The sequence below is a fragment of the Dyella psychrodurans genome (assembly GCF_003363265.1).
GTDB lineage: Bacteria > Pseudomonadota > Gammaproteobacteria > Xanthomonadales > Rhodanobacteraceae > Dyella_B > Dyella_B psychrodurans.
The window spans coordinates 55290-110843 of record NZ_QRBF01000010.1 but is presented as its reverse complement, the minus strand read 5'-3'; the positions used below and the strand labels follow the sequence as shown (position 1 = coordinate 110843).

Below are 55554 nucleotides of genomic sequence, written 5' to 3'. Positions count from 1 at the left end.
TTCGTCCGGCGGGGTCTGCATCGCGAAAAGCGGACGCAGTCGCAATAATGCCTGCAGTTTCGCGGCATCCTTCGCAAGAATGGCCGAGCGTTCGGGGGCTGCTATATCGGCCTGTACCAGTGCTAGTTCCAACTCGTTCTCGGAAGCGTGGCGCCAATGCGCCTCGCTGCCCATTCGTTCAAGAAAATCGATAACGCTCGACATCCAACTTCCCCCTATCTCCTGGATTGCTGCAACGGCTTGACGGGCGAGTTATGTCCTGTCTCTCCCCGGGAACGGCCGTTGGCGAATGATATCTTGCCTTTGGTGCGCCCATGGATCGCAGCCGTGGCATTGCGCTCGTTCGCTGCAGAATATTACGCATAACTCATGGACGAGGGGCAAGTTATTGCTGCGAACTCCGTGTGCAAGGCTTGGGCAAATACGCGCCTGTCGAGATCGCCGATCAGGGGCAAACCCATTGCCATCAAGGTCCTTCAGCGCGATGCCGGCACGAGCCCTGGCCCCGGAGGTAAACTTGGCACGGGTGGCTTCCGACTCCATATATCGGGGCGAGGCGTTTGAGCCATCAGGTTCATGGCAAGGTTCAGGAGGTTTCCATGGCGACTGGTTGGGCCGGCGACGGTGCAGTTCAGGACCAGATCGATGCCACGGTCAACGATGCGGTCCAGCGCGCGCGTGGCCAGTTGAAGAAAGGTCCCGGCCTGACGCATTGCGAGGAATGCGACGCGCCTATTCCCGCCGCGCGGCGCAAGGCAGTGCCTGGCGTGCGCCTGTGCGTGAAATGCCAGGCGGCCGAGGACGCCGAGCGTAGCGCCGGCCTCTACAACCGCCGGGGCAGCAAGGACAGCCAGCTTCGCTGAACGGGATGGCCACCGCGCAACCCGCTGCGTGCATGCGGATGTCATAAACATTTCAATGACAGAGCCGTATGGCGCTTGGTGTTAGGCTCCGAGCCATCCCCCAAGACCAAGGAGCCCTCCATGGACGTCAGCTTCAACAACTGGGGCGAGGCGGTGGCGTTTCTCTCCGAGCGCACGGACATGGCGCTGGAAGGGTTGATGGCGCTGAGCGCTCAGCAGATGGTCGACCAGCAGGTGATCGCTGCGTTGGTGGCTTCGCATTCCCATCTGCATATGGCGGCCGATACCTGGCGGCACCTGGCCTCCGCCACCTTGCCGATCACGCACGTCCGCAGCTTGCAGAACGATCAACCCGAATCCGTGCGCATAGCGTATTCGGAGCGTGTAGCCTACTGGGAAGGGATCTTTCGAAAAGCCTTGCCTGAGAACAAATGAGGCAAAACAAGGGCAGTGCACCCGCAGAAGGTGCGGCGACGGGATTGGCGTGTAACCATATTGCGTCGATGTTTTCCTGATCGTCCTGCAAGGCCCCGATAATGCGCCCCATCTTCCGACGTGTTCTTGCGTCCGCCGCGTTGCTTTTTGTCGCTAATGTCTCGTTCGCGCAGGCTCCGCAAACTGTAGTGCTGCAAAACCTCACCTGGACCGAACTGCGAGATCAGATTCACGCAGGCAAGACCACCGTCATTATTCCCATCGGCGGCACCGAGCAAAGTGGCCCATTTGTCGCAGTGGGCAAGCACAACGTGCGCGCCGAATACCTCGCGCAGAAGATCGCGCAGCAATTGGGCAATGCGCTGGTTGCGCCGGTCGTGGCGTATGTTCCGGAAGGCGGTTATGCGCCGCCGACGTCGCACATGCGCTTTCCCGGCACGATCACCATTCCCGACGATGTCTTCGAAAAAATGCTCGAGTCGGCCGCGAACAGTTTTGCGGTGCACGGCTTTCGCAACGTCGTCTTTCTCGGCGATCACGGCGGCTATCAGAAGGACCTGAAGCTGGTGGTGGCCCACCTCAACAAGACCTGGGCAGGCACTGGCGCGCGCGCGATCCTGCCGGAGGCGTACTACGCCACCGCATCGGATGGCTACGCGCAGATCTTGCGCCAGCACGGTTATCGCGACGACGAAATCGGCACGCATGCAGGGCTGGCGGATACATCGCTGCAGCTTGCGGTGGCGCCTGAGATGGTGCGATTGAGCGCACTACGCAGCAGCCCCAAGCTGGGTGCGGCCGATGGTGTGTACGGCGGCGATCCGCGCCGTTCCAGCACGGAACTGGGGCAGTTGGGGGTGGATGCTATAGTTTCGCGCACGGTCGACGCCATTCGGAAGGATGCAGCGGGGCGGTGACGTCGTCGCGGACATAACTCGTTTTGTTGTCTTGTCTCTGATACAGGAATTAGCTGTGAAATTCGAACGTTTTGGACGTCTTGCTTCGCACATCGGCGCTGCCCTGATCGGCGTGTGCGTCACCACCGCTGCGGTAGCGCAAACGGTAACGACCGTTCCCGGCATGCCGCCGGTCACGAACCCCGGCAACATGTACAGCAATGCCGGCTACAACAACTTCAGCCCGGCCGTCGCCGGCGCGCTGCAGCGCATCTATGTTCCCAACCTGCGTTCGAACGACGTCTACGTCATCGATCCGACCACCTTCCAGGTCGTGGGCAAATTTCCGGTAGGCCGCAGCCCGCAGCACGTGGTGCCGTCGTGGGATCTGCAGACGCTGTGGGTCACCAATAACGCCGAAGGCCACAACGACGGCAGCCTGACTCCGATCGATCCGAAGACCGGCAAGCCGGGCAAGGAAGTGATGGTCGACGATCCGTACAACATGTACTTCACGCCGAACGGCAAGGAAGCCATCGTGGTGGCCGAGGCGCATGCGCGCCTGGATTTCCGCGATGCGCACACCATGGCGCTGAAGTCGGCGCTACAGGTGCCCGAATGCAAGGGCATCAATCACGCCGATTTCTCGATCGACGGCAAGTACGCGATCTTCACCTGCGAATTCGGCGGCAAGGTTGCCAAGATCGACATGGTGAACCAGAAAGTCGTGGGCTATCTGGAACTGCACAAGGGCGGCATGCCGCAGGACATTCGCGTGTCGCCGGACGGCAAGGTGTTCTACGTCGCCGACATGATGGCCAACGGCGTGTACCTGGTCGATGGCGACAGCTTCAAGCAGATCGGCTTCATCAAGACCGGCATCGGCACGCATGGTATGTACCCCAGCCGCGACGCGACCAAGCTCTACGTGGCCAATCGTGGTTCCAACAAGGTGCACGGCCCGCGCAACGGTCCGGGCAGCGTTTCGGTGATTGATTTCGCCACGCGCAAGGTCGTCGCCAACTGGCCGATTCCGGGCGGCGGCAGTCCCGACATGGGTAACGTCACGGCCGACGGCAAGTGGTTGTGGCTGTCGGGTCGCTTCGACGACGTCGTGTATGCCTTCGACACGGCGACCGGCAAGGTGAAGATCATCAAGGTCGGCATGGAGCCGCACGGTCTCGCCGTATGGCCGCAGCCGGGCCGCTATTCGCTGGGCCACACCGGCATCATGCGCTGAGCAACCTTGCCAAGAGCGAGGCAGCCGTACTGACTGCCTCGCTCCTTGCGCACGTTGCAGTATTCAATCTGCAATAAATCCGACTATCGCGTGGCTGCCGTCGCAGAACGGCTTGGTCTTGCTATGTCCACAGCGGCACAGAAGGGTGCTGGTGACACGTGTGACCATGCGGCCTGTTCCGCTGGTGATTTCCAGGTTGCCGCGCACTCTCAATGGCCCGTTGGTCTGCGGATCGATCTGCAGCGGGCCGTCGCGCGTGTCCAAGGTTTCGGGCGATGCTGATGTGAGTGGTTCGCCGGTGGCGTTGAAGCCTATGTCGTGGTGCGAGCCGTCGCAGAAAGGTTTGTTCTTCGAGGCACCGCAGCGGCACAAGGTTGCGCGGAAGCCTGCCGATGCGCCGTTGAGGCGCAAGTCGCCGCGAAATCCGTAAGGCCCCGCTTCGCGTGTGGAGACGAGGTTGACGGGCGGCGCCGATTCATCAGGACGACCGTCGCGCCGTTTGTAGCGAATGGCGCCGGAAGGGCAGGCGTGCGCGATATCGGCGAGCCGTTCCACGTCCATCGCATCGGGGTGAATCCATGGCCCCTGCACATTCGCGAGAAAAACGTTCGGCGCGCCTGTCACGCAGAAGCGTGCGTGGATGCATCGCTTCGCATCGAACAGCAGCGTGATTTTTTCGCCGTCGACTTCTTCGATGCCATCTTGCGTGGAGGTTGGCGCCGGCGGTTGAACGGCAATCGGTGCGGGAGGCGCGAACGTTCCCAGCACAGGGGACGGCGGAGGGCGCGAAAGATCGAATCCCTGCTTCGCGGTTTGCAAAAGCTTTGCAAAGATCGTCGCGGCTGCAACCGTGCGTGCGTCTTCGGGTTCCTGCATGCGTACTGCCGCGTCGGCCAACTGTTCGATGCGTTCGATGAAGAACCGGCGCGCGGCCGGGCCGGGCGGCAAGGCAGCGGTGTCGCGCAGCGTGATGAACGATACGCCAGCGTGACACGAGGGATTCGACGGACCGGCCGGCAATCGCGCAGCGCGTTCCGCCAAGGGAACCAGCGCGTGCATCAGGCCGATGGCCAGATCCAGCGACACGGATTTGTCCGGGTCCTTCGTCGTTACCGCGTAGGTGTACGCAAGCAATCGTTGCATCAATCCATAAGCGCTGTTGGCCAGATCGACCGTGGCGATGGCCCTGGGATCTTCAATCCACACACGGCCTTCCGGTCGTGGCGGACGGCGCAGCACCGGATTCGTCGCGGCTGGAAAAGCCGGCGCGAAAGAAGGATCGGCAGCCAGCATGGCCTGATATTCCGAACGGATCGACGCGAATTTCTGGTAGTGCGAACCTTCGACGCTGTGCTGCGCGCCTTCGCCTTGCAAAATGATAGCGTTGAAAGCGGCGAGTGCGGTCTTCAGGCAGATGACGCGCTTGGCACCACCAAGCACGACTTCGGTTTCGCATACCTGCAAGCCGGGGTTCCCGCACAAGGCGCCGGCTTCTCCGTGCGTTTCGACCAATCTTCGCAAACCGACGCCGAGCAGTTGGTAGAAATCGCCGACCGTGTCGTAGTTCAAACCGTGAGGCGTAAGACGCGGACCATCGGCGCCGCGGACAAAGTGGCGCTCGGGCTCGAAGCCCGCGCCGTCGGGTTCGTCGGAGTCGGCAGGTCGTTCCAGATAAATGAAATGCTGCAACGTCGCCATGTTGAACGGCGCCAACTTCACCACGACGCCCGCCGGAAGGTATCCCGGATCGAGCGGAAAGTTCGAGCGTCCGACGCGCGGCGCACCGCCCAGCGCGACCGTGATGTTCCACACCGCCGTGAGATGCCCCATCTCTTCCGTTGCGATCTGCATGATGAGACGGCGCCAGCGCGTGACCGCCTCCAGTTGCTCCGGTGTCAGTCCTTCTTCCACCGACGACTTCAACGAGAACGCCGCGTAGAGATAGGTGCACATCAGGCAGTGTTCGAGTTCCGCAGCCTCATACAGGGCGTGCAATGCCTGCTCGCGGCTGGGCGCGGAATGGGCGGGGGTGTAGCTGACCACGGCTGGTTCTCCAGAAAGATGGTTTCAGCAAGACACTCAAGGTACACCGATTGAAGCGGGCTGCGAATGGGTTACTAGATATGACAACGTCTGCGCAACCGCTTGTGTTGCGCAGACGTCGATGTCACGGCGATGACGTTCAGATGAACATGCCGCCGGACGCTTCGATGCGCTGGCCGTTGATCCAGCGGCTTTCCTTCGACAGCAACGATGCCACCGCACCGCCGATGTCGTCAGGCTTGCCGACACGGCCAAGCGCGGTCTGCGAGGCGATGTAAGCGTTCACGTCGGCGTTGTCGCGCACGAGGCCACCGCCGAAATCGGTTTCGATCGCGCCCGGCGCCAGCGTGTTGACGGCAATGCCGCGCGCACCCAATTCCTTGGCGAGATAGCGTGTGAGTACTTCGATGGCGCCTTTCATCGATGCGTAGGCCGCATAGCCGGGCAGGGCAAAGCGCGCCAGTCCGGTAGATACGTTCACGATGCGGCCGCCGTCGGCGATCAACGGGAGCAAGGTCTGCGTCAGGAAGAATGCTCCCTTGAAGTGAATGTTCACGAGTTCGTCGAACTGCGCCTCGGTGGTCTCGGCGAAACTCGCATGTATGCCGATGCCGGCGTTATTGACGAGATAGTCGAAGCTATCGCGCTGCCAGTGCTGCTGCAGCGTTTGGCGCAACTGCCCGGCGAACGCCTTGAAGGTCGCTGCCTTGCCCACGTCCAGCTGCAGGGCGGCCGCGCGGCGGCCGAGCTTTTCGATGGCCGCGACCACCGCCCGGGCCTCGGCCTGGTTGGAGCGGTAGGTCAGCACCACGTCGGTGCCTTGTTCGGCCAGTTTCAGGGCCATGCTTTTGCCGAGGCCACGGCTGCCGCCTGTGATCAGGGCGATGGGAGTCTGCGTGCTCATGGGGTGTCTCCGTCTAAGTGGATGAAACCAACCTGGTCAGCATATTGATCTATACGGATCGCATAAATCGGCGGATCATGAGATGTGTGTTCGTAAATCATGAACAATGATCGGGCCAGCGGGGAGATTCATGAATCGGATCGATGCCATGCATGTCTACGCGCGGGTAGCCGAAATGGCCAGCTTTACCAAGGCGGCCGACAGTCTGGGCCTGCCCAAGGCGAGCGCTTCCACGGCTGTGCAGCAGTTGGAAGCGGAGCTGGGAACACAGCTGCTGCACCGAACCACCCGCAAGGTGCAGATGACCCAGGACGGAGAGCGTTTCTACGAACGCTGCAAGACGCTGCTGGCCGATCTGGACGAACTCGACGCCATGTTCCAGCGCGCACCGCAGTCCTTGCGGGGACGTTTGCGTGTGGACATGAACAGTCGCGTTGCGCGTTCCCAGGTCATTCCGCGATTGCCGGAGTTTCTGCGCGAACATCCGCACATCGAAGTGGAGCTGAGCTGCACGGACCGCCGCGTGGACGTGGTCGGCGAAGGCTTCGATTGCGTGGTGCGCGTGGGTACGCTGGAAGACTCCAACTTGGTGGCGCGGCCGCTTGGGCAATTTCAAATCGTCAATTGCGCCAGTCCTGACTATCTGGAGGCACACGGCACGCCTCGCGAGTTAAGCGACCTGGTCAATCACAAGATGATTCATTACGTATCGACACTCGGCCAACGACCGCCGGGTTTTGAATATCTCGATGGCGCCGTATGTCGGTATGTACCGATGGGAGGCGTGTTTACCGTCAATAGCATTGAGGCTTACGAAACAGGCTGTCTTGCCGGATTAGGCATCATTCAAACGCCGCAGCCGGGCGTATTGCAGCTCATCGAGCATGGCGAGCTGGTCGAAGTGCTGCCGCAATACCGGGCCGAGCCGATGCCGGTGTCGCTGCTCTACGCGCAGCGGCGCAATGTCTCCGCGCGCGTACAGGTTTTCATGGATTGGTTGGCGGAGATCCTGACGCCTTACCTGGAAACCGCATGAGGAGCGCCCAACGCGCATGCGTTGCTGAAACTGTCACAGTGACCGGCTAGGTTGTGGTTCTGCAACGACGTTGATGAAACCACCACGTTCGTCGTGGCGAAATAGCACTCCGATCTTCGCAAACGCAGGGTAGCCGGACATGTCCACCACAAGTCATTCGCTGTCGGCCATCAATCACATCGTCGTGCTGATGCTGGAGAACCGCTCGTTCGATCACATGCTCGGTTTTCTTTATGCCGATGCGGGCAACGTTTCGCCCGCGGGGCAGGCATTCGAAGGTTTGACGGGCACCGAATCGAACCCCAGTTCCAGCGGCGGCGATTCCGTTACGGTATTCAAGATCCAGCCCGGTACCACCAGCACGTATTTCATGCCGGGCGCCGACCCGGGCGAGGGCTACACCGCGACCAATTCGCAACTGTTCGGCAGCAACACGGCTCCGACGCCGCCGGTTGCCACGAACAAGGGATTCATCGCCAACTTTGCCTACACGCTGGGCTGGGAAGGCAAGGAGAACGAATCGATTCTTGCCGGCACGGTCGCCAACGACATCATGGGCATGCATACGCCGGCGACCTTGCCGGTGATGTCCGCCCTGGCGCGCGGCTTTGCGGTGTGCGACTACTGGTACGGATCGGCACCGACGGAAACGCTGCCCAATCGCGCCTTCGTGCACGCGGCCACGTCGCAGGGTCACATGGACGACAAGACCAAGACGTTCACCGCGCCCACCATTTATGCGTCGCTGACGAAGCAGAACGTCAGCTGGGCGATTTATGGCTACGACGCCGATCCGCTGACACGCATGACCTTCACCGACATCTCCAGTCTCGCGGACAGCTACTTCGGAAAGTTCACCGATTTCCAGGCGGCCGCGGCGAACGGCACATTGCCCAACTATACGTTTCTCGAGCCGAGCTGGGGCTCGAAGGGCAACAGCCAGCATCCCAATTACGACGTGGCGCTGGGCGAGCAGTTCATCCACGATGTTTACTACGCGCTGCGCAACAGTCCGTTGTGGAACCAGACATTGCTGATCGTCACCTATGACGAGCACGGCGGTTGCTACGACCATGTGCCGCCACCCACCCATGCGGTGCCACCGGATGCGTCCGCAGGCGAGTACGGATTCGACTTCAAGCGTTTCGGTCCGCGTGTTCCCACGTTGCTGATATCGCCGCTGATTCCTGCCGGAACGGTGTTCCGCGTGCCGGCGGGTAGCATGCCGTTCGATCACACCTCGATTCTCAAGACGATTCAGCAGCGCTGGAATGTGCCTGCGCTGACCGCGCGCGACGCGGCGGCCCCCGATGTCGGCGCCGCGCTCAGCCTCGCGACGCCGCGTACCGACGACCCGTTGGCCGGCGTGACGGTGCCGGCATCGACGGGCACGAATCCCGCGGCGAATCGTCCTTCGCATCTGCAGGAAGTGTATGCCGACCTGGTGTCGCGCCTGCCGGTGCCGGATGCCGAGCTAGGCACGCATCGCCCGCAGCCCAAGCTCGAAACAGGCTACGACTACGACAGTTACATCCAGGAACGATTGGCTGCGTGGAAGGCCAGTCGCCAGTCTGCGGCAACAAAGCGGTAACGGTCGAAGCCGTATCAGGGTTTTGCCCGAAACGTCACCACCAGCACGTCGCGATGTGCGGGTTCCGTGGAAACCAGCGGCGTCACGGACGTCACGCCATGGAACACGCGCGGATCGTGAATGAGCGCCGCATCGAGCGGATGGGTGAGGGTGAAATCGCCCAGGAGTTTTCCATCCGGCGTGTGGATGGTGGTCGTGCCGCTGGCGATGTTGTGCCTGTCGATCAGCAGTACGAGCACGAAATCCACGCCATCGCGATGACTGCCTTCCGGCGTGGGTTCGCCTGCCGCATCTTTGTTCGCTTCGATGCGGAACTGGTGCACTTCCACGTGCCATTGCGCGACGGAAGGCGCCAGCGATCCGAAAAAGGTATGGCAGAAGGTCAGGATGGTTTGCAGGCTGGCGCCATTCGCCACGGATGGCTCGATGGGGTCGAACCAGCGCTGGATGTCGCCTTGCAGTGCGTTGTACTGCAGAGCCTGGTAGTGCGGTTGATGCGGCGCAAGCGCGATGGCGCCGTCTGCCGCGGCGGTGAACGTGGCGTGCCGGCGGCGTCGGAAACGCCCTTTGGCGGCGAGATAGGGATCAGGCCCAAGTCGGTTCCAGCTGTCTGAAAAGGCGGGCCAGTCGGAAAGGTCGCCGGAGGATTGCAGCAGCGGTCGCATGGTATCGGCGGTGACGAACGAAAAACCGTCGCGCTGCACGTCGGCCGATAGCGCGGAAGCCAGGGTATGGGAATGTTCTTGCATAAGGTGATTATACGATCGACCGTCCACGGTCACGCTGTCCGCAGCGGCGTATTGTCGAGATGGCACGAGGACACGATGTGGCAAGAAAAGGGCGCCACACGGGTGGCGCCCTCCGATGGTGACGCGACGCTCTACTCGCCAAGCATGTCGATTCGGGCGAGACCCTGTGCTTTCGCCTTCGCCAGTACGCGTGCGACAGCATCATAGGCGACACCATCCGCGGCATCGATCTGCAGCGCCGGCTGCGTGGCTTGTGCCGCGGCAACGCTCAGTTGCACGCTCAGCTGGTTCTGGTTGATCGGTGTGTCGTTCCAATACATCTCGCCGTCCTGGTGAATGGAAAGATGGATCGGTTTCGGCGGGTCGGGCATCGGCGTCGACGAGGACTGCGGAAGATCCATCGTCGTTTTGTGCGTAACGATCGGTGAGGTGATCATGAAAATGATCAGCAGCACCAGCAGTACGTCAACAAGCGGCGTCACGTTGATCTGTGCGATCACGTCACGAGAAACACGTGCAGAGAAAGCCATGATTCTTCCTCCCAGTGCAGTGCATGATGTCGATGTCGGTACGCCCGGCAGGTGTGATGGGGAACCGGGCGAGGCCAGCTTAGCGCTGGGTCGCGCCGAAAGACAATGCGTCCATGAGGTGGCTATCCCTCGACAAGAGTGCGGGCAATCGCGTCGAAGTGATTGCACAAGGTCGAAAGATGCGCATCGCGCGGGTAGACGGTGAGCAGGGCCGTTGGCAGGCTGGTCAGCGCTTCGCGTATCAGGGCAATGGGGACGTTGACGTCCTTCGCGCCATGGAAGACATGCAGAGACATCTGGATGTCCTGCAGTCGGATTCCCAGGGGATGCACATACATGCGCATGTCCCATGCAGGTCCTTTCGTGCCTTGCCGCAGGGACTCGCGCAAGGCGTAGCCGAATGCTTCATACCGTCCCGGGCTTTCGAAGGCCTCGTAATCGGCCGGCGGCAAGTGGCGTTTCAGCTGGGAAAGGTCGCCGTTGACGCCGGTGCCGACGCTTCTTAGCCATAGGGACAGCAGCAGCGGTGCCCGTCTGGCGAGCGTCCAGGTCAGTCGATTCACGAAGGGCATCGCGGCAAGCGTGCGGGGATCGTCCATGCGCCATGCGCCGGAAACGATGGCGACGCTGTGCAGCCGTTCGGGAATCCTGGCTGCGCAGGCAACCGCATAGATGCCTCCGCCCGAGTTTCCCAGCACCGAAAACTTGCCGATACCCAGTGCATCGGCGAGTGCGGCGACGTCGATCGGCCAATCGGAAAAACTGCGATGTCGCTGGAAACTCGATCGGCCCATGCCCGGCCTGTCGGGCGCGATGATGCGCAGGCCGAGCCTTGAAAACTCGGCATCCCCGATCAGCAGCGGTTCCAGCCGCGACGATGGCGTGCCGTGGAAGTAGAGAACCGGGTGGCCTTCCGGCGCACCGAACTCGGCAAATGTCATGACCCTGCCATCGGCAAGCAAGACATTGCCTTCGGTCGCCATGCTCGCCCTCCCGTGGTGGCCTCTGGTTCTAATGCAGTCGCGTGACTGGATTTTGCACTGTCATCATCGCCCATAAACAGGACAAGCGTCCCGATTTTCCGTCCTAAAGCGAAGAGGCCAGAAGCGGAGCCGGGCAAGCGCCGGTTGCTTCTGGCCTCCTTGTGTTGTCGACGATGCCCGAAGGCGGAAGATCACGTACCCGAAGTTGTCGCCGAAGAGGATGCGCTGGCAGGCTTTGCGGCGTGCTTGCGTGGCATCGAATGCGGGTGTGCTGCCCGGTTATGGAACATGTCGTCGGCAATCTGCTTCTGATCCGGAGACAGTGCGGCGTACAACGCACTCCATGCCGACGACAGTTTCTGCATGTCATCGGCGTGCATCTGGGCAAGTTCCGCGTAGGACTTCATGACGTCGTCGGCATTCATCGTCGACATCTTCTGCGAGCGGTCGTGAAAGGCACTGGCCGCCTTGGTGGCATTGTCGCGCATGGTTTGTGCGTAAGCGTTCCATTGCGTGGACTGTGCATCGGTGATCTTCAACTGCGTATGCATATCGTTGATGCGCTGTTCGACGGCATCGGCACGGCGCTCCGCATGGGTCTTGGCGGCAGGTGCCGCAGCGGATGACGCCGACGCCGGTGCGGTGGATCCCTCTTGCGCGAACACCGCACCCGCGAACATGGCCAACGACAACACGACGGGTACGGCAGTCTTGCGAATAGTGTTTTTCATGATGGGTGGCTCCAATTCATGACTGCAATTCGATGACGGTCCGTGAGGGACGCGAGGCGACGTTCAATACCCGTTGGGCGGCGGCGGATTGTTATCGTCGTAATACACCACGCCCGGCGGCGGTGGCGGCGGTGCCGCGGTGTAGACGACGCCCGGCGGCGGTTGTGCCGCGTTGGCCGCCGAGTTGGCGATGACGGCTCCGGCTACGACCCCAAGCAATGCTCCGGCAACGAGTGCGCCGCCATCGCCGCCGCCGCGACGGCGGTCGTGATAACGGGGCGGAGGCGGAGGTGGGCGGCGATAATCGTGGCCGGGGCGATAGTACTGCGCCTGTACCGGGAACGAAGGCGCGACGGCAGCAATTGCAAAAGCCGCCATGGCGAGTTGTCTGTACAACGGAATTCGAGAGGTGCGAGTCATCAACTTACCCTCCTCAATTTGAAACGGTTGGCGCATGCATCGGGCCAGCCGCGAATGCTTGCGAGAATGGATGTCCCGTTGGCGACCGAGGCGTTGGCCACAACATCTGGCATGCCACCACCTATCGCCGTGGCCCGAGTCTATGACAAATCGTGTGTAGGTTTATTCAAGGCAGCGCACAGTGTAGGGATTGGTTCATGCAGCTGAAGCGCAGGACTCGAATCATGCGGTGTCCGTCTGTGCATGCCATGTAAAAGAGCCTGTCCGGGCAATAGCTGGCGCTTGAAACCGGTCGCAGAGCCGAGGTCCGGGACGCCACGGAATGCTTCATATTTCATCGGTAAGATAGCGCGCACCCATCATCGCCGGTGCCGGCAAACAGGAGAATGTCATGCGGAACATGTTGGCAAGTGCCGTTTTTGTGCTCGTGGCTTTTGCGTCGGTTGCCCACGCGCAGGGGCCCGCAGCGAAGCCCGCTGCGATCGAAGCCGTGGGCAAGGGCGTGCAGATCTATACCTGCAAGGCGTCCAACGGTGCTTATGCGTGGAGCCTGAAAGCTCCCGATGCCAGTCTGCAGGATGCAAAGGGTCGCTTCATCGCCAAGCACTTCGCCGGTCCCAGCTGGCAGGCCGGCGATGGCAGCATCGTCGTCGGCGCGCCGGTCAGCGCTTCGCCATCGCCCGATGCGGGAGCGATTGCGTGGCTCGTCCTGCAAGCCAAATCGCACAGTGGCAGCGGCGAGATGGCGGATGTTCAATATATCGTCCGCACGCGCACCGAGGGCGGCGTGGCGCCTTCCACGGGTTGCGATGCAAATCACGTGGGTGGCGAGGTTCGTGTACCTTACAACGCCATCTACCTGTTCTTTCGCGGTTGAGCTGGCTAACGTCCGCGAAGTTCGCCACCTTTGTCGGATTGCCACGAGGATTGATGCATGACTGCTTCGATGCTGAAGCGAAGTGTGTTCGGTGTGCTGCTTTGCGTGCTGTCAGTAGGCACCTGCGCGGCGTCCACGGATGAACACTGGGTCACCGCATGGGGTGCCGCGCCGGATGCATTCGGACCGGCATTGAAGGCGCAGACAGTGCGTGAAGTGATTCGAACCAGCATCGGTGGTTCGGCCGTGCGTATCCGGCTTTCCAATTTGTATGGGCAGAGACCCGTCATGATCGGACCCGTGCACATCGCCTTGCGTGTGCATGAGTCGGCGATCCAGCCCGGCGGCGATCATGTGGTGACGTTCAACGGCAAACAGACCGTGACTGTTGCCGAGGGTGGCAGTGTGCTGAGCGATCCGATCGCCATGCAGGTCACGCCCATGCAGGACATTGCGATAAGTCTGTATGTGCCGAAGGGCAGAGGTCCCTCGACTATCCATGCCAACGGTTTGGCGACTGCATATGTCACCGAGAATGGCGATGCGACGTCTGCCGAGACGCTTGGCAACAGCGAAGTGTCGGCAAATCGTTTTTTCCTCACCGAAGTCGATGTCGATGCGGGCGAGTCGGCACGCGCGGTGGTGGCGTTCGGCGACTCCATCACCGACGGCATCATGTCGACGCCGAACGCCAATCATCGTTGGCCGGACGTGTTCGCCGAGCGTTTGCAGGCGGACCCGAAGCTTTCGTCCATCGCCGTGGTCAACTCCGGTATCAGCGGCAACCGGATCTTGCATGACGGCGGCGGCCCCAGCGCGCTATCGCGTTTCGATCGCGATGCTCTGGACAAACCGGGCGTGCATTGGATCGTATTGCTCGAGGGCATCAACGACATCGGCGCGTCTGGTCAGCCGTCGACGCCCGAAGACAATGTCTCGGCGCAACAGATCATCGATGGCATGAAGACCTTGATTTCCAAGGCGCATGCCAAGGGCATCAAGATTTTCGGCGCCACGCTCACGCCGTTTGGCGGCGCGGGATGGCCGTACCATACGGCTGCCGGTGAAGAGAAGCGCCAGGCGGTCAATGCGTGGATTCGTACGTCGGGTGCGTTCGACGCGGTGATCGATTTCGACAAGGTGGTGCGCGACCCGGCACATCCCGATCGCTTTCTGCCTGAGTTCGACAGCGGCGATCACTTGCATCCAGGCGACGCGGGATATCGCGCCATGGCCGACTCGATCGACTTGAGCCTTTTTGCTAAGGGCTGAAAATCAGCACCAGGAACACCGCAAACAATGAGAGATGAACCGCGCCTTCAAGCATCGTCGTGCGCGAGTTGGAGAAGGTGATCGAACTCAGGATAAGTGTCGCCATCACCAGCACAACCCCTGAAGGCGACAGGCCCAGCAACACGGGTTTGCCGGTATACAGACTGATCGCCAATACCGCGGGAACCGTAAGTCCAAGCGTGGATGTCGCTGCGCCCAGGCAGAGATTGATCGCGCGCGTCAGTTTGTCGGCGCGAATCGCGATCAGCGCGGAGATGCCTTCCGGCGCAAACACCAGAATGGCGATGATGATGCCGCCGAGGGCCGCGGGCGCGCCGATCACGGCGATGTCGTAGTCGAGGATCTTCGCCAGGCTCTTGGAGAGAATGACGATCGGAAGAATATTGACCAGCAGAAGGACGAAGTGAAGCAGAAGTTTCTTCTTGCTGATGGGGGCAGGGCGGTGGCGCTCCATTTCCTTCGGATCGATCGGCTGCGCATCGTTCGCCACGAAATAGCCGCGATGACGGCCCGTCTGCAGCCACAGGAAAATGCCGTACAGGGCGATGGTCAGGAGCGAGAACACCAGCGCTTGCGTCGACGATAGCGTGCCGTCGTGCGTGGACGTGGTGAAGTCCGGAAGAATAAGCGCGATCATCGCGAGCGGGATAATGACCGACAGATACGCGGATGCGCCCTTGAGGTTGTAGGACTGCTCGTAGTGCCTGAACCCTCCCAACAGCAGGCCGAACCCCACCACGCCGTTGAGCACGATCATCAGCACCGAATACATCGTGTCGCGGGCCAGCGTCGGGCTGCCTTCGGGGCCGAGCATGACGGCAGAGATAAGCACCACCTCAATGACGACGATGGAAAGTGTCAGCACCAGCGTGCCCAGCGGTTCGCCGAGCATCTCAGCGAGCGTCTCGGCCTCGTGTACGACGCCGAATGCTACGTAGATGATGACCAGGAAGAGCCACAGGAACAGGCCGAAGGCCAGGGCGTGGTTGTCGAGGCTCGACATCCACTGCGCTCCGAAAATCAGGAAAAGCGTCACCGTAAGCCAGCCGATGAGCGGGCGTACCTTCGTCATGACGTGTTGCATGGTTCCCTCAATTCGACCGACGCCCGCGCGTTGGAGCTTCGCCGGATATTAAGGGGTTTTCGGTTTGTCGGGTTCCGAAAAGACAACCTCGATGTGACGGGGCCGTCTAGGGAACGAGAATGTTCTTCGATCACGGTTTTCACGCAGCAGCAGGTTGCCGGGCGTGAGGGCGTGAACCTATTGCTCCAGCATGGACTTCAATCGCGTCAATGCCTGATCCCATTGCTGTGCAATCGTGTCGAGCGAGCGTCGGGCTTCTTCAAGCCGGGTGGGTTCGAACTCCCAGAGTCGCTCGCGTCCTTGCCGGATGTCGTGCACCAGTCCGGCATCGGCGAGCACTTGCAAGTGCTTTGTCACCGCCTGTCGGGTGATGTCGGTGCCGGCGGTGAGTTGCGCGATGGACAACGCACCGCCGGCGCAGAGCACGGCGATCAGGCGAAGACGGGTTTCATCGCCCAGCGCGGCAAAGATCGGCGCGGATTTTTGCAAGCCCGAGTGCTTCGACCGAGCACCTTTCGCAAGCGGGCTAGTGCGAGGCGACATAGGCGTCGATGTTTTTCATCTGCGCGTCCCAACCCTGGCTGTTCATGCGAAATGCTTCAAGACGCCGATGGGTCGGAATCTGGTCGAAACCCGATTCCACCAACCGGAGCAGGGTGCCGTCGCGCGTTTCTTCCAGTTCGAAACTGACCAGCGTGGTGGGTTCGTGCGAATAGTCGACATGCGGGTCGACGGCATACGGATGCCAGCGGAAGGAAAGCAGGCGTTCGGGTTCGATACGCTCGACCACCACCTTCCATACCACGTGCTCGTAGCCGGGATACGTGATGTTGCCCTCGATGGGTTCGCCGGCGACGAATCGTTTTCCCTTGAGCGCCACGCCGAACCAGTTGCCGAAGGACTCGGCATCGGCGAGTGAGCTCCATACTTTTGAACGCGGTGCCTTGATGTGTATCTGTCGTTCGATGCGATCGGTAGATGTGTTCATGTGCAACCTCCTTGTTGCAGATTAGCGCCGACTTGCCAATAACGCAACCATTTGGTTGCCTTTAACCTGCTCATGCCGGCTATGGAACGACTGGTTATGCTCTCGGAACGGATGTCCAAATCGCGAAAGTTCGTGCGTCATCGGAGTGGCGGCGCATGGTGCCCGCCCCGACCCAAGGAGAATTCCGATGCAATATCTACTCATGCTTTTTTCCGAAGAAGGCGCCTGGAGCCGCATGTCGCAGGCCGATCAGCAACGTGGCGTGGCGGCGTACCAGGCCTACACGCAGGCGTTAAAAGAAGCCGGCGTGTGGGTGGGCTCCAACCGGCTGCAAGATACGGGCACGGCAACGACCGTGCGCCTGGTCGAAGGCAAATCGCAGGTGCTGGATGGGCCCTACATCGACTCCAAGGAACAGCTTGGCGGCTATTACCTGATCGAAGCGCCCGATCTCGATGCCGCGCTGGGTTGGGCCGCACGCTGCCCCGGTGCCAGCCACGGCACCATTGAAGTGCGCCCGGTATGGGCAATGTCAGGGACCTCCGCAGCGTGAGCGACGCTGCGGCCGCCCGCGCTGCGGCGAGCACGGTGGCTCGTCGCAGCTATGGCAAGCTGCTCGCCTACCTCGCCGCCGACATGCACGACGTGTCCGCGGCGGAGGATGCCTTGTCGGAAGCTTTCGCCGCCGCCCTCGCGGATTGGCCGGCCAACGGATGTCCCGATCAACCCGAGGCATGGCTGATGACCGTGGCGCGCCGCAAAGGTATCGATGGCACGCGGCGGCATCGTACGGGCGATGCCGTCGCTGCACAGTTGCGGGCGATCGCGGATATGCAGGCGGAGTGCATGCATGCGGACGGCGAGGACGACGCGTTTCCCGATCGCCGTCTTGCCTTGCTGTTCGCCTGTACTCACCCGGCTATCGATGCGTCTGTTCGCGCGCCCTTGATGTTGCAGACCGTGCTGGGGCTCGATGCGAAAACCATCGCTTCGGCTTTTCTGGTGTCGCCCGAGGCGATGGGCAAGCGACTGGGCCGTGCGAAGCAGAAAATCCGCGAGGCCGGCATTCCTTTCGTCATTCCCGAGCGCGAGGCATGGAGCGGGCGGCTGGATGGTGTGCTCGATGCGGTCTACGCCACGTACGCGGAGGGCTGGAGCGATCCGGACGAAGCCGATCTGGTTCGGCGCGATCTCGCCGACGAAGCGATCTTCCTCGCGCGCTTGCTGGTCGAATTGCTGCCGCAGGAACCGGAAGCGATGGGCCTGCTTGCCGGCATGCTGTACGCCCAGGCGCGCCGAAGCGCGCGACGTAATGCGCAGGGCGACTATGTGCCGCTGGCGAAGCAGGACATCAGCCTGTGGGATGCTGCCGCGATCGATGAGGCGGAAGCGTTGTTGCAACGTGCCAGCGCGTTCAAACATATCGGCCGATATCAGCTGGAAGCGGCGTTGCAGTCCGCGCACATCGAGCGGCGCCGTTCCGGACGCACCGATTGGACGCCGGAAGTACAACTCTATGGCGCGCTGCTCGCCTTGACGGGTTCTCCTGTCGTTGCGCTCAATCGTGCGTTGGCCGTGGCCGAGCTGGAGGGATTGCAGGTTGCGCTTGCGATCCTCGAAGACCTCTCCGTCGACAAGCGGTTGACCGATTACCAACCTTATTGGGCCGCACTCGCCGATTTATTGGCACGCGCCGGCCAAAAAACGCGAGCCCATCACGCGTACGAGATCGCCATCGGCCTGACGCGCGATGCAGCGGTGCGCCGTTTCCTGCAGGATCGACAGGCGGGTCTTGATCCCTGAATATCTGGCAGAATCGGCCTTCCGCCCCCAGGAAAGCCCGACATGCGCGATGCTGTAACCACTCCGGCCAATTCGCCGGGCCGAGTGTTGTTTGCCAGTCTGATCGGCACCACCATCGAGTTTTTCGATTTCTATATCTACGCCACGGCGGCGGTGCTGGTGTTTCCCAAGCTGTTTTTTCCGGCGAGCGATACTGCGTCGGCAACGCTGCAATCATTTGCCACGTTTGCGTTAGCCTTTGTCGCCAGACCCATCGGTTCCGCGTTGTTCGGCCATTTCGGCGACCGCGTCGGCCGCAAGGCCACGCTGGTGGCCGCATTGCTGACCATGGGTCTTTCCACCGTCACCATCGGCATGCTCCCGACCTACGCGCATATCGGTTTGGCGGCGCCATTGCTGTTGGCGCTGTGCCGTTTGGGGCAAGGCTTGGGCCTGGGTGGCGAGTGGGGTGGTGCGGTGCTGCTGGCCATTGAAAATGCGCCGGCGAACAAGCGCGCGTGGTACGGCATGTTTCCGCAGCTCGGCGCGCCGATCGGCTTCCTCGTCGCGACCGGATTGTTTCTGTGGTTGACGCAGAGCATGGGCGATGCGGCGTTTTTCGCCTGGGGCTGGCGCATTCCATTCCTCGCCAGTTCGGTGCTCGTGGTAGTGGGTTTGTGGATGCGCCTGCGCTTGACGGAAACGCCGGCGTTTGCGCGCGCCATGGCGCAACAGAAACGCGTTGAAGTACCCATGGTGCGCGTCTTCACGCACCATCCGCGTGAGCTGATCGCCGGAACCTTCGCAGCCTTGGCCACATTCGTCATCTTCTACCTGATGACGGTGTTCGCGCTGAGCTGGGCAACGTCCAAGCTGGGCTATCCGCGGGAGACGTTCCTGTTGGTGCAGATGGTCGGCGTGTTGTTCTTCGCAGCGCTCATTCCGGTTTCCGCCTGGCTCGCGGATCGCCGCAGCAGCCGCTACGCGATGATCATCGCAACCGTGTTGATTTTTGCGTTCGGCATCGCATACGCGCCGTTGCTGACCAATCATGGTCTGCTGTTCATGGTGCTTGGCATGTGCGTCGTGGGTATCACGTATGGGCCGCTGGGTACGATCCTGGCGCAGATGTTTCCCACGGCCGTGCGCTATACCGGGGCCTCGCTGGCTTTCAACCTCGCGGGTATTTTTGGCGCTTCGCTGGCGCCATACCTCGCTACGTGGCTGGCGAAAACCTACGGGCTTGCCTATGTCGGTTATTACTTGTCCGCAGCTGCCGTGCTGACCTTTCTGGCATTGCTGGTGAAGCCGCGGCAAGAGCTCTAGCGCAGCAGCGAGGGGAATAAAAAACGCCGCGCTTTGGCGCGGCGTTTTTTATTTCAGCTCAAGGGTGCGCAGCCGTCTTCGGGCGATGGTGCATCGGTGGTGGCGAAGCCGGCGCCCGGAAAGGAACCACGCTCGCGTCGATGGGCAATTGTGCATCGCTCAGCATGGCGAGCAGCGTTTCGCCGTAGATCAATTCGAAGGGTTTGCCGGCGACGAACTTCCATGCGTCCTCGGTGTAGTCGCCGCAGGCGACGATTTTCACGGCGGACGCCTGGTGGAATTTCATGAGGCCATGCATCTCGCGCACGTCCTTCACGTCGACGTTGCGATTGTGCCAGTGCCTGCACTGAACCAGGGTGGTCAGGCCGTGCTTGTGCACGATCAGGTCCAGGCCGTTGTCGATATCGGCATGACCGGCGTGTTCCACCACATAACCGCGGTAACGAAACGCTTGCGCTACCTGACGTTCAAAGTCTCGCCAATGGATGCCGCGCAGTTCGTTCACTTCGTCGCGGACGACCAGGCGCCGCATGCGCCGGCGATAGCCCAGGCACGACATGAAGGCGCCGAACCAGCATGCAGCGATCAATAACCAGGCAATAACGATATGGACGCTGCTTTGCGCGCCCACGCCATCGTGAACGCCGAAATAAGCGCTCATGCCGAGCAGGATGCCGGCTGGCCAATGCACCGACATGAACCGCTCGATGCGACGTGTTCCGTGCTTCGCCATCAACTCCCCCGAGCTGTGAACGCTGCTTTACGAACGTTGGATGACCTTAGCGCGGACGGTTGGGGAGAACAGCGTGCAGTGCGGCATTCAGCCGCAGCGCCTTTCCTAGCATAAAAATGCGTGTTTTCAGGGCCGTTTTGTGCACTGCCGCGAGAGTTTGCCCGGCTGGATGACGCAGGCCGCAAGACTCGGAGCACATCACCGGGGTCTTGAGACCGGTGGGCGTCCCGCCTGGAAACAGCGATCCGATTGTTTCGTGTGTGAACGCGTCGACGTACTTTTCACATATTTCACACAAAACCTTGCTACCGCCATCGCGCGCCACGGTCATACCATGATTGCGCCCCCAACGCGGAAGCCGACCATGAATCACAGGCCGCATGCCCGAGTTTCCAATGTTCGTGTGGACTGGAGCGATCCGCAGTTGGAGTCGCTGCTGCGCCGAAGCGAAACCTGGCGTCTGGACAATCGCGGTGGCTTCGCACCCCAGGACATCCAGATCTACGTGGGTTGGAGCGGTACGGTCGGCAAGTCCGCCATGTTGGTGTGGGAACGCGACAAGTCGCTGGTGGTGGAGACGAACTTTCCCATCGGCATGGGCGAGCATGTCCGCATCGACAAGCATCTGGGCGAAAGCATCCGAACCCTGTGGGGCGTGGTCGTGGACGGGCGCGAAGGTTTTCGCGAGGAAGACCGCAAGAACGGCCTTCACTTCTATTGGCTGCATGTCAAATAGCGGCGTCTGCGACGCCTCCGCCTTGGGCTTCGAAGAGGGGCCCTAAAGTTTTGCGTCCATCAGGCCGATAGGACGCTCAAGCGCGCTAACCATCCAGATGTACCCGGCTTCGTTTCGATCGGATCCCCCGATCCGATCGCGGCTAGCCGGTAGGCAGGGAACGCACGGTTGTGCACGAGTGATGGCGCCGCTGGCGTCGACCTGAGCGGATGTTGCCTGCATGAGTCATTTCAAGCCCAATTCGAAGCTGTCGAACAACCAGGTGAACTGGGACGATCCTCACCTGCAGTCGCTGCTGAGCAAAACCGAGAGCTGGAAACTGGACAACCGCGGGGCGTTCTCCTCGCAGGACGTCCAGCTTCATGTCGGCTGGGGCGCGAACAGCGGGCGCAACGCCGTGCTGGTTTGGGAAAGCGACCGGGTGATGGTGGTGGAGACGCGGTTCGCCATTCCGAAAGGCGAGCACGTCCGCGTCGATCGCGTGTTGGGCGAAAGTCTGCGTACCGTTTGGGGAGTGGTGGCAGAAGGTCGTCAGGGATTCCGGGAAGAAGACCGCGAAAACGGCGTGCACGTGCATTGGCTGCACGTGTGTTGATGGCGCTTCAGGCGGGCGTCGCTGCCGTGTCGGCTTGCGCAGGCCACGAGGTATCGCCGGACAACAGATAGAACCCGACTTGCGCGCGCTTGGCGTGCCGTTTGGCGCGCGCCGCCAGCGTGGCGAGCGTTTCCGGGCGGCCAGGGAAGGGCGGTACGACGCGCACGGCACCGATGGCGACAGTGGTGAGCGGAAAGAACTGCGTGTTGCCGTGACGATCCTCACCGACGATGCCTTGCCGGGCAATGTCCTCGGCAGCAAACAGATCGCGGGCGCGCTGGTTGAACAAGGCGACCATCTGCATGCAGCGCGTTTCCCAGTCCTCGCTCTGAAACACCAGCAGAAAGTCGTCGCCGCCGATATGGCCCACGAAATCGCAGCGCGGGTTGACCTGAGCGGTGAGGATTCCCGCGAGCAGGCGGATCATTTCGTCGCCGCGAAAATAACCGTATTGATCGTTGAACGGCTTGAAGTGATTGAGATCCACATAAGCCACGGTGAAGGGCAGTTCGGCGCGCAGCAGCCGTGCCAGATGTTCCGTCACCGGGATGTTGCCGGGCAGGAAAGTAAGCGGGTTCGCGTAGCGGGCCGCTTCGATGCGCAGTTCGGTTACCCGGCGCACCAGTGATTCGCCTGTTCCAAGTCCCAGATAAAGTCCTTCGCGCGTGATCACGAAACCGTCGCTGAGATAACGCTGGTCCTGCCCGCGCAGAATGTCCGCCATGCTTTCGAGCGATTGATGCACATCGCACAGCAGCGGTGCTTCGTGCATGAAGGCGGTACAGCTTTTGCGGCCGTAGAGTTCGCGTGTATAGGGCTGCGCCATGCGCTCGCTGAAAACGCGCCGATTGACGATGCCAATGGGTCGCTCGTCTTCCACCACCGCCAGTGCATGCAGCTCGGGCATTTGGGCAAAGAGCGTGATCACATCGTGGTTGGTCTGCTGTGGCGTCAGCGATGGCGCTTCGATCACCAGATGGCCCAGGTGCATGGGGCGTTGCGTGACCGGTCCACGCAGCCGGGGCGGTACCGATATGGATGGATGACTCAATGCTTCGCGCGCGGACTCGCTGATGGCGTGGCTTACCTGCGGTCCGGGATAGCCCAGCAGGAAGCCCTGCGCATAGCAAATGCCGAGTTCGCGCAGCATGCGCAGATCGTCCGGTTCTTCGACGCCTTCGCCTACCAGGTCCGCGCCAAGCGTTTCTGCCACTTGGCACAATGCGCGCACGATCGCCAGGCGCTCGGCGCTCTTGGCCAATCCGTGGATCAGATAGCGGTCGATCTTCACCACTTCCGGGTGAATTTCGTTCCACATTTCGAAATTGGAATGGCCGTTGCCGAAGTCGTCCAGCGCGAAACGCACCCCGTGCGCGCGCAAATATCCCAATGCGTGGGCGAGCCGCGCGGGTTCGTCGACGATGTCCCGCTCGGTAAGTTCGATCGTGATGCGGCTGAGATCCATACCGCCGCTGCCGAGTGCGGCGAGCAGGTCGTCGGGTTCGATCGACTCCTGCATGAAAGCCTGGGCACTGAGATTCACCAGCAGCCGGCCGCGCGCGTTTTGTGCGGCGAACGCCGTGCACACGGTGCGCGCGGCAGCCAGTTCGAATTCGCCCAATCTGCCTTCGGCGCGTGCGAGATTGAGCAGCTCCGGCGTTGTGATGCCACCCAGCTGGGCTGCCGTGCGTGCCAATCCTTCATGCGCGACGATCTCCATCGTGTCCAGCCGGATCAGTGGCTGGAAGACGGCGTGCAGACCGCTGCTCGCCCGGTCCAACAGGCTGGTTAGTCGAGCGGTGTCGCGCATGAAGGACATGGCTTTGTCAGGCGGCTTCGTCGAAGACCTGCGAGGAACGCTGGGTGGCGAGCGCGCCAGGTTCAGCGTTTGCTTCGACGTCGTTGCCAGCCTGCATGCCATCCGCCGCCGTCTCTTCGACGAGGAAGAAATCCATTTGCTGCAATAGCGCTTCCGCGCTGCTGCGCATGGCGTGGCTCATCGCGGCGGTTTGCTCGACCAGTGCGGCGTTCTGCTGGGTCATGCTGTCCATGTTGGCGACTGCGCGATTCATCTGATCGATGCCGGCTTTCTGCTCGCGACCGGACAACGCCATATCGGCCACTTTTTCGGAGACCTGCGTGGCGCTGGCAACAATGCCCACCAACGCTTCGCCGGAGCGGCGGGCGAACGTGCGGCCATCCAGTACGGCGGCGCCGCTTTCTTCGATCGATTGCTTCACTTCGCGCGCGGCAGCGGAACAACGTTGCGCGAGTTGCCGCACTTCCGCCGCCACGACGGCAAAGCCGCGTCCGTGCTCGCCGGCGCGAGCCGCTTCGACGGCAGCGTTGAGCGCAAGCAGATTGGTCTGGAACGCGACCTCATTGATGAGGCCGACGAATTCTGCGATGCGTTGGCCGGAACGGTCGATGGCGTCCATCGCCGTCACCGTATCCCCGACGACATGCCGGCCTTGCTCGGCGAGTTCGCGAGAGGTCAGGGCAACCCGATGGGCATGCTCCGCCACAGCGGCCGCTTCGGCGACGCTCGCGGCGATTTGTTCCATCGACGCCGAACTTTGCTCAAGACTCGCGGCCTGGGATTGCGTGCGCTGGCTCAAGGCGAGCGTGCTCTTTTCCAGCGTCTGCGCACCTTCGCGCACGCTGGCGGCGCCGCTGCGCACCTCGCGCACCACATCGGCCAACTGGGCATCCATGGCGGCCAGTGCGCGCAGAAGATCGCCGATTTCGTCGTCGCGGCCGAGGGCGATCGATTGTCCCAGTTCGCCGCGTGCGATGCGCCGCGCAACGCCCGACGCCAACCGCAGGCGTGCACCGAGTGCATGAATCAGCATGCCGTCGCTCAGGCTCGCCAGCAGCATCGCGCCGGCGAACACGGCAAGCAGCAGGAACAAGCTCTTCCGGTTCGCCATGTGCTGCGTCGAGGACTGCGTCTTGCCCGTGGCCAGGGCGTCTTCGAAGAGGTTGGTGAAATCGCTTTGCAGCGGAACCAGGTCCGGCTGCACGTCGGTGGCCAGTTTCAGCTGGGCGATGTCGAACTGTCCGGCCTGCAAAAGCGTGAGTGTGTCGTCCATGGCCTGCTCGGCATCTTTGCGGTGTTCCGCGGCGATGGTGAGCAGGGATTTCTGTTCTACGCCCAGTCCACTGTCGAGCAACGGCTTCCAGTAGCGATCGATATCGACGCGATTGCTCTTGATCGCCGTGGCGGCCTCGTCGGCCGCGGAAGGGAGGCGCATCAGCACGGCATGAGACAGCGCCTGGAAGTCGTTGTTGAAGTCGCTTTGTATGCGGCCGACATCGGAAATAGGAGCGAGCGTGCCGCCAACGACCGACTCGATGCGCTGATCGGCATGCATCAACGACAGACTGGACCATCCACCGATGGCGATCAGCAAGACCAACAGGCCGGCGAGACGAAGCAGGAGGATTTTGCGCAGCGTGATTCGGAACAGGCCGGAGGGAAGGCGAGGCATGACACAACCTGGAGAGGGGAATGCCCAACCATCGGCCGATGGCGCGTCAACTTGAGCTGAAAATCACAAAAAAAGCCTATATTTCAGCTATCTGACCGGAGTGTTGCGGTTTGTTTTCTCAGCGTGACGCGAAGCTTGCGCAGCCTACGGATCGGTGGATGCCGTCGCCAGTTCGGGTTCGCCACGCGCCGCTTGTGCATGTAGCACCCAGGCGAGCATCACCGCCGCCACGGCGGCCATGGCGGCAAATCCGTAGACGGCGTTGTAGCTCATGCCGCCTGCGATCCAGCCGCCTACCGGTCCGGTGACGGCCATGGCCACATCCATGAATACGGAATAGACGCCTAGCGCAGAGCCGCGGCTGTGCTTGGGCACGCGATTCACTGCTTCGACACCCAGTGCGGGAAACACCAGCGAAAATCCAAGGCCCGCGATGGCAGCGCCTGCGCTGGCCATCTGTGCGCTGCTGGCCATGCACAAAGTGATGAGTCCGATCGTTTCAATCGCCAGCGAAGCCATCGCCACGCGATAACCGCCGAGCCAATTGATGGTGCGCGCGAACACGAAGCGTACGCCCACGAATACGACGCCGAAGATCGTCAGCGTCAGCGCTGCATTGTCCCAGCCGTGCGCAGCGTAGAAGAGCGTAATGAACGTTGCGATGCAGCCGAAACCGATCGAGCCCAGCGCCAGCCCGACACCGTAAGGCACCACGCGTACCGCGACGGTGCGGAATGGCGATCGTTCGTTCGCCTCCACCGTGGTGGCGCGCTTGCGCCGTGCCAGAGGAAGTGCCGCAAGCGGCAACAACAAGGAGACAACGCCGATCGCCGCAAAACCGAATCGATGCGCGATCAGCACGCCCAGCGGCGCGCCTGCGGCCAGCGCGCCGTACGTGGCCACGCCATTCCAGGAGATGATGCGCGCGGTGTGCTCATGTCCTACCTGGCCCATGCCCCAGGTGATCGCGCCGGTGCCCACGCAACTTTCCGCACAACCAAGGGCGAGGCGCGCGAGGAAGATCAGGCCGAGGCTGAGCCATGGCAGGCTGGCGGCACATGCACCGAGCAGCAGCAGCGCTCCGCTGGCGGCACACATCGTCAGGCCGGTCATGACCGTGCGCTTGGGGCCTTTGGCGTCGGCCATGCGTCCCACGTGCGGACGACTCAGCAGCGTCGCCACGTACTGCATGCTGATCGCAAGGCCCGCCAGCATCGCGCCGAAGGCGAGGTTGTCGTGCACGAATCCGGGCAGCACCGCCAGCGACAGGCCGATGGTCAGATAGGCGATGAACGTGAACGCGACGGTGCTGAGAATCGACAGCAACACACCGGACGTGCGGCCTGAAGAGGCCGCGATGGAGCGGGGGGCAACAGCCATGGGGAGTGCGATATCACCCGGAGGGGGGGAGCCGGGCGTAGCGGAATTATAGGCTTGAATGCTGCGGTGCGTCACCACGATTGCGCATCGCTCTTGCCCATTTCTGCAAAGTTATTGAGCACACCCGCGGTGGCCGTTGTCCCTCGCAAACTGAAGGCAATGCGCGCGTCAGGCCGCCGTTTTCTCAAGTGCAGCGATATCGATCTTCTTCATCGCCAACACCGCCTGCATGGCGTTTCGCGCCTTGCTTGCATCGCCGGAATTGAGCAGGTCGAACAATCGGACCGGTACAACTTGCCATGACAACCCGTAGCGATCCTGCAGCCATCCGCACTGTTGCGCCCTGGGGTCGCCGCCCTTCGACAGCGAATTCCAGTAGTGATCGATCTCATCCTGGTTACGGCAATTGACGACCAGCGATAGCGCCGGGTTGAACGTGAACGCGGGGCCGCCGTTGAGTGCGGCGAATGCCTGGCCATCGAGTTCGAAGGCGACCGTCATCACTGACCCTTCCGGTCGGCCGGCGGCCTTCGCCGTTTCCTTGTCATAGCGCGTGGTGGTGAGGATGCGCGAGTTTTCGAAGACCGAGACGTAGAAGTCCGCCGCCTCTTCCGCCTGATCGTTGAACCAGAGGAAGGGCGAGATGCGTTGGAATCGGACGCTCATGGGTGACTCCTGTCGGGATGGATGGTGGAAGACATCTATACGACGAATGCCGTTATCCGAATTCGACACGGGTGCGAATGCTTTGTTGTCTGGCCATGTCCTGGGGTGGCTATCGTTGTCATGCATGTCTGGAAAAACGAGCATCGCAGCGCATGGAGTGACATTGTCGACTGCGCTAGGTAAATCGATGCGCGTGAGCTTCTTGGCTGTGTGAAGAGTCTGTGGAGACGATTCCATGCGCGTGTCGATCGCAAAATGCCATGCTGCGTCGCAGCGATAAAAGTGGCTTTTTTAAGGTGTTTTAAGCGTTATTGAATGTGCACGCCGCGTGAAATTTCGCAGCGTGGATATGCCATGTCCTCCTTTGCGATGCGCATCACGTTCCATTGTGGGCGGAACGGCCAAATCCACTGGACAACGTTGTCATGACAAGCTGATACTCGCCGCACTCAAGTCGTTGCCAAACCATTACACGCAGTACGGGCAGGGATGCGTGATGGCGACTGTCCCCACATGGCTGGCCGGAACACAGCCGTGAAATCGCCGAGGAATCTCACCTGTTGCGGTTCTATCCAACCTGGAGGCAGTCCATGCAGATGAAGAGATCGACGAGGTGGTCCACCCTTACGTTGAGTTCGCTGAGCACTGCAGTGTGCGCAGCGTTGTCCACGACCGTGCTGACGGTTGCGCCTGTGCAAGTCGTGCACGCGCAATCGGCTTGTGCCGCGGCCTGGAATGCATCAACGGCTTATACGCAGGGCAATGTCGCGAGCGAAAACGGCATCAACTACGTAGCGAACTGGTGGACGCAGGGTAACGATCCTGCGACCAACAACGGCGGTTCGGGAAGTGGCGAACCGTGGACGTCGGAAGGCGCCTGTTCCGGCGGTTCACCGACGCCAACGCCCACACCTACCCCGACTCCAACACCCACGCCCACGCCAGCACCTACGCCTTCGGGTTCCTGCGACCCGGCGTGGAATGCGTCGACTGCCTACAACGGTGGCGCTCTGGTGAGCGAGAGCGGCATCAACTACAAGGCGAACTGGTGGACGCAGGGGAATGACCCGGCCACCAATAGCGGCCCCTCGGGCAGCGGTGAGCCGTGGACGGAAGTCGGTACGTGCAGCGGTTCGCCAACACCCACGCCGACGCCAACCCCAACCCCAACCCCGACACCTACCCCAACTCCGACGCCGACACCCACCCCGGCACCGAGTGGATTCGTGTTCAGTCCGTACAAGGACATGAGCATCAACATGAACTGGAATACGTATGCCATGTCGACGGAAGTCACGGGTACGCTGATTCCGGTTGTCGGAAGCGGCAGCCTCTATTCGACGCAGGTGCCAAACCTCCCCGCGATCACGCTCGCGTTCGCCACGGGCGAGTGCGGCAGCGAGAGCTGGGCCGGCGTGACGCCTTCGGAATTCATTTCCGCCAACATCACGCCAGGCGCTGCCAATTCGCTCTCCAGTGCTGGTCTCGATTACATCGTGTCCACCGGCGGTCAGGCTGGTGTGTTCACGTGTTCGTCGGCATCGGTGTTCGAGAGCTTCATCGCCAAGTACTACACGTCTCAGATGATCGGCGTGGATTTCGATATCGAAGGCGGCCAGACGCAAGCTGACGTCCAGCAACTGGTCGCCGATGTCGCCGCCGCGCAATCGCAGTATCCCAACCTGCGTTTCTCGTTCACGCTGGCCACGCTCGGCGCATCGGACGGCAGCTACGGCAGCGTCAACCAGCTGGGTCAGTGGGTGGTGCAGGCCATCCAGTCCTCGAGCCCCGCGCTCAACAACTACACCATCAACCTGATGGTGATGGACTATGGCAGCGCCAGCGCGGCCAACTGCGTGGTCGTGAGCGGCGTTTGCGAGATGGGTCAGTCCGCCATCCAGGCGGTGACGAACATCGAGCACACGTATGGCATTCCGGCCAGTCACATCGAGCTGACGCCGATGATCGGGCAGAACGATACCTCGGGCGAAATCACCACGCTCGCTGATATCGACACGATCACCAACTATGCGACCACCAACGGCCTGGCCGGCGTGCACTTCTGGTCGCTGGATCGCGACACGCCATGTGCGGCAGGTTCGGCGTCCGCGACGTGCAACTCGTACCCGAGTGTCGGTGTGCTGGGTTACACCAACGAGGTTCTCAAGGATATCGGCAAGTAAACGGAGCAGGGGGAACTGATGCGGGCCAGGAGGCATGCCCGGCCCGCGTCAGGGTAAGGATGTGAAAGGCGGCCACCGGCGTGAATACGCCGGTGGTTTTTATTTGGACGTTGCCTGCACGGCATCAGGATCGAGCAAGGTGTCGTCTTTGTTGAACCCCGGCGCGTGCATGGTGGCCGATGGGCTGCGACCCAACTTCTTGGCTTCGTACATGGCAGCATCGGCATATCGCATCAGCTGCTTGCGATCGTCGCCGTGCTCCGGAAAGACGGCGATGCCGATGCTGGACGAGATTTCCAGGCGTTGGCCGTTGATGTCGAAAGGCTGCCTGAGGGCATCGCAAATCTTTTCGGCAACGGCGGCGGCATCTTCTGGCCGATGGACGCCGCGCAGCAGGACAGCGAACTCGTCGCCCCCCAGGCGTCCCACCGTATCGGCTTCGCGCAGGCATCCCCGGATGCGTCGCGCCGTCTCGCAAAGCAATGCATCGCCGGCGTCGTGGCCGAACGTGTCATTGGCCTGCTTGAAGCGATCCAGGTCGATATAGAGCACGGAGAGACGCTCATGGTCACGTCTTGCCGCAGCGAGAGCGGTGTCCAGGCGGTCGTGGAACAGCTCGCGATTGGGCAGATCGGTCAACACATCGTGTGCGGCGATGTATTTCAGCCATGTCGCGTTCTGTTTGCGTTCGATCGCCACGGCAACCTGATGGGAGACGAACTGCAGCAGCGCCTGGTGTTCCACGGTGTAGCGCACGTCGCCCGAGTAGCTTTGCACGACGATGGCGCCGATCACGCCGTTGGGGGTGGTAAGCGGCACACCGAGCCAGTCCAGCGAATCGCGTCCCGCGTAGGGAAGTCCGTCCCCGAGCATATCCACGGAGTTGCTGGGCGTGATCAGCAGTGCACGTCCGCTACGGATCACTTCCGCGCTCAGCGTCCCCGAATTGAGCTTGCGCGGAGCGGGTGGCGGATCGAACTCGTCCACGAAATAGGGAAAGCTGAGTTCGTCGCGACGCTCGTCGTACAGCGCCACGAAGAAATTCTTGGCCGGCAGCAGCTCGCCGATGATCTGGTGGATGCGCTGGAACAGCGCCAGCAAGTCTTCGGCCGAGTGGACGGCTTCGGAAATCGCCAGCAGCGCCGTTTGCATGGACTCGGCGCGCTTGAGCTCGGTGATGTCGTGTGCGACGGCGATGCGCACGCGATCGGTTCCCGACCAGCGTGCCGACCACATGATGTGCACGATCTGCCCGTCTTTGCGGATGTAGCGGTTCTGGAAACTCGGTTTGGCCTGGCCGGCCATGATTTCGCTGGCCGTCTGCAAGGTGCGCTCCCGATCATCGGGATGGACCAGCCGGATCATCGGGGTGCCCAGTACCTCTTCGGGCGTGTAGCCGAAGATGCGTTCATAGGCGGAACTGACGTAAAGGTAGTTGCCTTCGGCATCGACCACGCAGATGGCATCGAGCAGAAGCTCGATGACCGTAGACAGAGGCGGGCAACCATTCTTTTCCATCGCTCCGCGGACGGGTGGTGAGGATGCGCAATCCCAAGCACGGGTCGTGCCGTCGAACGTTGCCGGTCGCCTTGGGTTGAACTCCACGAACCTGGCGCCTTCACTTTAAATCCGCACGAGGGTCGCGAAAAAGGTGATGCACAAGGAATAGCATCGGATTGCTCTCCGTGGGGTGGTTTTTGTGGGGAAACCTGAACGGATTTATTGCGGCGCAATATCCTGGGCATGGATTTGTGTCACCCAAGTCCCAGTGGCGCAAGAACTTTTTCTGGACATCTGTTGCATGCGTGTGTAATTTGCGTCAACTTACAGCTACCTGACGCGTTGAGCTGTTCAGTTGTCCAAAAACAACGCGACGCACGTATACGAAGTCAAAAAAGCAGGGGGCGCCAGCAGCTTATGCAACGAACTTTCGTCGTGGGATGCCCTCGATCGGGCACCACCATCGTGCAAGCCATGCTGGCCAGGCACCCTCAAGTTTTCACGCTTCCCGAAACCGGTTTCTTTCCGCGACTGCTGGGCGGACTTCATTACCGCCTGGGCGACGAAGGGGCTGCACCCCGTCGACGTACGCTTGCACGTCGCCTCGGGTTGACCCGGCGCTACGGCCGCCGCGAGTTTCTCGATCTGCAACGCGCTTTGCTTGATCCGGCCCAGGTGCCCAAGCGGGCGCCATGGCTCCAAAGCACGTGTGTCGCGCAGTTCATCGCCACGCTGGATCGATTGGCCACGCAGGCCGGCCGCTCCGTATGGATCGAAAAAACGCCGAATCATTTGCTGTATCTGACCGAGATCGAGCGCTATCTGCCCGGTGCGCGGTTCATTCATGTGATTCGCCCCGGCATGGACGTGCTCGCGTCGATCACCGATGCCGAATTGCGCTATGGCAACAAGGCGTTCAGTGGTGGGTTGATGCTCTGGGCGCAGCGCTGGAATCGTGCGGTGGAAATACATCGTTCGCGTATCGGCATGCGTCATCACCACTTTGTGTTCCTTGAAGATCTCGTGCGCAATCCGCTGGAAGAGTGGCGTCGCTTGTGCACCTTCCTTTCGCTGCGCACGAACGTCCCATTGGATCAGACCTGTCATCAGCGCATCGCCGATCCCAAGTCAGAACCGTGGAAGCAAGACGCACTGAGCGGCTTGCCGCATCAATCCGACAGTAAGGTCGAGAGTCTTTTCGGACCGCAGATGCGGGAATGGCTGCGCGAACGCCTGAACTCATATGAAGAACTCTATGCGGCCAGCAGTCTCGCCTACAACCGCGAGGACAGTTTCCGGACGCCGCTATCCAAGTCGATATGGCCCGCCGAGAAAAGCGCGGCCGAGGTTGTTGACATGAGTATTCCCCCGGCGGTCACGGATGGGCGCTTTCGGGCTGCCTGACAAGTGCTTCGTTCGATGTGACGCACACGTCAGCGCAAGATTCCATGACGACTTGAGGAGCCAACGCGGACAGGATTGCGTTGGCTTTGTTGCACGTTCGCCGCGTTCTATCGAACAAATCCTACTAATGCCTGTCACAATGGGAGAACCTTTGTGAAATGGGCCCTATCGTGAACCACAGAGTCAGAAAGAAGCAGACGCCGTACGGTAGCTGGATCATAGCGATCGTCGTGTTGGCAGCCATCGTGGCAGCAGGTGTATACCTCGTGCGGTTGGCCATGCAACCCAGTACACCGACGGCAAGCTCGGTGCAGTCTTTGCCTGCGACGCCTGCTACGAGTGCGCCAGCAAGTGCGGCATCGACGATTCAGCATCCCATAGCACAAGCCAACGCCGATCCCGCTTCCGCATCCACGACGCCATTGCCTGCCTTGGCCGACAGCGATGCCAGCGTGATGGATGCGCTTTCTTCGTTGGCGAACGGCAGCGATCTGCGCACATTGCTGGTGCCTGGCCAGATCATCGCGCGCGTCGTGGCAACCGTAGATGCACTGCCCAGGCAGAGTTTCGGCAGCACCCACATCCTGCCGCTGCGCACTCCCAAAGGCACGATGCAGACCAGCCAGGCCAATGGCGTCACTCTGATCGATGCGCACAATGCCGATCGCTACGCACCGTACATGACCGTGCTGCAGAACGTGGACCCACATGCGCTGGTGGCCTGGTACAAACACAATTACCCCTTATTCCAGCAAGCGTATCGTGAGCTCGGTTATCCGCGCGGTTATTTCAATGATCGTGCCCTGGCGGCCATCGACGACATGCTGGCTGCGCCCGAACTGCACGATTCGATCGCCGTGACGCGCGTTGGCTCACACTACGTATTCGTCGATCCGCGCCTGCAGTCGTTGTCGAATGGACAGAGGCTCATGGTGCGTCTGGGGCCTGAGAACGAAGCTCAGTTCAAGGCCAAGCTGCGTATGATCCGGACATTGCTCGTAGGCGAACAGGTCGCGCATTGAGCGGTAAAACAGCATGAGTTTGCGTTGCTTCGGCACGCATGAAAAAGGCCCGCCTTACGGCGGGCCTTTTCGTTGTTTCAGACTGAGTGCGTATCAGCCGTGGTGCGAATCGCGAGCGCCGCCACCGCCGCCACCACCACCACCACCACCACGCGGGGCGCTACCGCCACGGGGTGCCGCCGCAGGGGCCTGGCGTGGTTGATACGACTGCGCGTGGTACTGCGGCTGCGGTGCCGGCTGGCGGTACGTATTCATCGGAGCGGCGTGCGCCGTGTAGTTGGCGCGATTGAAGTTCGCAGGCTGATTGGCATTTCCAGCGGGACGCGCCATGTTTGCCGTATTCGCATGCGGCGCAAAGTTCGCCGAACGCAATGCCGCATTGTTGCCTGCCTGCGGATGCATCGCCGTGCTGTTCATGCGCTGGGCATTCGCTGCCGCGGGCGAGAATTGTCCCGTCGCGCCGCGCGCAGGCGTGACGCCCGCACCCGTGAATCCGCCCGGGCGCGATGTCGCCGCAATCGACGGGTTGCCGTGGTTGACCGACGCCAGCATCGCCTGATTATGGCTCGCCATGTTCATCTGCTGCTGTTGGGCAGCAACAGGGCCGGTATGTTGTTCACGCGCAAAGGAGTTTTCCTGCGGCGTCGCGCGCGCGCTCAGGCCGCCCCGGCCGCCGTTGTAACTGGTGCGGTTTATGTAGGTGTTGTTGACGATTCTCTGGTTGTAGACATTGGTCACGTGGACGCCGCCGAACTGGTTGACGCTACGGTTGTAGTAGAAGCCGCCCGGACCCCAGTGCCCGCCGGCGTAGCCATGACCGGTGTAGCCGAAACCGTAATTCACGCCGCCATAGAAGCCCACATGAGGACCCCAGTAACCGGCGTGGAAAACGTAGACACCACCGAACCAGCCCCAATATCCAGGCGTCCACAGGGCTCCGTAGTACGGAGGAAGAATCCAGGTGCCCGGCACCCAGTAATACGCGTCGCCGTTCCATGCCCAATAACCTGGCGTCCAGATGTAGCCCGGTGCCGGGAGCGGAGGCTGCACGTAGACCGGCAGGACCGGCGGCGGAAAACCGACCGATACGCCCACGCCGATAAACACACCCGCGTTCGCCTTCTGGGGAAGCGCGGTCAACGCGGCAGCGGCAGCGATCAGGCCAGCCGCCGCGCGCACCAGCCAGGCACGCTTGGACGGAAGGGATTGCAGAGAAAGCATGGTCGTTTTCATGGTGTGTCCTCCGAGGCTTGCACCGTACAGCAGAAAACGCGGGAAAACTTTCGATGGAGTACCTGTATTTACGGACAAGTTCATCGGTGTTCAGCGGGCATTGTGTGCATCACATTGCCTGATTCCTGCAAGGTGCTGTGCCGATTGACTTTGGAGAAAACCAAATCGCGGATGAACGATGCACCGGGCTTTTTGCGAACACATGAGCCCATGGTGACCATTGGCTGTGCCGAGTCCGATAGCTGCACGGTTACCATGGGGCACTTCGTCGCAGGGATAAGACGCATGTCGCAGCTTCGACACCTTCAGATGCTTACCCGTTATCGGGCCTGGGCCGATCGCTTGCTCTATCAGTCATTGGCGGCGATGCCGGAGGCGGCGTTGACACGCGCGCAGCCCATCGTTTTCGGCAGCATCCTGCGCACCCTCAACCATGCGCATTGCATGGATCTTGTCTGGAAAGCCCATTTGGAAGGCGTTCCCCATGGGTTCACGACGCGCAATCCGGAAGATTGCCCTGCATTCGCGGAGCTGCGTGCGGCGCAGGCGGCTACGAACGATTGGTACATCCGCCTGGCGGAAACGCTGGATGCACACGCGCTCGATGAAACGATTCATTTCACCTTTATCGGCGGCGGGCAGGGCTCGATGCGTCGCGGCGACATCGTGCTGCATGTCGTCAACCATGCGACGTATCATCGAGGACATGTCGCCATGATGATGTACGGCATGTCCACGCCACCGCCGACGACGGATCTGCCGGTGTTCCTTCGCGAAGAAGGCTGATCGTTGCGACAGTTCGTGCGGAGCGTGGCTCAGACGTACTGCATCTTGATCGTCATGCCGCCATCCACGACAAAGTGCTGGCCCGTGACGAAGCCCGAGGCTGCGCCAAGCAGATACACCGCAAGAGCGCCGATGTCTTCCGGCGTACCGACGCGACCGGCCGGATGCTGCGCATGGTCGCGACGACTGAGCTTGGGGTGACGGCGAGCGTTCGGATTCTTCCATGCATCGGTCGCAATCCAGCCGGGCAGAATGGCGTTGACACGAACGGCGGGCCCTGCGCTTACCGCCATGGCATGCGTCAGCGCGACCAATCCACCTTTGCTGGCCGCGTAAGCTTCGGTATCCGGTTCGGATTGCAGCGCGCGGGTGGAGGCGATGTTCACGATCGCGCCGCCCGCGGCGGCGAGCGCAGGCAGTGCATGCTTGCTGCAGAGAAACGCGCCGGTCAGGTTGGTGCTCAGGTAGCGGTTCCACTTCTCCAGCGAGAGTTCGTGCAAGGGCCCTTGATGTGGATCGGCGATGCCGGCGTTGTTGACCAGTCCGTCTATGTGGCCGAACCGCGCAAGGGCTGCATCCGTCCAGCGTCGAACGCTCGCTTCTCGTGCGACATCCAGTGCGTGAAATGCGGCGCGTGGCCCAACTTGCCATTCCTGCAGGCAGGCACGTCCGGCTTCGGCATCCAGATCGCCGATCATGACTGAGCCTCCGGCGCCCAACACCGCCTGGGCGATGCCTCGACCGATCCCCTGCGCGCCGCCGGTGACAAGTACGACGCGATCGCGCATGGGCTGCGCGTCATGCGCGGAGATGTTCGGTGTCTTGGTCATGATGCATTCGTTCATGGGCGGATGGGGTGCTAAGCCTAACGTACGCCTTCGCCCGGGGATGGAGTAGGCTTTCAGCCATGCCTGCCGGTATCACCCAGTCAAAAGCCTCGCAGCTCGGGCTTTTCGGACAACCGCCCGTCACCCTTGCCGAGACGCACCGTCTGTTCTTCGCGTTGATGCCGGACGAGGCCACGCGTCATGCCATCGGTCGCGCGGCGGTGCTGATCCAGGAGCAATATCCCGAGCTGCGTGCGCGCTGGGTGAAGTCCGAGCGTTATCACGCCACGTTGAATTTTCTCGGCGATTATCCGCAGTTGCCGGAGGACGTGGTCGAGAAGGCCCGGGCGGCTGCAAAACAGCTCTGTGCTGTGTCGTTCTTATGGTCGCTGGATTACGCCACCAGCTTTCGCGGACGCGAACCACCTTGCGTACTACGTGGCACGTTCGTACCCGATGCCATGCTTGTGCTGTGGCGCGATCTGAACTCGGCGCTGGCGCACGTGGGCCTGCATCGACATATCGAACGCCAATTCACGCCCCACGTCACGCTGGCCTACGGGCGTCGGGAGTTGCCGCAGGCGGCACCGGTCGTGCCTATTGCATGGCAGATAGAAAGCGTCGCGCTGATTCATAACGTGGTAGGGAAGGGGCACTACGAGCAGTTAGGTCGCTGGCCCCTGCTCAATCCGACGCGTTGACGCTCTGCACGCTCCGGACGTTCGCGGGCAATCTGCGACGTCATATGGGCCAAAGGTCAGGTAGGCGGCATCGACCGGTGAGCGCACAATTTTGCAGAGGCTCATCCTCATCAGGAGATCGTCATGCGTTCGATACACGTCGCTTTGCTTGCGGCACTGATCATTCCCGGAGCAACCCTGGGGCAAACCGCACAAACGAATCACATGCAGGCCGTGCACTTTGTACCACCTTACGTTAAGGCTGCCGTCAACGATCCTGCCCGCGCGCAAGACGCCAGCAACGATGCCCGGCGCAAGATCACGGACATCATGGTTTTCAGCGAAGTGAAGCCAGGACAGAAAGTGCTGGAGTTGATTCCGGGCAGCGGTTATTTCACGCGCGTGTTCAGCGGTATCGTCGGTGCGCAGGGACATGTCTACGCGCTGTGGCCGAACGAATATGCCAAGGAGGATGCCGATAACGTGGCAACCTCCGACAAGCTCGCAGCCGATACGCACTACGCGAATGTCTCGGTGCTCAAACAGCCCGCAGCGCAACTGACCGTGCCCGACTCGGTCGATCTGGTCTTTACCTCGCAGAACTATCACGACTATCCGGATGCCTTCATGGGCAAGGTCGATCCGGTCGCGTTCGACAAGCAGGTGTATGCGGCACTCAAGCCGGGTGGTTTGTTCGTGGTGGTCGACCACGTTGCGCCGGCAGGCTCGGGCATGGCCGACACCGACACCCTGCATCGCATCGATCCGGAAATCGTGAAGAAGCAGGTGGAATCGGTGGGCTTCGTGTTTGCCGGCGAGAGCAATGTGTTGCGCAATCCGAACGATCCGCACACGATCAAGGTCTTCGATTCCTCGATCCGCGGCCATACCGATCAATTCATCTATCGCTTCCGCAAGCCGAAGTAATGCACGACCGGTGCGGGCCTGCGCTTAGCGCAGCCCGCGCCACATGTCGTCCAGCAGTTCGTCGCTGGGATCGATCGACTGCTCCCAATACATGATGCCGCCCAGGTGCTGCGCCTTGACGTATGCGGCCTTGGCGGCCATCGATTGCGGGTCGTCGTAGCTGATGAATCGGTGCGTTTGCGCATTCCACAGCCAGGGTGCCTGCGCGGCATCGTCCCAGTAGCGCACATAGCCGTTCTTGTTGATGAAATCCTGCTTCAGTTCGGGCCAGTCGTGCCCGCCCTGGTAGTGCCCATAGGTCTGGTAGAGACCGTTGTGATCGGGTTTCACATCGGCGAATTCGCGACCGTAGAGGGCAGCGCCGATCAACAGCTTCTGCGGCGGCACGCCAGCTGCCAGGAATTGCTGTACGGCACGATCGGTCGTACGTCCGTCGCCCGCGATGAGCGCCGAGGCATGCAGGCCCGTGTGATGTCCCGTGGTCGGCGTCATGGCGTTGACGAAGTCGTACGTCATCAGGTTGAACCAATCCAGATACGGGTTGATCGCGCCGATGTCGATGTCGCTGACGAAGGGACCGTCGGCGATCGCCACGCTGAGCGTGTAATGGTTGGCACCGGTACGGCCGTGTTTGGCACCGACGCGATCGAGGCTGGCGCGGATCGCCTGCAACAGCAGCGTGTAGTTGGTCTTGTCCTGCGGGCTCGACTTGATACCCGATTCGTGATGGCCGGGATATTCCCAGTCCACGTCGATGCCATCCGCATGCTGATCGGCAACCAGTTGCGCAGCGGTGTCGGCAAACAGCCGACGTCCGGCCTCGCTGCTGGCCGCTTCGGAAAAGCCGCCGACGGTCCAGCCGCCGACCGAGATATCGACCTTGAGTTTCGGATTGATCACTTTCAACGCGACGAGATCGCGCAGATGCGGCAAGTCTTTTTCATCGATCGTCACGCGACCGTTCTTCGGATGCGCGAAGGCGAAGATGAGCGTGTCGATCTTGCCGACGTCCTTGGTCTGCACCGGATTCCAGCCGCCGGCGTAACCGACGATGCGATAGGGCGACGACGATGTTTGCGCCATCGCACACGTGCCGGCAGCAAGCGTGGTCAGCAAAAGGCCGGTAAACACGCGACAAAAACTACGGGAGAAAACGCGGCGCATAGGGGTATCCAAAGTGGGAGCCATGGGATGTGCTCAGGTCGAGCCTGCCTTGCACAGTATCCAGGCATGCGCTTGAAGTTGGCAGCATGCGGAGCCATGTCGGCTATGAGAAAATTTCATGTACCGATGAACGACGACACGCCAAGCCCCGCTCATATCGCATCAAGCGACGATCCGCCGCCTCGACCGCCCGTCGAGCCCGATCCCGGCGACTGCTGCGGCAATGGCTGCGATCCGTGCATCTTCGATCTCTACGAAGATGCACGACAGCATTACCGCGAGGCGTTGGCGGCGTGGCGCGAGCGTCACCCTGGCGTGGACCCGGCATCGCTTTCGTCCGCGCAGGATTCATCGGCTCAACGCGAACCGTAAAGCGCTTTGACGTCCTGCAGCAGTGTCGCCTGGCTGCTGGTTCGTGCGTAGAACATGTGGCCGCCGGGATATTCCTTGACCTGCACGCGCGAAGAATCGCCCATCGCAGGCATCTGATCGACGACCAGGATGGAGGCCATGAACGGGCAGGAGAGATCGTCCCAGCCATGCGCGATCAGCACGTGCAGGCCGGGATCGTTCGCGACGGCCTGGCGCAACTGGCTCACGGACCCCTTGTTGGCATCGTCGTCCTCGTGCCAGAGGTTGTTCACGTCGTAGCTCAGTGCGTTGTAGCGACCGTAGTATTTCCAGCCCACCGTCTGCGTGACGAAGTTGACCATCGCCGTCGTGGTAGGCGCGATGATGCCGTTGAGGATCGGATCGCCGCCGACCTGATGCGGCGCGTAGGGGAACGGATCCCATGCGGTCACGTTGGAATCGTAGCGGCTGCCGAGCTTGCCTTCGGCGCGATACACCTCGCGCAGATAGGCCTGCGTTTCGATGCGGCCGCCCGAGCGTTTGACGAACACGGGATCGAGGCCGGTGAGTTCGGTGACCTTCTGGATCATCGCGTCCGTGGCGGCAGGGTCGCTGCGGCCTTTCATCAAGGCGGTGGCGTAGTCGGTGCGCGTGTAATCGATGACGGGCGCCATCGCCTCCGGCGTCAGCCGGTGCTCGCGTTCGAGATGCGCGGCGGCGATGGATGGCAGCGTGAGCATCCACGGCAGCGGCGACACATCGCCATCGTCGGACGATGCGCCGTCGAGATAGGGCGACAGCAACACCAGCCCGTTCATCGCGACACCGAGTTGAGTCTGCAGATATTCGGTGATGCGCGGACCGCGGAAACCGCCGTAGCTTTCGCCGACAAGATACTTGCGCGACTCCATGCGGCCGTTCTTCACCAGCCAGTCGTACACGATGCGCGAGAGATACTTGATGTCGTTGTCGGTGCTGTAGAACAGCTTGGTGGCCTTGTCATCGGGCACCAGCGCACGGCTGTAGCCGGTGCCGATCGGATCGATGAAGACCAGATCGGTGAAACCGAGCCATGTGCCCGGGTTGTCGTGCAGCGTGGCGGGATCGGAGGGATTGTCGCCATCCACGCCGAAGTTCACGCGCTTGGGTCCGATCGCGCCGAAATTGAGATACACCGACGATGCGCCCGGCCCACCGTTGAGCGCAAAGGTGATGGGACGGTCCTTGCCCGGGATCGTGTAGGCGGTAAAGACCACCTGGCCGGTGACATCGCCTTTTTCATCGCGCACCGGCAGCGTGCCGACGGTGACGGTGTACTTCAGCGTGCGGCCGTCGACCACGGCGGACTGGCTGGCATGCGCATCGGCCGGAAAGGGCGGAAGGTGGAATCCGTCGGCGGTCGCGGTGTCCTGCGTGGACGAAGCCTTGGCATCGTCTGCGGCCATGGCGACCGGGCCACTGGCGATGATCAGGGTGGCGAGCAGGGCGGATTGCAGGATCTTGCGCACGATGGTTCCTCGGGACATACGATCCGCAAGACTAACCAAGCGAGCTCCCGGTGCATTGTGCCCAAAGGCATGGTGCGGACCTGCGTCGCAACAAACGCCGCCAAACGTTGAATGGCGTGCTGCACTGCATTAGATTCAGCATTGTCTGTAGGGGGAGTTCAACGATGAAACGCTTTCTGATGGTCGGCGCCGCCGCGGCGCTGCTTGGCGCGTGTGGCGGCCAGAACGTGCAGGTCCAGGCGCCGCTTGGCGATTTGGTGAAGCCGAGTGGCGCGCCGTGGCTGACAGTAGCCGGCGGCACCGACAAGCTCGACGTGCGCGGCCTCGATCACAAAGTGACCCTGGAACCTGCGCCGGGTGTTTCGGCAGCCTTCCAGTCCCAGCTCGGGGCGCGGCTGCAATCGGATTATTTTCAGGACCTGGTGGTGACCTGCACCGCGCTGACGACAACGCTGCGCGTTGACGAGGACAAGGCGCCAGGCAACCTGTCCATGGACCTGGGCTTGCACTGCGCCTTCTGGTCCAAGGGCTTCGACACCAACCACGATTACAAGGCGCAGGTATCGACCGCCGTGACCAGCGGTTCGGGCGACGGCGGCTACGCGCAGGCATTGCCGAAGCTGCTGTCCGACAGCGCCGACGATATCGCCAGCCAACTGCGCGGCGATCTGCAAAAACTCAAGCGCTAGCAGGTTCCCGGCGCCCCGCGCATGGGGCGCCATTGCTGCGGTGGGTCAACATCGATCCGGCGATCCACGCTATCTTGTAGGGAATGCTCTGACTCATTTTGCATAGGCGTCACCAGTCCTGTCTGTCCGCAGGCCGCAGGGCCATCGGCGAAGGCAGACTGGCTGTCTGTTGAGTCGATGGGCCGAAGGGATGCGGACAGACAGGACTGGCCCGAAGGGTGATGTCCAGAAAGCCCGCATGCTGTGCCGCGCGGCTTGAAAAGACAGCCAGTCTTCACTGCGCCGCGCAACACACCCTGCGGGCTTTCTGGGCATCATGCCGCCCATGCAAAATGAGTCAGAGCATTCCTTTGGACAGTTTGGGGAGATCGCCCGTGAATGCAGTACCTGGACCCGGCGCCGCGCCGCGCGCCGAACTCACTATCCGTGGCCTGATCATAGGCATCGTGATCACGCTGGTGTTCACGGCGGCCAATGTGTTCTTCGGCCTGAAGGCCGGCCTGACTTTCGCCACGTCGATTCCGGCCGCGGTGATCTCGATGGCCATCCTGCGCGCGATGAAGAACGCGACGATCCAGGAAAACAACATCGTGCAGACCGTTGCGTCGGCAGCAGGCACGCTGTCGTCGATCATCTTCGTGATGCCGGGCCTGATCATGGTGGGCTGGTGGACGGGGTTTCCGTTCTGGGTCTCGTTCGGGATCTGCGCGTCGGGCGGCATTCTTGGCGTGATGTACACGATCCCGCTGCGCCGTGCGCTGGTCACCGATTCCGATCTGCCGTATCCCGAAGGCGTGGCGTGTGCCGAAGTGCTGAAGGTGGGATCGGGTGAAGCAGCCGAAGCGTCGGGCGCCGCGTCGGTGGAAGGCGGCACCAGCGGGTTGATGGCGGTGGTGGTGGGCTCGGTCGTTGCCGCAGTGTTCTACATCGTCGTGCAGACGAAGATTTTCGCCAGCGACGTGGCGCAGTACTTCCGCATCGGCGATCGCGGTTCGGCGAGCGGTTACGACTTCAGTCTGTCGTTTGCCTTGTTCGCGGTAGGTCATCTGGTGGGTCTTTGGGTGGGCCTCGCCATGTTGCTCGGCGCGGTGATCGGCTGGGGCTGGGCGGTGCCGCATTTCACGTTGCTGCATCCTGCGACGGGCGATGTCTCGGATGTCGCGCAAGGCGCGTGGAGTCACTACGTTCGCTTCGTTGGCGCGGGCACCATCGGTGTGGCGGCGATCTGGACGCTGGCCAAGCTGGTCAAACCGGTCGTCAGCGGCCTGAGCTCGGCAATGGCGGCTTCGCGTGTGCGCAAGGCAGGCAAGGCGGCCACGCTGCCGCGCACGGAGCAGGACATGCCGATCGGCATCGTCGGCCTGATCGTGCTGGTCTGCATGCTTCCCATTGCGTGGTTGCTGGGCAACTTCAGCGTCGTCAGCGGACTGGGTTCGCACACCACTTTGCTGGTGATCGGCGGTGTGTTGTTCGTGCTGATTCTTAGCTTTCTGGTGTCGACGGTGTGCGGCTACATGGCCGGACTGATCGGCTCCTCCAACAGTCCGCTCTCGGGTATCGGCATTCTCGTGGTGATCATCGCCGCATTGCTGCTTGTCGCGGGCGTGAAGTCGGATCTGCCCGCCGACTCGGGCAAGGCACTGGTGGCGTTTGCGCTATTTATCACCTCGGTGGTGTTCGCCGTGGCTGCGATCGCGAACAACAATCTGCAGGATCTCAAGACCGGCCAGCTGGTGGACGCCACACCGTGGCGACAGCAGGTCGCGTTGGTAATCGGCGTGATCGCCGGCGCGATCGTGATTCCGCCGGTGCTGGATCTGCTCAATCACGCTTACGGCTTCCTCGGCGCGCCGGGCGTCGACCCGGCGCATGCGTTGCCGGCGCCGCAGGCCGGTCTGATTTCCGCGTTGGCGCAAGGCGTCATTCAGAACAACATCGACTGGAGCCTGATACGCATCGGTGCGCTGATCGGCGTGGGCATCATCGTGCTGGACGAAATTCTCGCCCGCACATCCAAGTCGGTGCGCATGCCGCCGCTGGCCGTTGGATTGGGCATTTATCTGCCGACTTCCACCACGCTGATGATTGTCGTGGGCGCCGTCGTCGGCTGGTATTTCGATAAGCGCGCGGATCGTACGCCGAAGGCCGAGGCCACCAAGCAGCTTGGCGTGCTGCTGGCCTCGGGCATGATCGTGGGCGAGAGCATCATCGGCGTGGTGGTCGCTGCCATCGTGGTGTTCTCCGGCAAATCTTCGCCGCTGGGGCTGGTGGGCGACAGTTTCGAGAACGCGTCGATCTGGATCGGCGGCATCGCCTTTGCGGCGGTCATTTTCGCGATGTATCGCTGGATCAGCCGTCTGGGGCAGAAGAGCTGATAGGTATCGCAGCGGTGGCCGCCATGGCCACTGCATGCGTGGATGACAGTCGCGTCGTCGGTTCGCCGTCTGGCCGCGTACAATACGCGCGGTCAGTTCACCGGATGCATCCGCTTGACGATGGTCGGTATCCACGCGTCCACGCCCGATGCGGTGCTGGACGCTTTGTTTCTTCCTGTTTCCGACGGCTCCGTGCGCTTGCCGGCCGACGGGCGCGTGTTGTTTCTTCGTGCGCGCCACGGTTACCGGCTGTGCGAAGTGGCGCAGCCGGGTTGGTTGTGCGAGCAAAGCTTCAAACCCTTCGCCGATGCGCTGATGCGCGACGGCTTCATTGTTGGCGACGCCACGCCTGACGCACGCTTTTCGCTGGTGCTGGTTTTGCCGCCGCGACAGCGCGAGGAAGCCCGCGCGCTGTTTGCGCGTGCGGCGCGGCACGCAGAAGGCGGCGGCGTGGTGTTGGCCTGCGTGCCGAATGCCGAAGGTGCGAAATCTGCGCAAGCGGATCTGAGTGCGCTGCTCGGATCGGTGAGCCACCTTTCCAAACACAAGTGTCGCGTGTTCTGGGGTGTCTCGGAGATGCCGGTCGGTGATTCGTCGTTGCGCGACGCCTGGCTTGCATTCGACACGCCGCAAGACAACGCCGCCGGTTTCCTGAGTCGCCCGGGCTTGTTCGCGTGGGATCGAGCCGATACGGCTTCCGCGCTTCTGGCAGCGCATTTGCCAAACGACTTGCGCGGCCACATCGCGGATTTCGGCGCGGGCTATGGCTATCTCGCTGCGCAGATCGTCGAGCGCTGTCCGCATGTCACGGCCATCGATCTGTACGAAGCGGAAGCGCGCGCACTGGAACCTGCGCGACTCAACATGGAGCGTGCGGTGCGGGAAAGTGGCCGCACGCTATCGTTCGACGTGCACTGGCACGATGTCACCACCGGCATCGACCGTCGTTACGACGCGATCGTCAGCAATCCGCCGTTCCACCAGGGCAGGGCGGATTTGCCCGATCTCGGTCGCGCCTTCATCGCGCGGGCGGCGAATGCGCTGGTTTCTCCGGGACGCCTGTGGCTGGTGGCCAATCGCCATTTGCCGTACGAAGCCACGCTCGCCGCGCATTTCGAACATGTCGACACGGTAGTGACGCAGGATGGTTTCAAGGTGATCGAAGCAAGAGGTGTGCGCGGATGAGGTTGGTCAGGATGATTGCGAATCTCGGTTATGGCAGCCGCAAGGATGTCGCATGGATGTTTCGCGAAGGGCGCATCACGGATCCGGACGGCGAGGTTTTGTACGCCGACGACAAGGTCGAGCACGCGCAGATCCGCGTCGACGGCGAGCCGCTCGATCCTCCGGCGGGACTGGTGCTGATGATGCACAAGCCGTTGGGTTTCACCTGTTCGCGCAAGGACCAGGGACGCGTGGTCTACGACTTGTTGCCGCCGCGATATCGCGCACGCACGCCGGCGCTATCCACCGTTGGAAGACTCGATCGCGACACATCCGGCTTGCTGTTGTTTACCGACGATGGCGCATTGCTGCACAAAATCATTTCGCCGCGCGCGCAGATCACCAAGGTTTATGAAGCGACGCTGGCGCAGGATATGCGCGGCGACGAACAGGTGCTGTTCGCCAGCGGCACCTTGATGCTGGAATCGGAAACAACGCCCCTGTTGCCGGCGAAGCTGGACGTGCTTGCGCCTCGCTGCGCGCGCCTGAGCATTACCGAAGGTCGCTATCATCAGGTGCGCCGGATGTTCGCCGCGGCGGGCAACCATGTCGAGACGTTGCAACGCACGACGATCGGCGGCTTGCAGCTTGACGGACTGAAGGCAGGCGCGTGGCGTCAACTCAATGCGGGAGACGTGCAGCGATTGCTCGAGGCGGCAAGCCCGTAGCGGTTTGCCGAAGTCGAATCACGGTGGAGTTTGCATCAGACGGCTGCGCGCCAACTCGTCTTCGCGGCGAGAGTGAGCACTCGACGTCCAGGAGACCAAGTTGAAATCCGAGCCAGCCTTTCTCTCGGATGAGGTGTCGTGCATGACCAGTCGGGTAAGCATCCCTGCTACCAGCTGCATTCCACGCGTCATGGTGGAACGAGCGAGAAGCATGTGCATCGTTCGGTACTCCATCGACTACCCCTGCGTAGCCGCGAGCACACTTTAGCAAGGATTTACGGTAAATGTGTAGGGAGTGTGAAAGAAATATTTCGGTCCCTGTCATCCGCCTTGCAACATCCACAAGCCGCCCGAATATTCGTGCCCATGTCTTTGACTTCGCTGATGTTCGACAACGCTTTTATTCGCGATCTGCCGGGCGATCCCGATCATGGCCGGGGAAGCCGCCAGGTCCAGGGAGCGTTCTATTCCCGCGTGGACCCGAGCCCCGTCGCCGCGCCGCGCGCGGTGGCCTGGTCGCGTGAGGTTGCGATCGGGCTTGGTCTGGACGAAGCCGACGTCGCGAGCCCGTTTTTCGCCCAAGTATTCGGCGGGAATGGGCTGCTGGATGGCATGGAACCCTGGGCGTCCAACTATGGTGGGCACCAATTCGGCGTCTGGGCGGGGCAGTTGGGCGACGGGCGTGCTATTTCGCTGGGCGAGGTGCTCACGTCGCAAGGGGAACGACTCGAACTGCAGCTCAAGGGAGCCGGTACCACGCCGTACTCACGTGGTGCCGATGGCCGGGCTGTCCTTCGTTCATCCATCCGCGAATTCCTGTGCAGCGAGGCCATGCACCACCTTGGCGTCCCCACTACGCGGGCGCTCAGCCTGGTGGTGACCGGCGACATGGTGGAGCGCGACATGTTCTACGACGGACACCCGGAGCAAGAGCAGGGCGCGATCGTGTGCCGCGTCGCCCCTTCGTTCATCCGCTTCGGACATTTCGAACTGCCGACCTCACGCGGCGACATCGCGCTGTTGCGCCAGCTGGCCGACTTCACGATAGACCGTCACTTTCCGCGTCTCTCCGGCCGCGGCGAGGCGCGCTACGCCGAGTGGTTCCTCGACGTCTGCGTGCGCACTGCGCGGATGATCGCGCACTGGATGCGGGTCGGATTCGTGCATGGCGTGATGAATACAGACAACATGTCGATCCTCGGTCTCACCATCGACTATGGGCCGTACGGGTGGATCGACGATTTTGATCCGGACTGGACGCCCAACACCACGGACGCATCGCGCCGCCGCTATCGCTTCGGTCAGCAGCCGAGCGTGGCGTGGTGGAACCTGAGCCGGCTCGCTGCGGCGCTGGTGCCCCTGTTTGGCGATGTCGCGCCGCTTCAGGCGGGGCTGGACGCCTATGTCGCCGAATACACCGTGCAGATTCGGAACAACATCGCGCACAAGCTGGGATTGTCCGAATGCCGGGACAACGACCTTGCACGCATGGAGGCGCTGCAAGCACTGATGCAGCAAGCGGAAGTCGACATGACGCTGTTCTTCCGTGCCTTGAGCGACATCGATCCGCAGCATCCCCGACTCGATCCGCTGCGACACGCGTTTTACGACGAGGCCAAGCTGGACGCCGCAGAAGCCGACTTTGTTCAGTGGCTGAACGACTACGCGGCCCGGTTGCGCGAAGACCCGCTGACACCGGCACAGCGTAAGCAGCGCATGCACGCAGCCAATCCCTGCTACGTCCTGCGCAACTATCTCGCTCAGGAAGCCATCGACCGGGCGAAGGAAGGGGACTACGAAGGCATTCACACTTTGCTCGAAGTGCTGAGGCACCCCTACGAGGAACAACCGGGGCGGGAGCACTTCGCGCAGAAACGGCCGGAATGGGCCAAATCCCGCGCGGGTTGCTCGATGCTTTCGTGCAGTTCGTAATCCCGAAAGCACTGAGGCCCTCGCCGCAAAAGCGGGAGGGCCTCGACATCGGCGTCACCCAGTTTGACGTAGCAACTCAATGGCCGTTGTTGTCGTTGTTCCCATTGTTCCCCTGCTGGGGATTCGGACGTGGTGCCGGCCGTGTGTGTTGAGCAGGCCGATTGCCACCGGGCGGCTGGGGGCGATTTCCGCCGCCGGGCGGATTACCACCACCAGGTGGCTGCGGACGATTTCCTCCTCCCGGAGGATTGCCGCCGGGAGGTTGTGGGCGATTTCCGCCTCCTGGCGGTTGCGGACGGTTGCTGCCGGGGGGCTGTGGCCGATTTCCGTTGCCGGGTGGTTGCGGACGATTACCGCCAGGCGGTATCGGCCGGTTGCCGCCACCGGGTGGACGGACAGGTGGTCTGGACGGGCGCGGCGGCGGCCGAACCGGAATCGGACGACCGTACCAGCGCGCGCGATCGCGATAGAACGGCCGGCCGGTGTAATAGCGCCCCCAGTAAGTGCCGATCGCGAATGAGATGATCGGAATGCCGATTCGCGCACCGTAATCGATCACGTACACGGGCTGGTCGTTATAGCTGTACTGAAGATAGGTGCCGGCCACCCAGCCACGATTGCCTACTGCGATCACATCGCACCATTCCCATCCGGTCGTGCAGCCCTGGATGGAAACAGGCGTGCCGGCCGCCAGTGTGAGAATCAGCGGATATCCCGGATCCGGGCCCGCACGCATATTGACGTTGCCGACGGTGTAGCCATCGGCGGCAAACGCCGTCGCGGACATCATCATCAAAAGGGCGGTCGCGATGGACCAGAGCATTCGCTTCATCGGGCAATCCTCCAGCGTGGGCGCAGTGGGGACGTACGACGTCAATGCCACCCCATCATCCCCCAAATCAGGGGAGCTTGCATGACAGCCGCATGAAACGGGTCAATGCACCTCAAGCAGTTCGATATCGAACACCAGCGCACTGTTCGGCGGGATGTCGCTGCCCGCCCCGCGCGGACCGTAACCCATCTTGGACGGAATGATCACTTCGCGCTTGCCGCCCACACGCATACCGCGCACCGCGCTGTCCATGCCCGGTATCACCTGTTCGGCACCCACCGTAAAAACCAGCGGACGGCCGCTGTCGTAGGAACTATCGAACTTGGCGCCGTGATGGTCGGCAGCCTTGGCGTCGTACAGCCAGCCCGTGTAGTTGATGCGCACCTCGGTATCGTCCTGCGCCTTGGAACCCGTGCCGACTTTCTGGTCGGTAATCACCAGCTTGGCCACGTCATCCGCGTGGGCCGGGCAAGGGCCAAGGGCCCCCAAGGCAAGCAGAACGGTGGCGAGCAGGGTGAGCGGACGAAACATGGGACGACTCCGAAGAATGAACGAATCGCGGGACGTTAGCGTATTGCGAAACGTGCCGCAGCTGTTTGCATCGGCGTTGTGATGTGGTATCACTTGTTCCCATGATCCTCGCCTCCCGCCGCTATTACTTCTGGTTTTATGGCTATCCGAAGCCGGCGGCGGAGCATGGTGCGCGATCGTAACTAAGCAAGATCACCCACTTTCCTCAAAAAGCCGCCAGCCAGCCTGGCGGCTTTTTTGTTTGGGTCGCCGGGCATCGAGATAAAAGGAGTTGCGTCATGACCAGCCTTACCGACGATTTACGCATTCGCGAAATCAAGGAACTTGCCACACCCGCCGATGTGATGCGGGATTGCCAGCCCAGCGAACACGCCATCGCCACGGTCGCCACCGCGCGCCGCGCCTTGCATCGCATCCTGCACGGTCAGGACGATCGCCTCGCCGTGGTGATCGGTCCGTGTTCGATTCACGATCCGGTTGCCGCGCTGGATTACGCCAAACGCCTGGCCACCGAGCGCGAACGGCATGCCGACACGCTGGAAATCGTCATGCGCGTGTACTTCGAAAAACCGCGCACCACGGTGGGCTGGAAGGGGCTGATCAACGATCCGGATCTGGACGAGAGTTATCACATCGACAAAGGATTGCATCAGGCGCGGCGCCTGCTTTGCGATATCAATGCGCTGGGCCTTCCTGCAGGCTGCGAATTTCTGGATCTGATCACGCCGCAGTACATCGCCGATCTGGTGGCCTGGGGCGCGATTGGCGCGCGTACTACCGAAAGCCAGTCGCACCGCGAGCTTGCCTCCGGTCTTTCGTGCCCGGTCGGCTTCAAGAACGGTACCGACGGCAACGTCAAGATCGCCGTCGATGCCGTCCTGGCGGCGGCGAGCCCGCATCATTTCATGGCTGTCACCAAGCGCGGACACACCGCGATTGCATCGACACGCGGCAACGACGACTGCCACGTGATCCTGCGCGGCGGCAAATTGCCCAACTACGATGCCGCCAGCGTGGCTGCTGCGTGCAGTGCCTTGGCCAAGGCGGGCCTGACCGAACGTCTCATGATCGATGCGAGTCACGCCAACAGCGGCAAGCAACCGGAAAACCAGCCGCATGTCGTCGCCGACATCGCCGCACAACTGGAAGCGGGCGAAACGCGTATTCAGGGTGTGATGATCGAGAGCCATTTGGTGGCCGGCAGGCAGGATCTGGTACCCGGCTGCGAGCTCACCTACGGGCAGAGCATCACCGACGGTTGCATCGGCTGGGATACTTCCGTGCAAGTGCTGGAGCGGCTGGCCCAGGCCGTGCGCCAGCGCAGGGAGCGGCAGGCGGCGCAAGTCGCAGCATGATCGCTTTCAGCACCGCGATTCTGCATCGTTGCGCGCGTCGTTCTATGCTTACGTCTTCGGCAACCTGTTGGAACGCAGCATGAGTTACGACATTCGTCATGTAAGCGCGGCGCATCGTTTTGAAACGACGGTGGATGGTGTCCTCTGCGAGCTCGAATACAGCTTGCATGATGGCGTCATGACCATCACACACACGGGCGTGCCCGATGAAGTGGGCGGTCGCGGTATTGCCAGCGATCTGGTGCGCACTGCCTTCGAGACGGCGCGAAGCAAAGGGTGGAAAGTGGTGCCCGCGTGCAGTTACGCACGCGTGTGGATGGAGCGTCATCCCGAATACGCGGAGCTACACGCGTGATCGGCGCCATGAGGGTAGACAGCGGGCGTTTTCATGAGCGCCCCCGCTGAAGGCAAGCCGGCAGCCCGGATTCCGCGTCGCCGCTGGGCGCCGATACGCTTTGTGCGCGCAAGGCCGTGGCTTGCGATTTCCGCTGTGGTGTTCGTGGCGGCGGGTATCGCGCTGGTAGCGTCGGGGGTGAAGCCCGCGTCGGCGTTGTTGCTCAGTTTCGACCTCGGCGCCTTGCTCTACCTCGGCATGTTGATGCGCCTATTCAACCGCACGAACGCCGAACACATGTGTCGCCAGGCGCATGCCCAGGACTCCGGGCGTCGCAGCACGTTGTGGATCGCCGTGGCCCTGTCGACCGTGGTGCTGGTGGCCTTGTCCACGGAGCTGCACGCCGCCAAGAGCGGTGGTGCGCAGGCGATGGGGATGGCGGCGCTCAGCATCGTGCTGTCCTGGCTTTTCATGAACACCATGTACGCCTTGCATTACGCGCACGGCTACTACGGCGATTTCGGCAAGCAGCACGAGGGTCTGGAGTTTCCGGGCACCAAGCAGCCTGATTACTGGGATTTCGTTTATTTCGCCTTCGTGATCGGCATGTGCTTCCAGGTGTCCGACGTGCAGATCACCAGCCACACTCTGCGCCGCACGGCGCTGTTGCATAGCGTGGTCGCGTTTTTCTTCAACGTGTTCATCATCGCCATCAGCGTGAACATCGCCGCTGGTTTGGCATAGGTCCACGCTGCTTCTACTCCCTCCCCGGCAAGCAGGGGAGGAGCATGGCTGGGGGACTCAGTCGCGAAAATTGTCGAACTGCAGAGGCAGGTTCACTTCGGCCTTTCGCAACACCGCCATGGCAAGTTGCAGATCGTCGCGCTTCTTGCCGGTTACGCGCAGTTTGTCGCCGTTGATCTGCGCTTCGACCTTGAGCTTGGACTCTTTCAATATTTTCACCAGATCCTTCGCGACCGGCTGCTCGATGCCTTGCTTCACCGTGATCTTTTGCCGTGCACCGCCAAGATTGACTTCGGGCTCGGCAACATCCAGCGCGCGGGTGTCGATTTTTCGCGAGGCCAGCCGGCCGCGCAGAATGTCCATCATCTGTTGCAGCTGGAATTCGCTGGGCGCGCTTTGCGTGATGACGAACTTGTCCAGCTCGAACTTCGCGTCCGTACCCTTGAAGTCGAAACGGGTGGACAGCTCGCGGTTGGCCTGGTCGACCGCGTTGGTCAGTTCGTGCTTGTCGACCTCGGAAATCACGTCGAAGGAGGGCATGGCGATGGTCCGTAACAGGGGCAGGCCGCAAGTGTAAGCCATGTATCTGTTGGATAATGCACGCATGTGTACTCGGGCAGGCAAGCTTACGGTGATCGTGTGAAAGTGGATGTCCTGGTCATCGGAGCCGGCGCCGCGGGCTTGATGTGTGCCATCACCGCCGGCCAGCGCGGGCGGCATGTGCTGGTGCTGGATCATGCCAACAAGCCGGGCAAGAAGATTCTCATGTCCGGCGGCGGGCGCTGCAATTTCACCAATCTGGGTGTGACGCCTGCGCAATACCTTTCGGCCAATCCGCATTTCGCCAAATCGGCGCTGGCGCGGTATACACCCGCCGATTTCATTGCGCTGGTCGAGAAACATCGCATCGCGTTTCACGAAAAAGAACTGGGACAGTTGTTCTGCGACGAGTCGTCCAAGTTGGTCGTGCGAATGCTGCTGGACGAATGTGCGGCAGCGAACGTTCGCATCGAAACCAGTTGTGGGGTGCAGCGGGTTCGCAAGACCGGCGAGAGCTTCGCCGTGCTGACGGCGAAGGGCGAGATTCATGCCGATTCGTTGGTGATCGCCTCCGGCGGACTCTCGATTCCCAGCATGGGCGCCACGGGTTTCGGTTATGAGCTTGCACGCCAGTTTGGCCATAACGTGCTCGCGACCCGTGCGGGTCTCGTACCGCTGACCTTGAGCGGCAAGCATCAGGAGCACTACCAGGACCTCGCGGGCGTTGCCTTGCCGGTCGCGGAGGTCCGCGTCGGCAAACGCAGTTTTCGCGCGGGCCTGTTGTTCACGCATCGTGGCATCAGTGGTCCGTCGATTCTGCAGATTTCGTCGTACTGGCAGCCCGGCGACGATTTGCGCATCGACCTTTCGCCGGATGTGGATATCGGCGACTGGCTGGTCGCGCAGCGCGTGGCGCGTCCTGCTGCCGAATTGCGCAATGCGTTAGGCGACCTGCTGCCGAAACGATTGGCGCAACGCCTGTGCGAGTTGTGGTTGCACAGCCGCCCCATGCGCCAGTACCGCGATGCGGAGCTGCGCGAGATCGGAACGCAGCTGCACCACTGGCCGATCGTTGCCAGCGGCACGGAAGGCTACCGTACGGCGGAAGTGACGCTCGGCGGCGTGGATACGGATGGTCTTTCTTCCAGCACGATGCAGTCGAAGCTGGTGCCGGGTTTGTATTTCATCGGCGAGGTGGTCGATGTGACCGGCTGGTTGGGCGGCTACAACTTCCAATGGGCATGGGCATCGGGTTATGCGGCGGGCGAAGTGGTGTAGCGCGTTTGCAACCCTTGAACATCGGTTGTGTTGCACTTAGATATCCGTTTATCGGAGATTCGCCATGAAAGTCGGTTTTATCGGATTGGGCGCCATGGGCGGCGCCATGGCCAGCAACCTGGTTGCTGCGGGGCACGCCGTTACCGTTTGGAACAGGTCGGAAGCGCCTTCGGAAAAGCTCGCATCGCTAGGCGCGAAGGTAGTGCGCACGCCGGACCGCGCGGCGCAAGGCGATGTCCTGCACAGCATGCTTTCCAACGATCAATCCGTGCGCGAAGTCTTCCTCGAAAGCGGCCTGCTGGATGCGATGGACTCCGGCACCGTGCATGTCAATCACGCGACGATCTCCGTGGCGCTCGCCAGGCAACTCGCGGAAGAACACGCCAGACGTGGCCTGGGTTATGTCGCAGCGCCTGTGTTTGGCCGGCCCGACGTGGCAGCGGCGGGAAAGCTCAATATGCTGATGGCGGGTCAGGGCAGCGCAATCGAGAAGGCCAGACCGTTGCTTGAAGTCATGGCCGCGAGGCTGTGGCCGCTGGGCGATGTGCCCGAGCGCGCCAATGCGGTGAAGCTGGCTGGCAATTTCATGATCGTCACGGCTATCGAGAGCCTGGCGGAGGCTTCCGTGCTTGCGCGCGCCTACGACGTGAGCGCGGCCGATTTCATCGAGCTGATGACCAGCACGCTGTTCGCGTCGCCCGTGTATCAAATCTACGGCAAGTCGATTGCGGAGCAGCGTTTCACGCCACCCGGTTTCGCGCTGCCGCTTGGATTGAAGGACGTGATGCTGGCGCAGGAAGCCGGCCACGCTGCGCAAGTGCCCATGCCGCTGGCCGGCGTACTGCGCGACAGTTTGCTGGAGGCGATGGCCGACGGCGGCGAGTCGATGGATCTCTCCGCGCTCGCACGCGTTTCGGAGCGCCGCGCAAATCTGGCGCATCGCAAGAAATAATCAGAGATGTTTCAACCGCGGCTGCTTGCGTCGCGCGACGTTTAGGCGTCGCTCCAATGCAAGGTGCCGTCGATCACCGTATTGGTGTGCCCACCGATCCAGATCGTGCCGTTGACGATGTGTGCAATCAGCAGCGCATCGTGTCCCATCTCGCGTCCCTGGCTCACGGAGTAACCGCGTGCCAGTGGACCGTTCGGCTCGGCATGCAGCAGATACGCGGCGATGAGGCCGTTGGCCGCGCCCGAGGCGGGATCTTCGACGATACCCACGCCGGACGGAAACGCGCGCACGACCAACTGATAATCGGGATGGTTGCTGCGCGCAAACGCGCACAGGCCCATGCTGCCGCTGGTGACCGCCAAAGCACCGATGGCGCTATGGTCGGGTTGCCATGCGCGCAGGCTCGCTTCGTCCGCGCATTCGGCCAGCCACCAACGCCGGCCACCGTCGACCAGGGCGGGTGGCAGTGCGCCGATATCGATGCTGTCGAGCGTGGCGGCGAGCAGGGGATGGGCATGCAGGCCGGTTTTCACGACCCTGGCGTCGGGCGATTGCAGCAGAAGCTTTCGCTGCGGGCCGCCGCCTTCCACGCGTATCGGCAAGATGCCTGCGCCGCACTCCTGCCACAGCAAGCCATCCTTCGGCTGCGCGAGTCCGCATTCGAGCACGGCATGCGCGCTGCCGACGCTGGGATGGCCCGCGAAGGCAATCTCCTTCTGCGGCGTGAAGATGCGCACGCGATAACTGGCTTTGGGATCGGTGGGCGGTAGGAGGAAGGTGGTTTCCACCAGATCGGTCCAGCGCGCGTAGCGCTGCATCTGGGCGTCGCTCCAGCCGGTTGCATCCGTCACGACGCCGAGGTGATTGCCTCCGCCGGGACTGGCGGCGAAGACATCCAAATGCATGTAGCGGATCGGTTTCATACGGCTCGAGGACGACGGGACATGGCTTGAACGCGCATTCTAGCCGTCGACAACTTGGCCCGTGAACGTCAAGATGGGCAGATTCCCAAACTTTGTCGGATTCGTCATATGCCGGGTGGGTTACCCATTACGTTGCTCCTTATTCTTGCCGCCACGTGCATCGTCTCCTTCATGGCGTTCAGCAATCGACGCCTGATCGACGATCTCATCCTGTGGCCAC

Annotated in this window: 56 protein-coding genes (2 of these 56 running past the window's edge); 31 read left to right on the top strand and 25 right to left on the bottom strand. The window is 61.8% G+C overall.

Annotated features, from left to right (window positions below; genetic code table 11):
- Window positions 1-204, bottom strand: partial view of a hypothetical protein gene (locus tag DWU99_RS19825; RefSeq protein ID WP_147292982.1) — the 5' portion only. It extends 102 nt beyond the left edge of the window; the window shows 204 of its 306 coding nt (coding positions 1-204); the start codon lies at window positions 202-204; its stop codon lies beyond the left edge, outside the window.
- Window positions 205-599: 395 nt separating this feature from the next.
- On the opposite strand from DWU99_RS19825, the gene DWU99_RS19820 reads away from it, so the two are divergent.
- The 4 genes from DWU99_RS19820 to DWU99_RS19805 all read left to right on the top strand — a co-directional run bounded on the left by DWU99_RS19820 (window position 600) and on the right by DWU99_RS19805 (window position 3434).
- Window positions 600-863, top strand: coding sequence for a DksA/TraR family C4-type zinc finger protein (locus tag DWU99_RS19820; protein ID WP_115479821.1), 264 nt, complete (start codon window positions 600-602; stop codon window positions 861-863).
- Window positions 864-983: 120 nt separating this feature from the next.
- A complete protein-coding gene (locus tag DWU99_RS19815) occupies window positions 984-1298 on the top strand; it encodes a hypothetical protein (protein ID WP_115479820.1) in 315 nt (104 codons plus the stop codon).
- Between the two features lie 101 nt (window positions 1299-1399).
- Window positions 1400-2215 (top strand): creatininase family protein, encoded by an 816-nt coding sequence (locus DWU99_RS19810; protein ID WP_115479819.1) that lies wholly within the window; start codon window positions 1400-1402, stop codon window positions 2213-2215.
- Window positions 2216-2270: 55 nt separating this feature from the next.
- On the top strand, window positions 2271-3434 hold the full coding sequence (locus DWU99_RS19805) for a YncE family protein (protein ID WP_233511229.1): 1164 nt from the start codon (window positions 2271-2273) through the stop codon (window positions 3432-3434).
- A gap of 63 nt (window positions 3435-3497) precedes the next feature.
- Here DWU99_RS19805 and DWU99_RS19800 read toward each other — a convergent pair whose 3' ends face one another.
- Window positions 3498-5477: a ferritin-like domain-containing protein gene (locus tag DWU99_RS19800; protein ID WP_115479817.1), complete on the bottom strand. Its 1980-nt coding sequence runs from the start codon at window positions 5475-5477 to the stop codon at window positions 3498-3500.
- Between the two features lie 139 nt (window positions 5478-5616).
- On the bottom strand, window positions 5617-6381 hold the full coding sequence (locus DWU99_RS19795) for an SDR family NAD(P)-dependent oxidoreductase (protein ID WP_115479816.1): 765 nt from the start codon (window positions 6379-6381) through the stop codon (window positions 5617-5619).
- Between the two features lie 130 nt (window positions 6382-6511).
- Here DWU99_RS19795 and DWU99_RS19790 point away from each other — a divergent pair, with 130 nt between their 5' ends.
- Window positions 6512-7417: a LysR family transcriptional regulator gene (locus tag DWU99_RS19790; protein WP_115479815.1), complete on the top strand. Its 906-nt coding sequence runs from the start codon at window positions 6512-6514 to the stop codon at window positions 7415-7417.
- Window positions 7418-7556: 139 nt separating this feature from the next.
- Window positions 7557-9008 (top strand): alkaline phosphatase family protein, encoded by a 1452-nt coding sequence (locus tag DWU99_RS19785; RefSeq protein ID WP_115479814.1) that lies wholly within the window; start codon window positions 7557-7559, stop codon window positions 9006-9008.
- A 14-nt stretch (window positions 9009-9022) separates the two neighbouring features.
- On the opposite strand, the gene DWU99_RS19780 is transcribed toward DWU99_RS19785, so the two are convergent.
- The 5 genes from DWU99_RS19780 to DWU99_RS19760 form a co-directional block, all read right to left on the bottom strand.
- Window positions 9023-9757: a 2OG-Fe dioxygenase family protein gene (locus DWU99_RS19780; protein WP_115479813.1), complete on the bottom strand. Its 735-nt coding sequence runs from the start codon at window positions 9755-9757 to the stop codon at window positions 9023-9025.
- 131 nt (window positions 9758-9888) lie between these two features.
- On the bottom strand, window positions 9889-10287 hold the full coding sequence (locus DWU99_RS19775) for an ExbD/TolR family protein (RefSeq protein WP_115479812.1): 399 nt from the start codon (window positions 10285-10287) through the stop codon (window positions 9889-9891).
- 122 nt (window positions 10288-10409) lie between these two features.
- The gene (locus DWU99_RS19770; protein WP_115479811.1) at window positions 10410-11270 is read right to left on the bottom strand and encodes an alpha/beta fold hydrolase; all 861 of its coding nucleotides are present in this window, start codon (window positions 11268-11270) and stop codon (window positions 10410-10412) included.
- A gap of 191 nt (window positions 11271-11461) precedes the next feature.
- Complete coding sequence (locus tag DWU99_RS19765; protein ID WP_115479810.1) at window positions 11462-12001, bottom strand: Spy/CpxP family protein refolding chaperone; 540 nt, start codon at window positions 11999-12001, stop codon at window positions 11462-11464.
- Between the two features lie 63 nt (window positions 12002-12064).
- Entirely contained in the window at window positions 12065-12421 is a 357-nt protein-coding gene (locus tag DWU99_RS19760) for a hypothetical protein (RefSeq protein ID WP_147292981.1), read from the bottom strand.
- Window positions 12422-12812: 391 nt separating this feature from the next.
- Here DWU99_RS19760 and DWU99_RS19755 point away from each other — a divergent pair, with 391 nt between their 5' ends.
- Both DWU99_RS19755 and DWU99_RS19750 read left to right on the top strand, forming a co-directional pair.
- Window positions 12813-13298 (top strand): DUF3455 domain-containing protein, encoded by a 486-nt coding sequence (locus DWU99_RS19755; RefSeq protein WP_115479808.1) that lies wholly within the window; start codon window positions 12813-12815, stop codon window positions 13296-13298.
- Window positions 13299-13355: 57 nt separating this feature from the next.
- Complete coding sequence (locus tag DWU99_RS19750; RefSeq protein ID WP_115479807.1) at window positions 13356-14570, top strand: SGNH/GDSL hydrolase family protein; 1215 nt, start codon at window positions 13356-13358, stop codon at window positions 14568-14570.
- On the opposite strand, the gene DWU99_RS19745 is transcribed toward DWU99_RS19750, so the two are convergent.
- The 3 genes from DWU99_RS19745 to DWU99_RS19735 all read right to left on the bottom strand — a co-directional run bounded on the left by DWU99_RS19745 (window position 14560) and on the right by DWU99_RS19735 (window position 16663).
- A complete protein-coding gene (locus DWU99_RS19745; RefSeq protein WP_115479848.1) occupies window positions 14560-15663 on the bottom strand; it encodes a calcium:cation antiporter in 1104 nt (367 codons plus the stop codon). The two genes, DWU99_RS19750 and DWU99_RS19745, sit on opposite strands and share 11 nt — an antisense overlap.
- A gap of 189 nt (window positions 15664-15852) precedes the next feature.
- Complete coding sequence (locus tag DWU99_RS19740) at window positions 15853-16164, bottom strand: ArsR/SmtB family transcription factor (protein ID WP_233511228.1); 312 nt, start codon at window positions 16162-16164, stop codon at window positions 15853-15855.
- Window positions 16165-16201: 37 nt separating this feature from the next.
- A complete protein-coding gene (locus tag DWU99_RS19735) occupies window positions 16202-16663 on the bottom strand; it encodes an SRPBCC family protein (RefSeq protein WP_115479805.1) in 462 nt (153 codons plus the stop codon).
- A gap of 187 nt (window positions 16664-16850) precedes the next feature.
- On the opposite strand from DWU99_RS19735, the gene DWU99_RS19730 reads away from it, so the two are divergent.
- Genes DWU99_RS19730 through DWU99_RS19720 form a run of 3 tightly spaced genes read left to right on the top strand, consistent with a single transcriptional unit; the run spans window position 16851 to window position 19771 of the window.
- The gene (locus tag DWU99_RS19730) at window positions 16851-17216 is read left to right on the top strand and encodes a YciI family protein (protein WP_115479804.1); all 366 of its coding nucleotides are present in this window, start codon (window positions 16851-16853) and stop codon (window positions 17214-17216) included.
- Window positions 17213-18466, top strand: a complete 1254-nt coding sequence (locus tag DWU99_RS19725) for an RNA polymerase sigma factor (protein WP_199535876.1) — start codon at window positions 17213-17215, stop codon at window positions 18464-18466. Before DWU99_RS19730 ends, DWU99_RS19725 begins: the two co-directional genes overlap by 4 nt.
- 42 nt (window positions 18467-18508) lie before the next feature.
- Complete coding sequence (locus tag DWU99_RS19720; protein ID WP_115479802.1) at window positions 18509-19771, top strand: MFS transporter; 1263 nt, start codon at window positions 18509-18511, stop codon at window positions 19769-19771.
- Between the two features lie 58 nt (window positions 19772-19829).
- On the opposite strand, the gene DWU99_RS19715 is transcribed toward DWU99_RS19720, so the two are convergent.
- Complete coding sequence (locus DWU99_RS19715; protein ID WP_115479801.1) at window positions 19830-20504, bottom strand: restriction endonuclease; 675 nt, start codon at window positions 20502-20504, stop codon at window positions 19830-19832.
- A 364-nt stretch (window positions 20505-20868) separates the two neighbouring features.
- Here DWU99_RS19715 and DWU99_RS19710 point away from each other — a divergent pair, with 364 nt between their 5' ends.
- Window positions 20869-21240, top strand: coding sequence for a hypothetical protein (locus DWU99_RS19710; RefSeq protein ID WP_115479800.1), 372 nt, complete (start codon window positions 20869-20871; stop codon window positions 21238-21240).
- Between the two features lie 220 nt (window positions 21241-21460).
- Window positions 21461-21835 (top strand): hypothetical protein, encoded by a 375-nt coding sequence (locus tag DWU99_RS19705; protein ID WP_115479799.1) that lies wholly within the window; start codon window positions 21461-21463, stop codon window positions 21833-21835.
- Window positions 21836-21842: 7 nt separating this feature from the next.
- Here the strand turns inward: DWU99_RS19705 and DWU99_RS19700 are convergent, their stop codons facing one another.
- From DWU99_RS19700 to DWU99_RS19685, 4 genes are all read right to left on the bottom strand, one after another.
- Window positions 21843-23654 carry a GGDEF domain-containing protein gene (locus DWU99_RS19700; RefSeq protein ID WP_115479798.1) on the bottom strand — a complete coding sequence of 604 codons (1812 nt, stop codon included), beginning with the start codon at window positions 23652-23654 and terminating at the stop codon, window positions 21843-21845.
- Between the two features lie 7 nt (window positions 23655-23661).
- The gene (locus DWU99_RS19695) at window positions 23662-25326 is read right to left on the bottom strand and encodes a methyl-accepting chemotaxis protein (protein ID WP_115479797.1); all 1665 of its coding nucleotides are present in this window, start codon (window positions 25324-25326) and stop codon (window positions 23662-23664) included.
- Window positions 25327-25470: 144 nt separating this feature from the next.
- A complete protein-coding gene (locus tag DWU99_RS19690; protein ID WP_115479796.1) occupies window positions 25471-26706 on the bottom strand; it encodes an MFS transporter in 1236 nt (411 codons plus the stop codon).
- Window positions 26707-26874: 168 nt separating this feature from the next.
- A complete protein-coding gene (locus DWU99_RS19685) occupies window positions 26875-27372 on the bottom strand; it encodes a VOC family protein (protein WP_115479795.1) in 498 nt (165 codons plus the stop codon).
- 590 nt (window positions 27373-27962) lie between these two features.
- Between DWU99_RS19685 and DWU99_RS19680 the strand changes: the two genes are divergently transcribed.
- Window positions 27963-29555: a carbohydrate-binding protein gene (locus DWU99_RS19680; protein ID WP_115479794.1), complete on the top strand. Its 1593-nt coding sequence runs from the start codon at window positions 27963-27965 to the stop codon at window positions 29553-29555.
- A 99-nt stretch (window positions 29556-29654) separates the two neighbouring features.
- On the opposite strand, the gene DWU99_RS19675 is transcribed toward DWU99_RS19680, so the two are convergent.
- Window positions 29655-31073 carry a GGDEF domain-containing protein gene (locus DWU99_RS19675; protein ID WP_115479793.1) on the bottom strand — a complete coding sequence of 473 codons (1419 nt, stop codon included), beginning with the start codon at window positions 31071-31073 and terminating at the stop codon, window positions 29655-29657.
- 399 nt (window positions 31074-31472) lie between these two features.
- On the opposite strand from DWU99_RS19675, the gene DWU99_RS19670 reads away from it, so the two are divergent.
- Both DWU99_RS19670 and DWU99_RS19665 read left to right on the top strand, forming a co-directional pair.
- Window positions 31473-32459: a sulfotransferase family protein gene (locus DWU99_RS19670; RefSeq protein ID WP_158543372.1), complete on the top strand. Its 987-nt coding sequence runs from the start codon at window positions 31473-31475 to the stop codon at window positions 32457-32459.
- 170 nt (window positions 32460-32629) lie between these two features.
- On the top strand, window positions 32630-33481 hold the full coding sequence (locus tag DWU99_RS19665) for a DUF3014 domain-containing protein (protein WP_233511227.1): 852 nt from the start codon (window positions 32630-32632) through the stop codon (window positions 33479-33481).
- Window positions 33482-33574: 93 nt separating this feature from the next.
- Here the strand turns inward: DWU99_RS19665 and DWU99_RS21125 are convergent, their stop codons facing one another.
- On the bottom strand, window positions 33575-34714 hold the full coding sequence (locus DWU99_RS21125) for a YXWGXW repeat-containing protein (protein WP_199535875.1): 1140 nt from the start codon (window positions 34712-34714) through the stop codon (window positions 33575-33577).
- A 285-nt stretch (window positions 34715-34999) separates the two neighbouring features.
- On the opposite strand from DWU99_RS21125, the gene DWU99_RS19655 reads away from it, so the two are divergent.
- Window positions 35000-35500 carry a DinB family protein gene (locus DWU99_RS19655; RefSeq protein ID WP_115479790.1) on the top strand — a complete coding sequence of 167 codons (501 nt, stop codon included), beginning with the start codon at window positions 35000-35002 and terminating at the stop codon, window positions 35498-35500.
- A 29-nt stretch (window positions 35501-35529) separates the two neighbouring features.
- Here the strand turns inward: DWU99_RS19655 and DWU99_RS19650 are convergent, their stop codons facing one another.
- Complete coding sequence (locus DWU99_RS19650; protein ID WP_233511226.1) at window positions 35530-36330, bottom strand: SDR family oxidoreductase; 801 nt, start codon at window positions 36328-36330, stop codon at window positions 35530-35532.
- 77 nt (window positions 36331-36407) lie between these two features.
- Here DWU99_RS19650 and thpR point away from each other — a divergent pair, with 77 nt between their 5' ends.
- Window positions 36408-37028 carry an RNA 2',3'-cyclic phosphodiesterase gene (gene thpR, locus DWU99_RS19645; RefSeq protein ID WP_115479789.1) on the top strand — a complete coding sequence of 207 codons (621 nt, stop codon included), beginning with the start codon at window positions 36408-36410 and terminating at the stop codon, window positions 37026-37028.
- Between the two features lie 123 nt (window positions 37029-37151).
- Window positions 37152-37934 (top strand): class I SAM-dependent methyltransferase, encoded by a 783-nt coding sequence (locus DWU99_RS19640; RefSeq protein WP_115479788.1) that lies wholly within the window; start codon window positions 37152-37154, stop codon window positions 37932-37934.
- Between the two features lie 24 nt (window positions 37935-37958).
- On the opposite strand, the gene DWU99_RS19635 is transcribed toward DWU99_RS19640, so the two are convergent.
- Window positions 37959-39098, bottom strand: a complete 1140-nt coding sequence (locus DWU99_RS19635) for a glycoside hydrolase family 18 protein (RefSeq protein WP_233511225.1) — start codon at window positions 39096-39098, stop codon at window positions 37959-37961.
- 105 nt (window positions 39099-39203) lie between these two features.
- Here DWU99_RS19635 and DWU99_RS19630 point away from each other — a divergent pair, with 105 nt between their 5' ends.
- Window positions 39204-39470, top strand: coding sequence for an oxidoreductase-like domain-containing protein (locus tag DWU99_RS19630; RefSeq protein WP_325048481.1), 267 nt, complete (start codon window positions 39204-39206; stop codon window positions 39468-39470).
- On the opposite strand, the gene DWU99_RS19625 is transcribed toward DWU99_RS19630, so the two are convergent.
- Window positions 39455-40975, bottom strand: a complete 1521-nt coding sequence (locus DWU99_RS19625; protein ID WP_425476828.1) for a S10 family peptidase — start codon at window positions 40973-40975, stop codon at window positions 39455-39457. The genes DWU99_RS19630 and DWU99_RS19625 overlap by 16 nt on opposite strands.
- 146 nt (window positions 40976-41121) lie before the next feature.
- Here DWU99_RS19625 and DWU99_RS19620 point away from each other — a divergent pair, with 146 nt between their 5' ends.
- The 5 genes from DWU99_RS19620 (at window position 41122) to DWU99_RS19595 (ending at window position 47845) form a co-directional block, all read left to right on the top strand.
- Entirely contained in the window at window positions 41122-41646 is a 525-nt protein-coding gene (locus DWU99_RS19620) for a hypothetical protein (RefSeq protein WP_115479785.1), read from the top strand.
- Between the two features lie 374 nt (window positions 41647-42020).
- Complete coding sequence (locus DWU99_RS19615) at window positions 42021-44021, top strand: OPT family oligopeptide transporter (RefSeq protein ID WP_233511224.1); 2001 nt, start codon at window positions 42021-42023, stop codon at window positions 44019-44021.
- Window positions 44022-44141: 120 nt separating this feature from the next.
- On the top strand, window positions 44142-45206 hold the full coding sequence (locus DWU99_RS19610) for a class I SAM-dependent methyltransferase (protein WP_115479845.1): 1065 nt from the start codon (window positions 44142-44144) through the stop codon (window positions 45204-45206).
- Complete coding sequence (locus DWU99_RS19605; protein WP_115479783.1) at window positions 45203-45913, top strand: pseudouridine synthase; 711 nt, start codon at window positions 45203-45205, stop codon at window positions 45911-45913. The genes DWU99_RS19610 and DWU99_RS19605 overlap by 4 nt, the downstream gene beginning before the upstream one ends.
- A 372-nt stretch (window positions 45914-46285) precedes the next feature.
- Window positions 46286-47845 carry a protein adenylyltransferase SelO gene (locus tag DWU99_RS19595; RefSeq protein WP_115479844.1) on the top strand — a complete coding sequence of 520 codons (1560 nt, stop codon included), beginning with the start codon at window positions 46286-46288 and terminating at the stop codon, window positions 47843-47845.
- Window positions 47846-47921: 76 nt separating this feature from the next.
- On the opposite strand, the gene DWU99_RS19590 is transcribed toward DWU99_RS19595, so the two are convergent.
- Entirely contained in the window at window positions 47922-48677 is a 756-nt protein-coding gene (locus DWU99_RS19590; RefSeq protein WP_115479781.1) for an SH3 domain-containing protein, read from the bottom strand.
- A gap of 102 nt (window positions 48678-48779) precedes the next feature.
- Entirely contained in the window at window positions 48780-49208 is a 429-nt protein-coding gene (locus DWU99_RS19585) for an FKBP-type peptidyl-prolyl cis-trans isomerase (RefSeq protein ID WP_115479780.1), read from the bottom strand.
- Window positions 49209-49486: 278 nt separating this feature from the next.
- Between DWU99_RS19585 and DWU99_RS19580 the strand changes: the two genes are divergently transcribed.
- The 3 genes from DWU99_RS19580 (at window position 49487) to DWU99_RS19570 (ending at window position 51641) form a co-directional block, all read left to right on the top strand.
- On the top strand, window positions 49487-50563 hold the full coding sequence (locus DWU99_RS19580) for a 3-deoxy-7-phosphoheptulonate synthase (protein WP_115479779.1): 1077 nt from the start codon (window positions 49487-49489) through the stop codon (window positions 50561-50563).
- Window positions 50564-50642: 79 nt separating this feature from the next.
- Window positions 50643-50918, top strand: coding sequence for a GNAT family N-acetyltransferase (locus DWU99_RS19575; protein WP_115479843.1), 276 nt, complete (start codon window positions 50643-50645; stop codon window positions 50916-50918).
- A gap of 33 nt (window positions 50919-50951) precedes the next feature.
- Window positions 50952-51641 (top strand): DUF1345 domain-containing protein, encoded by a 690-nt coding sequence (locus DWU99_RS19570; protein WP_115479778.1) that lies wholly within the window; start codon window positions 50952-50954, stop codon window positions 51639-51641.
- Between the two features lie 57 nt (window positions 51642-51698).
- Here DWU99_RS19570 and DWU99_RS19565 read toward each other — a convergent pair whose 3' ends face one another.
- Window positions 51699-52181: a YajQ family cyclic di-GMP-binding protein gene (locus tag DWU99_RS19565; RefSeq protein ID WP_115479777.1), complete on the bottom strand. Its 483-nt coding sequence runs from the start codon at window positions 52179-52181 to the stop codon at window positions 51699-51701.
- Window positions 52182-52280: 99 nt separating this feature from the next.
- Between DWU99_RS19565 and DWU99_RS19560 the strand changes: the two genes are divergently transcribed.
- Both DWU99_RS19560 and DWU99_RS19555 read left to right on the top strand, forming a co-directional pair.
- Window positions 52281-53459, top strand: a complete 1179-nt coding sequence (locus DWU99_RS19560) for a BaiN/RdsA family NAD(P)/FAD-dependent oxidoreductase (RefSeq protein WP_115479842.1) — start codon at window positions 52281-52283, stop codon at window positions 53457-53459.
- Between the two features lie 64 nt (window positions 53460-53523).
- Window positions 53524-54411 carry an NAD(P)-dependent oxidoreductase gene (locus DWU99_RS19555; RefSeq protein ID WP_115479776.1) on the top strand — a complete coding sequence of 296 codons (888 nt, stop codon included), beginning with the start codon at window positions 53524-53526 and terminating at the stop codon, window positions 54409-54411.
- 41 nt (window positions 54412-54452) lie between these two features.
- On the opposite strand, the gene DWU99_RS19550 is transcribed toward DWU99_RS19555, so the two are convergent.
- On the bottom strand, window positions 54453-55334 hold the full coding sequence (locus DWU99_RS19550; protein WP_115479775.1) for a PhzF family phenazine biosynthesis protein: 882 nt from the start codon (window positions 55332-55334) through the stop codon (window positions 54453-54455).
- 108 nt (window positions 55335-55442) lie between these two features.
- Between DWU99_RS19550 and DWU99_RS19545 the strand changes: the two genes are divergently transcribed.
- Window positions 55443-55554, top strand: the 5' portion of a protein-coding gene (locus DWU99_RS19545) for a rhomboid family intramembrane serine protease (protein ID WP_115479774.1). The gene runs 509 nt beyond the window's last position; the window shows 112 of its 621 coding nt (coding positions 1-112); it begins with the start codon at window positions 55443-55445; the stop codon falls past the right edge of the window.

Excerpts from the sequence above, each read along its gene's own strand:
- DWU99_RS19820 (WP_115479821.1), top strand. The coding sequence starts at position 600 with ATGGCGACTGGTTGGGCCGGCGACGGTGCAGTTCAGGACCAGATCGAT.
- DWU99_RS19815 (WP_115479820.1), top strand. The coding sequence starts at position 984 with ATGGACGTCAGCTTCAACAACTGGGGCGAGGCGGTGGCGTTTCTCTCC.
- DWU99_RS19810 (WP_115479819.1), top strand. The coding sequence starts at position 1,400 with ATGCGCCCCATCTTCCGACGTGTTCTTGCGTCCGCCGCGTTGCTTTTT.
- DWU99_RS19795 (WP_115479816.1), bottom strand. The coding sequence starts at position 6,381 with ATGAGCACGCAGACTCCCATCGCCCTGATCACAGGCGGCAGCCGTGGC.
- DWU99_RS19790 (WP_115479815.1), top strand. The coding sequence starts at position 6,512 with ATGAATCGGATCGATGCCATGCATGTCTACGCGCGGGTAGCCGAAATG.
- DWU99_RS19785 (WP_115479814.1), top strand. The coding sequence starts at position 7,557 with ATGTCCACCACAAGTCATTCGCTGTCGGCCATCAATCACATCGTCGTG.
- DWU99_RS19780 (WP_115479813.1), bottom strand. The coding sequence starts at position 9,757 with ATGCAAGAACATTCCCATACCCTGGCTTCCGCGCTATCGGCCGACGTG.
- DWU99_RS19775 (WP_115479812.1), bottom strand. The coding sequence starts at position 10,287 with ATGGCTTTCTCTGCACGTGTTTCTCGTGACGTGATCGCACAGATCAAC.
- DWU99_RS19770 (WP_115479811.1), bottom strand. The coding sequence starts at position 11,270 with ATGGCGACCGAAGGCAATGTCTTGCTTGCCGATGGCAGGGTCATGACA.
- DWU99_RS19765 (WP_115479810.1), bottom strand. The coding sequence starts at position 12,001 with ATGAAAAACACTATTCGCAAGACTGCCGTACCCGTCGTGTTGTCGTTG.
- DWU99_RS19760 (WP_147292981.1), bottom strand. The coding sequence starts at position 12,421 with ATGACTCGCACCTCTCGAATTCCGTTGTACAGACAACTCGCCATGGCG.
- DWU99_RS19755 (WP_115479808.1), top strand. The coding sequence starts at position 12,813 with ATGCGGAACATGTTGGCAAGTGCCGTTTTTGTGCTCGTGGCTTTTGCG.
- DWU99_RS19750 (WP_115479807.1), top strand. The coding sequence starts at position 13,356 with ATGACTGCTTCGATGCTGAAGCGAAGTGTGTTCGGTGTGCTGCTTTGC.
- DWU99_RS19745 (WP_115479848.1), bottom strand. The coding sequence starts at position 15,663 with ATGACGAAGGTACGCCCGCTCATCGGCTGGCTTACGGTGACGCTTTTC.
- DWU99_RS19735 (WP_115479805.1), bottom strand. The coding sequence starts at position 16,663 with ATGAACACATCTACCGATCGCATCGAACGACAGATACACATCAAGGCA.
- DWU99_RS19730 (WP_115479804.1), top strand. The coding sequence starts at position 16,851 with ATGCAATATCTACTCATGCTTTTTTCCGAAGAAGGCGCCTGGAGCCGC.
- DWU99_RS19720 (WP_115479802.1), top strand. The coding sequence starts at position 18,509 with ATGCGCGATGCTGTAACCACTCCGGCCAATTCGCCGGGCCGAGTGTTG.
- DWU99_RS19715 (WP_115479801.1), bottom strand. The coding sequence starts at position 20,504 with ATGGCGAAGCACGGAACACGTCGCATCGAGCGGTTCATGTCGGTGCAT.
- DWU99_RS19710 (WP_115479800.1), top strand. The coding sequence starts at position 20,869 with ATGAATCACAGGCCGCATGCCCGAGTTTCCAATGTTCGTGTGGACTGG.
- DWU99_RS19705 (WP_115479799.1), top strand. The coding sequence starts at position 21,461 with ATGAGTCATTTCAAGCCCAATTCGAAGCTGTCGAACAACCAGGTGAAC.
- DWU99_RS19700 (WP_115479798.1), bottom strand. The coding sequence starts at position 23,654 with ATGTCCTTCATGCGCGACACCGCTCGACTAACCAGCCTGTTGGACCGG.
- DWU99_RS19695 (WP_115479797.1), bottom strand. The coding sequence starts at position 25,326 with ATGCCTCGCCTTCCCTCCGGCCTGTTCCGAATCACGCTGCGCAAAATC.
- DWU99_RS19690 (WP_115479796.1), bottom strand. The coding sequence starts at position 26,706 with ATGGCTGTTGCCCCCCGCTCCATCGCGGCCTCTTCAGGCCGCACGTCC.
- DWU99_RS19685 (WP_115479795.1), bottom strand. The coding sequence starts at position 27,372 with ATGAGCGTCCGATTCCAACGCATCTCGCCCTTCCTCTGGTTCAACGAT.
- DWU99_RS19680 (WP_115479794.1), top strand. The coding sequence starts at position 27,963 with ATGCAGATGAAGAGATCGACGAGGTGGTCCACCCTTACGTTGAGTTCG.
- DWU99_RS19675 (WP_115479793.1), bottom strand. The coding sequence starts at position 31,073 with ATGGAAAAGAATGGTTGCCCGCCTCTGTCTACGGTCATCGAGCTTCTG.
- DWU99_RS19670 (WP_158543372.1), top strand. The coding sequence starts at position 31,473 with ATGCAACGAACTTTCGTCGTGGGATGCCCTCGATCGGGCACCACCATC.
- DWU99_RS21125 (WP_199535875.1), bottom strand. The coding sequence starts at position 34,714 with ATGAAAACGACCATGCTTTCTCTGCAATCCCTTCCGTCCAAGCGTGCC.
- DWU99_RS19655 (WP_115479790.1), top strand. The coding sequence starts at position 35,000 with ATGTCGCAGCTTCGACACCTTCAGATGCTTACCCGTTATCGGGCCTGG.
- DWU99_RS19650 (WP_233511226.1), bottom strand. The coding sequence starts at position 36,330 with ATGACCAAGACACCGAACATCTCCGCGCATGACGCGCAGCCCATGCGC.
- thpR (WP_115479789.1), top strand. The coding sequence starts at position 36,408 with ATGCCTGCCGGTATCACCCAGTCAAAAGCCTCGCAGCTCGGGCTTTTC.
- DWU99_RS19640 (WP_115479788.1), top strand. The coding sequence starts at position 37,152 with ATGCGTTCGATACACGTCGCTTTGCTTGCGGCACTGATCATTCCCGGA.
- DWU99_RS19635 (WP_233511225.1), bottom strand. The coding sequence starts at position 39,098 with ATGCGCCGCGTTTTCTCCCGTAGTTTTTGTCGCGTGTTTACCGGCCTT.
- DWU99_RS19630 (WP_325048481.1), top strand. The coding sequence starts at position 39,204 with ATGAGAAAATTTCATGTACCGATGAACGACGACACGCCAAGCCCCGCT.
- DWU99_RS19625 (WP_425476828.1), bottom strand. The coding sequence starts at position 40,975 with ATGTCCCGAGGAACCATCGTGCGCAAGATCCTGCAATCCGCCCTGCTC.
- DWU99_RS19620 (WP_115479785.1), top strand. The coding sequence starts at position 41,122 with ATGAAACGCTTTCTGATGGTCGGCGCCGCCGCGGCGCTGCTTGGCGCG.
- DWU99_RS19610 (WP_115479845.1), top strand. The coding sequence starts at position 44,142 with ATGGTCGGTATCCACGCGTCCACGCCCGATGCGGTGCTGGACGCTTTG.
- DWU99_RS19605 (WP_115479783.1), top strand. The coding sequence starts at position 45,203 with ATGAGGTTGGTCAGGATGATTGCGAATCTCGGTTATGGCAGCCGCAAG.
- DWU99_RS19590 (WP_115479781.1), bottom strand. The coding sequence starts at position 48,677 with ATGAAGCGAATGCTCTGGTCCATCGCGACCGCCCTTTTGATGATGATG.
- DWU99_RS19585 (WP_115479780.1), bottom strand. The coding sequence starts at position 49,208 with ATGTTTCGTCCGCTCACCCTGCTCGCCACCGTTCTGCTTGCCTTGGGG.
- DWU99_RS19580 (WP_115479779.1), top strand. The coding sequence starts at position 49,487 with ATGACCAGCCTTACCGACGATTTACGCATTCGCGAAATCAAGGAACTT.
- DWU99_RS19575 (WP_115479843.1), top strand. The coding sequence starts at position 50,643 with ATGAGTTACGACATTCGTCATGTAAGCGCGGCGCATCGTTTTGAAACG.
- DWU99_RS19570 (WP_115479778.1), top strand. The coding sequence starts at position 50,952 with ATGAGCGCCCCCGCTGAAGGCAAGCCGGCAGCCCGGATTCCGCGTCGC.
- DWU99_RS19565 (WP_115479777.1), bottom strand. The coding sequence starts at position 52,181 with ATGCCCTCCTTCGACGTGATTTCCGAGGTCGACAAGCACGAACTGACC.
- DWU99_RS19555 (WP_115479776.1), top strand. The coding sequence starts at position 53,524 with ATGAAAGTCGGTTTTATCGGATTGGGCGCCATGGGCGGCGCCATGGCC.
- DWU99_RS19550 (WP_115479775.1), bottom strand. The coding sequence starts at position 55,334 with ATGAAACCGATCCGCTACATGCATTTGGATGTCTTCGCCGCCAGTCCC.